The sequence below is a fragment of the Pseudomonadota bacterium genome, assembly GCA_030859565.1.
GTDB lineage: Bacteria > Pseudomonadota > Gammaproteobacteria > JACCXJ01 > JACCXJ01 > USCg-Taylor.
Window position 1 is genome coordinate 1 of sequence record JALZJW010000017.1, and the last position, 41,041, is coordinate 41,041.

Genomic DNA, 41,041 nt, shown 5'->3' on the forward strand with positions numbered 1-41,041 from the left:
CCGCCATTGCCTCCGCCACCGCCATTGCCTCCGCCTCCGCCGTTGCCTCCGCCTCCGCTGGTATCAAAGATGCCGTCCTGAAGGGACACCGCCACGGAAGAATTAGACCGGGTAACCAGGAGGTCCCCCACGGTTCCGCTTTGGCCTGGCGGGATCGGCCCATTGCCGACGGAGAACGGACCCTGTGCAAGGTCGATCAATATTTTTGCGCCGGCTCCGTCGACCTGCCCGTTGCCGTCGGAAAATATGACATCGTTGCCCACCTTAATTTGGATCAGCGAGATTTCTGAGAAATCTTCATTAAGTTTTACATTCACGTTTATGCTCGTATCAAAACTTGGCGGATTGTCACTGCCATCCAATATCGTAAACTCATCTGAGTCTACCCGTAAAAAACCGCCACTCGTTAGCCTTACAATTCCATCCTCCGATCCCGCAACGCCCGCTTCAATGTTTCCGTCGACCGTCAGGTTTCCTTGTGGCGCTATCAGCTCGACCCGCGCAGGGATCGAATCGATTGACCTAGCGTCTACCTTTCCCGAACGGATGTTCCCACCCAACGAATTCGCGACTATAGTGCCGCTCGCCGTCACCGAACCCACGCGAAGATTCCCAAGACTCCGCAAATCTACCCCTTGCGAAAGATCCACCCCTTGAAAAGACCAAACGTCGCCGCCCGTTACACTCGCCGCGTCTGCGGTCAGACTAACCGACCCACCGAATCGATCTACGGTGTTAAAGTTGCCCAGCCTGATGTCGCCGTGAGTAGCTCGGATCACCAAATTTCCGTTCGCGGCGAAGTTTGCCGGATCCGCAGTCAGGACGTCACCAAGGGTTACGCTTGCCCCGCGTATGTTTAAATCGCCGCCGTTTGTCAGAACTGTATCGCCGAGATCCTCCATTTCGAAGGAGCCCAATTGATTTTCGTCCGCGTCCGCGATGAAACTGACAAGACAGTCTGCACATGGTTGCAGATTCAGCTGATTCGACTCGATGTCCAAGATTTTTATGTTGTTCTGGGCCTGCAGCGTAATGTTGCCCGTCAAACTTTCCAGCTTCCCTCGCGAAAGCGTGAAATTGGAGGTGCCGCCGTCATCCTCAGAAATCTGAGGATCAATTAAGGATAATTCATCGTCGTTGTCGTTGAGGGTGTCACCCTCGCCTTCATCCACTATTGTGATGTTCGTAGGATCTAGCAGCAGGCTACCCTGTTTCCCATGTGCAGCGCCCAGGTCGACATCACCGCGGAAGGCAAGATGTTCTTTCCCCGACACCTCGACGAATCCCCCATCGCCGCTGGTCTCCCCGCCGCGTGCCGAGATGTCGCCGTGGAATGCGGTAGTTTCATCGGACCAAACGACCACCTTGCCGCCGTTGCCTTCCTCAAGTGCGTCGGCGCGGATCGTAGAGTCACGGCTGACATAGGTGCGTGTCGCCGTGGGCACTTCGCCCTGCCCCTTGTAATCGCCACCCACCAGAACGCGCCCTCCGCCATTCGTGCCCGACGCGTGAACACGTGCGCCAACGAGGCCGACTTTTTCACCGAGAATGTTAACGTTTCCCCCGAGAGCCTTGCCTACGGAATCTCCCGTGTTTGAAACATCGAGAGTCCCCGATGCGATGGCGACGCCAGGCGAATCCGGAATGGTGGTATCCGACGCCGTGAGTTTTACCACACCGTTCTCATCTACCATCATACCTGCCGCTTCTTCCAGATCACCTCCCGTCAACAGCGCGGCCAAACTGGCCGGCGTTACAGGCTGCACATCGCTCGTCAGTTCTGCCTTGGCAGCTACAGGTAGATCTAAGGCTAATACCTGCCCTTCCTGACTCACGCGCACCAGCTTCTCACCGGGGACAGCGGCAATCGTCACCGCGCCGCCCGGAGCAGAGAGCTTGCCGGTGTTGATCACCTTGCCGCCGACCAAAGCGATGTGCTCTCCCGGAGCAACCGCTAAATCGCCCACGTTCACGATCGCGCCCGAACCTTCCTCAGTAAACCCGAGGCCGCTCGGGGATCCCGCCAACTTCGCGTAGTCGTTAGACCCGGCCCCCTTAAACCATTCTTCGCCAACCTGAACGCCTTTCGCCGTCGTCGCGATGAAGGACCCCGGGACATTCAGCCGGGCTTCTTTACCAAACACGATCCCGGCGGGGTTCATGAAGTACAGGTTTGATTTACCGCCCGTAACCTTCATCAACCCATTGATCAGCGATGCCTCGCCGCCGACCACGCGGCTGAGAATATTGCGAACGTCCGGCTTGGAGAGGAAGTTCGCGATCTGCCCTTTGGAGAGTCCGAATTTCTGAAGGCTATGGAAAAGGTTTGCGCCGGCCCGGGTGCCGCCGCCGATGTCATATTGGCGAGGGTTACTCCCGGAGATCTTGACCTGCGTCCCGGTGCCGTCGCGCGCCGAAACGATGGGCCGTGCATCAACCGCCTCTATCGACACTAGACACGCCACGAGTATTAGAATTAATAGGATAAATTTGTTCATGGCTTGCTCCCGATACGCTTGGAAATAGCGTCCACCAGTCCCGCCTGTCAGCGCTGCACGGGGACTTCCCCGATCCACGCGACTATAAATATAATCACGGGGTCATTTAAAATATAGACTAAATCAGCTAAAGTTTCTGTGAAATAGTTACACTAAGACGAATGATCAGCCTGAGGGGAAAGGCATGGGCATCATCGATCACGCCAACCTACGCTTTTGGCACCTAGTATACCTAGTATTTGGCCTGTGTCTGTCACTCGGACTCGATGCAGCCGAAATCCCAGCGGTACCGGGACATACTTCCTCATCGGAGAATTCGGTCGTCCAGCGGAGCGATCCGAATGAGGATCGTTACCTGCGGCGTCGCATGAGACCCACCGAGCCGTTGCCTAACGACAAGCAACCGATCCTTAAGCGTAAGAAAGCACCGATGCTTACGACACCGCAGACGGGCGGTATCCGTATTTTCGTACGCCGTGTCAACGTCACCGGAAACACCGTACTGGACGATCAACAAATCGAGGCGCTCACACGCCGCGTCGTGAACCGCTCCGTGACCTTCGCAGAATTAAAGAACACGGCCGATGCGATCACGCAACTGTATGTCGAACAAGGATACCTTACCTCGCGCGCTGCGCTGGTTCCGCAGGAGGTACGCGACGGTATTGTGCGTATTCAAGCAGTGGAAGGCCAAGTACAAGACATAGAAGTAAAAGGTGCGCGACGCTTGCGTCCTAGCTATGTGAGATCACGTGTCGCACTCGGCGCGACATCTCCACTTAACGTGAACCGACTTGAAGAGGAGCTCATCCTCCTGAAAACAGACCCTCTTCTCGCTGACCTGAGGGCAAGCTTGAGACCGGGCGATAGGTTAGGACAGTCGCGCATCGTCACCGAGATCACAGAAGCGGATCCTATCGAAATCGTGATCAATATCGATAACTTCTCCCCGCCTAGCATCGGCTCGGAGCGCACCGGGGTATTACTCTTACACCGCAATTTGTTAGGCCTAGGTGATGAGGTCTACGGCGCTTATAATCGCACCACCAACGGCGCCTCCAATAACGGCGAATTTAGTTATCGCATACCGTTCAATGCGAGGAACGGTACCTTGCAAGTGCGTGCGGTGATCGACCGCAGCGACGTGACTGAGGAAGTTGCCGAGGATCTGAATATTCGCTCAGATAGCGAGCTTTTCGAGGCCAGTATACGGCAACCCTTGATACGATCAATTCGCGACGAGCTGGCGCTATCACTGGGCTTCTCGCGTCAGAATGGCAAGACTTTCCTCGGCGACGTCGGCTTTGGATTCGGAATCGGGCCCGAGGCAGACGGGACGAGCCGCACCAGTGTTTTGAAGTTCGGACAAGATTATTCTCACCGTGATCCGAGTGGCGTTTTGACACTGAGGTCTCAGTTAAATTGGGGTATCGATGTTTTGGATGCCACGCTCAACAATTCGCCGGTGCCCGATGGCCGGTTCTTCAGTTGGTTGTTCGACATTCAGCGTGTCCAGCGCCTACACGAGGATCATCTGCTCATCGCGGAGAGCGAGCTGCAACTAACCCCTGATAGCCTGTTGCCATCGGAACAGTACGTCATCGGGGGCGGTCGCACAGTGCGTGGTTACCGTGAAAACGCGCGCTTTGGGGATAACGGATTTCGCATCTCCATCGAGGATCGTTACGCGGTTTATCGAGGAAAAAATCTTTTACCGATCGTTCAGCTTGTACCGTTTACCGATCTCGGCGTCGTATGGAATGCTGCTGGTAATCCCAATGACGAGAGCTTACCGAGCCAGCGGTTTCTCGCAACGGTCGGCTTGGGCTTATTGCTAACCCCACTCCCAGGCTGCGATCTGCGCCTCGATTATGCGGTTCCGCTCATTGATCTAAACGATCGCGGTGACAACCTTCAAGACCACGGTGTGCATTTCTCGATCTACTTAAGCCCGCTCGCCTGGCTATAAAGCTCGCCGGGTGGGGTACTAGAAGGTGGCTAGCAGATCCCAACCTCGTACCTAGGGATCACTAACCTAAAATGGCCGGCGTATTTATCAGCTATCGACGAGGAGATGCGGCGGCCGACGCCGGTCGGCTTTTCGACGACCTGCAGAGACGCTGCCTCAAAGATCAGGTTTTTTTAGACCTAAGTATTCGAGCCGGCCAAAAGTTTCCAGTATTGTTGTCAGAAAAGCTCCGGGATTGCGATGTATTACTGGCACTCATTGGTCCACGTTGGCTAGACCTGATGAAGAACGAGGACACCGGACAACGGCGGTTGGAGGGCGAGCAGGACTTTGTGCGCTTCGAAATTGCCAGCGCCTTGGCGATGCACAAGCTCGTGGTTCCCGTGCTACTCCCGGGCGCTAAGATGCCGAGACCAGCAGAATTGCCAGAGTCGATCAGAGAGTTGGTCTGGCTCAATGCATTCGAAATACGCCATAACCGGTGGGCTACCGATCTCAACTTGCTCATACAACAGCTCCCGCGCAATCTGAGATGCGGTGAAGAAGTATCGATGACCCTATCATGGAAGTCCTGGGTGTACTTGCTGCTCGTTCCAACGATGATGCTTACGCTGGTGCATGTTTTTATGGTCAATTTGAATTTTGACCCACAGTTCATGTTGGTGGGATTGTCGTCACTGCTCGGCATCGTTCATTCGATCCGATTCCGTTTTGGATGGTTTGAGCGATTGCTAGTCGGGGTTGTGATTTCAGTTGCCACTGGATTGCTGGCGTCGGTGATCGTCTCCGTTTTATGGCAGCAAGACATCCTTCTTCAGAGCTGGGCCGAGGTACGTTCGTTCGCGACGTTTGTCTCTGGTCTTCTTGCTGGTTATTTGGCTGGGTCCCTGCTCGTAAGTATATTCCTCCCGCGAGGATCAGGTTCACGCAACTCTTAAGACTTCTCAGAATCCTCGCCACGCACAGTCCGATCCGTAAGGACCAAAACGGCTACCTCTCGCGGACGATACTGAACCTCCAAGGCTTTTCGCTAAAGTGCCCTCTTGTATCCTCGACCTTAAAAAGGATCTGATGATGGCCCACGGGAATTTCGGCGTTCTCAATCTGCATCACAACAGAATCACGCTGTACATTAATGAAGTTGCGAACGCGAGGTAGAAGATTCACTTTTGGCTTCTTCTGGTAGAACATTTGCAGACTGTTCGGATTGATGCTCGCACCCCCAAATGCCTTAAGTTCGATGGTCAAGGCTATCGGTGACATCATTTCGTTCTGTGCACCGTAGATCGTTATCCTCGGTCCGGGGAATGGGCCGCCACGCACATCGTCATAGAGATCGTCCGGCAACTTGGCTTCGTCTTCGGTTATTAGTTGAAAGGCGAATGCGGACGAACAGCAGGCAACCAAAACAAGCGCGGACAGGCTATACAGCATCGATACAGATCTTGTCATTCAGCGTCCTGCAAGTAGATATTTAAAAGCATTTATTCTTCACCATCGAACATACGACTTGCGCTGTTGGCTGTCAATAACACGAAGTAATTCGGTGGGTGATGGTAGCTATTGCGGTCGAACGTCCCCACACCACCTGGACGAAAGCCCATTCGGCTACGGGCTTGGTGAACCGGATTTGTCCCGCGCCGCCTGGATGCGCGCTCGCCATCGCTCCGCCTCGCGCAGAATCTCGGCTTCATCCAGGGTCAGCAACTCGCGATTGCGCAGGAGGCGGCGGCCGGCGACCCATACGTCCGTCACCGCCTCGCGGTTAACCGCGTAGACGAGCGCCGAGATCGGATCGTAGACCGGTTGCGTTTCGATAGCGCCTAGATCAATCGCGACGATATCCGCTTGCTTGCCGATGGTGAGCGAACCCGTGATGGCGTCGATGCCGAGCGCCCGCGCGCCGTTCAAGGTAGCCATGCGCAGCATGGAGGCAGCCGGCGCCGCGCAGGGGTCGCCCGCCACGCCCTTGGCGAGAAGCGCCGCCGTGGACAGCTCGCTCAGCATGTCGAGGGAATTGTTGCTCGCCGCCCCGTCGGTGCCGAGCGCCACATTGATCCCGGCTTGGCGCAGGGCATGAATGGGACAGAAGCCGCTCGCGAGCTTGAGGTTCGAGCGCGGGCAATGCACGATATTCACGCCATGCTGTGCGCACTCGTCGATGTCGGTCGCGGTCATTTGGGTCATATGCACGGCGATCAGGCGCGGTGACAGCAGGCCCAGCCGGGCGAGACGGGCGAGCGGCCGTTCACCGGTCGCTTCGATGGCCTTAGCGACTTCGTGCGCCGTCTCGTGCACGTGCATATGGATGGGGAGATCCAACTCTTCGGCGAGCGTGCCGATGCGCTCGAGCGGCGCATCGGAGACCGTATACGGCGCGTGCGGCGCGAAGGCGAAGTGAATAAGCGGATGGGCACGAAAGGCGTCGTGCACGCCCAAACCCTTGCTCAAGTACTCGTTCGCGTCCGTGGCCCAAGGAGTTGGAAAATCGATCAGGATCAAGCCGGCGGCGGCGCGCATACCCGCCTCCGCGGCCAGCTCGGCGACCCGGTTCGGGAAGAAATACATATCGTTGAAACAGGTCGTGCCGCCGCGCAGCATCTCGGCGGCGGCGAGCCGCGTGCCGGCGCGCACGAATTCATCGGCCACCCAGCGCTGCTCGGCGGGCCAGATGTGGCGGGTGAGCCAATCGCTGAGCGGCAGATCGTCGGCGAGCCCGCGAAAGAGCGCCATGGCCGCGTGCGTGTGGGCATTGATCAAGCCCGGAATCAAAACATGCCGGTCGAGACTGAGCACCTCGCGAGCGCGCCAGCGGAGATCCGCCTCGGCGCTCGGAAGTATATGAACGATGGCGCCATCGCGTACCGCGAGGGCGTGAGCTTCGAGGACCCGGCCTTCGGGGTCGACGGGAACGATCCACCGCGCTTTAATGAGGAGATCGGCTTCCATTGCGGTCGTTTTTCACGTGCGGTGCTCCTCGCGCATCAGCCGTGCAATCTGAACGTTCGATCGAGGTGTCGCAGAAAGGTTCGGATGTGCCCGTAAGGATTTTTCTCAGTTGTTACCGACTTTTCGCTGTGCCTCCAAGCCATCCCAAAAGGCGGCGACGCCGTCCAACATTTCATTTCCGTAGCGAATGAAGGCGTCTTCGTCCAAGGTCCGATGAAAATAAAGCTCCTCGAGCTCTTCCTGCGTGTGACGGGCATGTTGCGCCTCCAAGCGCTCGTGCCAGGTGAAAAACGCCAGCGGCAGATCGGCCCCGCTGTGCGGATTGAACTTCTCGAAGCCTTCGATGAGATCCGTCCAAAAGCCGGCCGCGGCCCAATTTTCCACGGCGAAACTGGCCGCTTGCGAGATCTGGTAGTCGTCGTTACCGTAGAGCCGCGCTAACTCGTCGCAGAAAAACAAGGTCGCGGATGTGCCGTGCCGGCGCTTGCCGACATCGTTAAATCCCAGACCTAGCTTAGCGGCGATGCGCAACAGCCACTCGAAATGCGCGGCGCGGAAACGGAAGGTGCCGCCTTCGACGGTGCCCTCGGTCGAGACGAGCTTTGGGTCGGTGTGCTCATCGTGCCGCCCGGCCGATTCCTTGCCTGGATTGAAGACCACGCCGATCTCATTGGCAAGGATCTCTTTCGAGGCCCGCATGCCTTCGAGGGAGTCGGCGTTGATGGTTTTATAGAGTTGCGCGACCAGAAAGAGATTGGAAAAGACGGAAAATTGAACGATGAACGTTTTGATCTGCTCGCCGGATTGTGCGCCGCGGCGGAACCAGGCCGTGTAAGGGTTAGCAATGATTACCCGATGCCGCAGCAGTTCCTCCTTGATGCGCTGCTGAAACGCGAGGAAACGCTGGGCCTTATCGATGCTATAACCGGGCTGATCGGTGGCGACGGCCGTGAGCGACGACGGACTCAACCCGGCGAGATGATGGCGGGCGGCAAAACGGTTCAAGCTTGGAGTGGTGACTGCGTTCATAAATGACCTCCTTATTACACAGCACATTCCCCTGCAAAAAGCATAACCAGTTAGACCGGCAAACCGGCCTCGAATTTCAACGCAATGAGCGTGATTTAAAGTCGCTGGTTATAAAAGCTGTCCGCAAAAAGCACGCCCGCTAAGAGTTTGTGAAAAAACCGTCGCGAGCGAAGGGAGGTCGTGTTCCGCCGGAGCGCAGGAACCGCAGTGTATGTTGATATACATGAGGATTCCGAGCACCGCCGGAACGCGAGATCCCGAGCGCAGTAGGTTTTTTCACAAACTCTAAGTCGTTTTGCAAACACCTTCCTCACACGGAAGCATCCGGCTGAGCGTCCGGTGCGGCTTGGCAAAACTCCGGCAAACGCGAGCAGTGGCCGTCGATGGCCTGAAGCCTGGGATAGGCGCTTAGATCACATTCGAAGCGCCGCGCGTTGTACATCTGCGGCACGAGGCACAGGTCCGCCAGGGTCGCGGTGTCGCCAAAACAGAAACAACCCGCGCTAGAGCGACGCTCAAGCTGGCGCTCGAACGCAGCGAAGCCCTCCGCGATCCAGTGCCGGTACCACCCGCGGCAGGCTTCCTCCCCCTGCCCGAGGAAGGTTTTGAGATAATTGAGCACCCGCAGATTATTCAGGGGGTGAACGTCGCAAACGATAAGTTGCGCCAGACCGCGGACATAGGCGCGGTCTTGGGCGCCGGCAGGTAGCAGCGGCGGTTCGGGACAGACCTCATCGAGGTACTCGATGATGGCGAGCGACTGGGTCAGCACCACGCCGTCCGCGACCAGCACCGGGACGAACCCTTGCGGATTGATCTCTCGGTAATCCGGCTCACGCCCGCCGTCTTGGAGAAAATCCACGTACCGCGGCTCGTAGGCGAGCCGCTTTAAATGCAGCGCGATGCGCACCCGATACGCCGCCGAACTGCGGAAATAGGTGTAGAGCGTCAGTGTCTGCAAACCCGAACCTCTTGCGCGATGGCACCAAAGATTGACCGGCCGTCGCGATCGAGCATTTCGATACGGAGCCGATCGCCGTGGCGCATGAAGGGTGTCTCGATGCGTCCGCGGTTTACCGTCTCCAGCGCCCGCTGCTCGACAATGCACGAGAATCCCAGTGCCGGATCGGCATTGCTCACGGTCCCGGAACCGAGAACCGTGCCGGCAGGCAGGGGGCGCGTCCTGGCGGCGTGACTGATGAGCGCGGGGAAATCGAATTGCATGCCGGCGCCCGCATGCGGTTGTCCGAATAACCGCTCGTTCCAGAGCGTTTGCAACGGCAAGTGCACCTTGGCGCCGTCCCAGGCATCGCCTAGCTCGTCCGGCGTCACGGCCACGGGTGAAAACGCCGGGCCCGGTTTCCCGTGCAGAAAGCCGAACCCCTTGGAAAGCTCGCCGGGGATCAAATACCGCAGCGATATATCATTGACCAGCATCAATAAGGCAATGTGAGCGCCCGCCTCCGCCGGGCTCACGCCGCGCGGCACATCGCCGGTGATTACCGCGATTTCCGCTTCGAAGTCGACGCCCCAGGCCTCATCAGCCACCTCGATCGGATCGCGCGGGCCGACGAACCCCCCTGAATTGCCCTGATACATGAGCGGATCGGTGGACGCGTTGGCGGGCATGCCAGCGCCGCGCGCCTGGCGCACGCGTTCCACATGGCTGAGGTAGGCGCTGCCGTCCAGCCATTGATAGGCCCGCGGCAAGGGTGCGGCCAGGGCGCTCACATCCAGCGCAAACCCGCTCTGTGCACCGCGATTGAGATTTTCGTAGACCGAGTGCAAGCGCGGCGCGGCGCCGGCCCAATCGTCTAGAGCGCTCTGCAAGCTCGGCACGATCTCCGCCACCGCGGCCGCCCGGGTTAAATCACGGCTCACGACGACGAGCGCGCCATCGCGGCCCCCAGCCTTGAGCGAGGCGAGTTTCATTCAGCGCTCCCGCCAAGAATCCACATAACCGGGCCATTCGACGCCCGGGGGAAGCGCCGCCACCTCGATCGCATCGCGCGCGTCGATCATGAGCGCGACCTCGTCGGTCTCGGTGCGGCGGTGGGCTTGTCCGGCCTGGAAAGCCTTCGGGTGGGGCCCGTGGGTGATGCCGCTCGGGTGCAAGGTCAGCATGCCCGGATGGATGTTATCGCGGGAGAAAAACTGGCCTTGGTGATAAAAGATGACCTCGTCATAATCGTCGTTGTTGTGAAAGAACGGTACCCTCAACGAGCCGGGATCGCTTTCCAGCGGCCGCGGGCAAAAGGTGCAGACCACGAAACGCTCGGCCAAAAACGTCGTGTGCGCCGAGGGCGGTAGGTGATAGCGATGGCTCATCAAGGGCCGAATGTCGCGCCAATTGAGGCGCACGGGCACGAGGGTTCCGTGCCACCCTACCGCATCGAGCGGGTTGAAGGGATAGGTGATTCGGCTCACCGCGCCGCGGCGCTTCACGGCCACCCGCCATTCACGCTCCGAGCGCTGGGCGCGAAAGGCCTCGTCGATGGCGGGTGTATCGAGAACGGCCGGATCGAACACCGCATGCTGGCCGGCGATTCCTTTGTCGGGGAGCCGGTAACTGGCGCCGGTCGCCTCGATCATCAACAGCGTCGCGGGCGCCGTGGTTTCCAGGCGCCATAAGGTACCGCGAGGCAGCATGAGGTAATCTCCCTCGCGGATCGCTAGGTGGCCATAATCACAGTAAAGCTCCCCGCTGCCCGCGTGTACGAACAGCAGCTCATCGCCATCGGCATTGCGCGCAAGACTGTCCATCGACGCTTGCAAGCGCCAGATCCGGAGATCCAGAAATGCGTTGGACAATAGCCGCACCGCCTCCCACGGCATCGGCGTAAACCCATCGAGTTTTGCCGTATCGAAGGCGCGCGGCCGGAGAGGGCCTTGTACCTCGGTCCAGCCGGTCGGCGGATGGCGGTGGTACATTTGCGTCGAGGGACCGTAAAAGCCTTCTTTGCCGAGCTCCCGTTCGTAGGTATCCGCGGGCAGATCCGCGTGCGCTTGACGCGAGGACTGCCCTTCGCTCTTGGGTAATGCGATCCACTGAGCCATCAGATCACCCCGCGCTGCATCTGTTCGCGTTCGATGGCCTCGAACAAGGCCTGGAAGTTGCCCTCGCCGAAGCCTTCGTTACCCTTGCGCTGTATGACCTCGAAGAAGATGGGGCCGATCACGGTCTCGGTGAAGATCTGCAACAATAAACCGCCCTCCTGTTGACGGGTAGCGCCGTCGATGAGGATGCGATCGCGCCGCAAGCGCTCGAGATCCTCGCCGTGCCCGGGCACACGCCTTTCGACGGCGTCATAGTACGTCTCCGGCACGTCCAGGAACTTTACGCCGCGCTCGCGCAAGGACTCAACGGTGGTATAAATATCATGCGTCGCGAGCGCGATGTGTTGGATGCCCTCACCGCCATAAGCCCGGAGGTATTCCTGGATCTGCGAATGACGATCCGAGGGCTCGTTGATGGGGATGCGGACCTTCCCGCCGGGGCTCGCCATCGCGCGTGACTTCAGTCCCGTCTTTTGGCCCTGGATATCGAAATAGCGGATCTCGCTGAAATCGAAGAGCCGCTCGTAGAAGCTCGCCCACTCGTCCATCCGGCCCTTGCGTACGTTGTGGGTCAGATGGTCGACATAGGTTAAACCCACGCCGTCAACGCGTGCCGGCGTACCCGCGAGCGGTAGGAAATCGACGTCGTAGATCGAGCGTTCCCCGTAGCGATCGACGAGATAGATCAGGCTCCGGCCGATGCCTTGGATCGCGGGGATATTGAGCTCCATCGGGCCCACCGGACCGCGATAGGGCTTAGCGCCGAGCTTTAGCGCCCGCTTATACGCCGAAGCAGCGTCTCGCACGCGCATGGCGAAGGCGCACACCGAAGCGTCATGCTTGCGGGCGAAGGCCTGGGCGAAACTGTTCGGCTCATGATTGATGATGAAATTGATATCGCCCTGGCGATAGAGCGTCACGTGTTTCGAGCGATGCCGCGCCACGGCGGCGAACCCGAGCGTCACGAACAATCGTTCCAACGCTTGGGTGTCGGGCGCGGTATACTCGACGAATTCGATACCGGCGGCCGCCGTCGGATCATCCGGGGGGGTCTGCATAGCCTGCGCCTCTTTAGCAAATACGGGGCGTGTCGGGATCTTTGACTGGCCCTGGGATTAAAGATTCCTAGCCGTGAGAGCGCCCTCGTGGAGCCCTCGCGCGGCTATAATATTATACGGAACCTTCGCGCTGTGCAGCGATCGAAGCGAAGGTAAGAGTCGCACCGCGTTCCGCGGCATAAAAACGCTGCACTCAATTAGCCCCCGGGCAAGAAGGAGGCGGTCGTGAAAGAAGTCGCTAGCTTCCGTATTCACTATACACAGTTTCTGGATCCTGGCGGGGCCCCGGCTGGTCCTTTACCTGATTTCGCCCGCGAACCCGCCGTGCTCATCGATCTCTATCGCGGCATGATGGCCGCGCGTCAGTTCGATAAAAAGGCGATCGCGATGCAACGCACCGGGCAACTCGGCACCTATGCCTCGTGCCTAGGGCAGGAGGCGATCGGCGCCGGTATCGGGCATGCCATGCGGCCCGAAGATGTGTTGTTGCCCTCCTACCGGGATCAGGCCGCGCAATTTCCGCGCGGCGTGCGCATGGCTGATATCCTGCTCTATTGGGGCGGCGATGAGCGCGGCATGGACTATGCCCACTGCCGGGAAGATTTTCCTATCTGCGTCCCGGTGGCGAGTCAATGCTGCCATGCGGTAGGCGTGGCCTATGCCTTCAAATATCGCGACGAGACGCGCGCGGCCGTGTGCATCGTCGGCGACGGCGGGACCTCCAAGGGGGATTTCTACGAGGCTCTCAACGCCTCGGGGATTTGGCGCTTGCCGGTGGTGTTTGTGATCAACAATAACCAATGGGCCATCTCCGTCCCGCGCGCCGCGCAAACCGCGGCCGAGACTCTCGCGCAGAAGGCGATCGCGGCGGGGGTTGCGGGCGAGCAGGTCGACGGGAATGACGTGATCGCCGTGCGTTATGCGGTGGATCGGGCGCTGGAAAAGGCTCGCCGCGGGAACGGGCCCAGTCTTATCGAGGCGTTGAGCTATCGTATGGGCGACCATACAACCGCAGACAATGCCAGCCGCTACCGCTTGCCCGAGGAGGTCGAGCGCTACGGGCGGGCCGATCCGATCGCTCGTCTGCGTGCCTATCTCCTGCGCGCCGGCCACTGGCGGGAGGAAGACGACGCGCGGCTCGAACGGAGCGTCGCGGCCGAGATAGAGCAAGCGGTGCGCGATTACACCGCGATGCCTGTACCGAACCCGGAAACCATGTTCGCGCATCTCTACGCGGCCTTGCCGCGCGCCTATAGCGTGCAGCGGGAGACGGCCGGTTGCGCCGGTAAATAGGTGCGCCATGCCCGAGCTTACACTCGTTGAAGCAATCAATCTGGCGCTCGCCTATGAGCTGCAAGCGGACCCGAATGTCGTCGTCTTGGGCGAAGATGTCGGCGTCAACGGGGGCGTGTTCCGCGCCACCCTCGGTTTGCAAGAGCGTTTCGGCAAGGTGCGGGTGGTGGATACCCCGTTGTCGGAGGCTCTGATCGCGGGCATGGCGATCGGCATGGCGGCGCAGGGTCTCAAACCCGTCGCCGAAATCCAATTCTCGGGGTTTATTTACCCCTGTCTCGACCAGATCCTGAACCATGCCGCGCGCCTGCGCACCCGCACCCGCGGGCGCCTAAGCTGCCCGTTGGTCTTGCGCGCACCGAACGGCGGCGGGATCCACGCCCCGGAGCATCATTCCGAGAGCGTGGAAGCCCTGTTCGCGCCTATTCCGGGCCTGCGCGTCGTCGTGCCTTCCTCGCCGGCGCGCGCCTACGGGCTTCTGCTCGCGGCAATCCGCGATCCGGACCCGGTGATCTTTCTCGAACCCCCGCGCCTGTATCGCCTGCACCGCCAGGAGGTGGTGGACGACGGTGCGGCCTTGCCGCTCGACGTGTGTTATCTGTTGCGCGAGGGCACGGATATCACGCTGGTGTCCTGGGGCGCGCTCATCCAGGAGACGAGCCAAGCTGCCGAGGCCCTCGCCCAGGAAGGCGTCGCGGCCGAAGTGATCGATGTCGCGACCTTGAAACCGCTCGACATCGCGACCATCCTCGAATCGGTCGCCAAGACCGGGCGTTGCGTCATCGTACAGGAAGCGGCGCGCACCTGCGGGGTGGGCGCGGAGATCGCCGCGCAACTCGCCGAACGGGGCTTGTTGTCCTTGCAGGCGCCGATCGAACGGGTGGCTGGCTACGACTGCATCATGCCGCTTTACCGGCTGGAGTCCCATTACCTGCCGGATACCGAGCGCATCTTACAAGCCGCGCGCCGGAGCTTAGCGTTTGCTTAAATCCCTGTGTACGTGGTCTGGTCTCGAAATATCAGTTTCTTATATTTCAAGACCAGACCCCTTTGTTGCTTTGTTTTGGATGTATTCTGATTGTTTTGTAAGATGAAGAGGTCGGCGAGATGAGGACTGAAAGCGCGATCGGGAGCAGCGCGGATCCATCCACGGAAGACAAGCCCCCAGGTTGGCTTATCGAATTGAAGGCCAACGCGGCGCGCGGAGATCGTCAGCGTGATAAGGCGCATGGCCGCTGGCTCGGCGATTTTCTGAACCAAGACACTCCGAGCGGCCTCCTGCCCGCAGAAAAGAGAGTGCTTGATGCCTGCGCGCTCGGACAGGCCAGTAGCGGCATCATGCACGGAGAAAAGCAGGAGCCGATCGAGGAGCAGATTAGGGTTCTGCCCTTGCTTCCCGCCGCCCGCGTTCGTGCGGGGTTTCTGCGCTTTCTTGTCCTCGGCGGAGATGAATCTGCTCCGGTGCACGAAGCAGGTATAGAACTCTACGACGCCTTCATCGACGGAGAACTGGATCTGCGCGGCGCAACGTGCATTGGTAGGCTCGCTCTCATCCGCTGCTGTGTCGACGGGAAGTTGAAGATCGAAGACGCTACCTTGGGTATTCTGTATCTTGAAGGCAGTCGCGTGCATGGAATTGACGGTAATCGCGCACGCATTGCTGGTTCTGTGTTTCTGGAAAAGGGCTTTGTCTCCGAGGGCACTATCAAGCTATTTGGTGCGGGGATCGACGGGAGTCTTCAGTGCGGCGGCGCCAAGATTGGGCGCATGAAACAACAAGATGCATTAGTTTGTACGGCTGCGAGGATCAGCGGTAACGTTTTTTTGAATGCGGGGTTTGAATCTGTCGGCTGCGTCTGGCTCAATGGTGCTGAAATTCGCGGCAAGCTAGATTGCACAAAGGGAAACTTCACGAATCCGCAGGGTAATGCGCTCAACTTTGATGGCGCGAAAATTTCAAGCAGCGTCTTTTTGAATGATGCGACGATCGATGGCCCAGTCAGCCTGGTCAATGCCCGCGTTGGCGCAAACGTTAGTTTTACAGGCGCGAGCATCACGCTAGCAAATGGGATCGCTCTGGACTGCACCTCTACAAACATTGGCGGCTCCGCTTTATTGAATCAGGCTTTCGATCAAGATCGCAAACCCGGTCAGCCCTTCATTGCGATGGGTGGAGTCTCCAACGCGCCTAATAAAGAGCACAACGGCGCGGCTGGTTACGCCTTGAATCTCGGAATCGCGAACATTAAGTACGAGCTGCTTTTTGGAACGCTGCATGAGACCGATGACACTCCCGCCGTGATCAAAGGCTCAGTATTCCTTTGCGGCGCTAAGACTCGCGAATTGGCCGACCGGGGTTTCGTCGGCAAGGCGGGCCCGGCCTCTGAATACTTCCCAGAAACAGTTGAAGGCTTGCACGGCGAGTCGCTCACATGCGACATGGTCTTAGACGGCTTTATCTACGAGCGCTTGAACGGAAATTCTTGTCTCACGTCCAGCGCGCGGGAAAAGTGGCTGAAGCGTCAGCCGAAAAAGCATCTCTCCACGGACTTCCGCCACCAGCCATTCGATCATCTCGTCAAGGTCTTGCGCACCATGGGGCGCGACGACGAGGCACGTAACATCGCTGTTTTGAAGCAGCGGTGCTTGACCCGCCCCACAAAGCCCGCCAGCTGGCTGTGGCGGACTCTCTTCGATTTGTTCATGAGTTACGGCCACCGACCGGCGCGAGGCCTCATTATCGCGCTCATCATCGCAGCGACGACGGGTTGGTTCTATGACCGGGCGGCGCAGAACGGCGCCCTGACGACAAAAGAACTCGGTTCGCAATTCCATCCTTACATCTACTCATTCGACGTAATGCTCCCGGTTGTGAAACTGGGTGAGGCGGAAGCTTGGAAGCCATCACGCAACGAGTTCTCCTTACGTCTGCCCCTGGGGCTAGGCGAGCAGATGGTGTGCGCCGATTGCACGCAGTATGTTGTCTGGCTGGAAACAGTCTTTGGCTGGCTAGCGGGCGGCCTCCTGGTCGCTGTCGTCGCGGGCCTCATCAAAAAGGATTGATCGAGCGCAATCCTGGCGTCGCTAGCCCGACTTAGCCGATTCGCCCCCGTTTTCGGGCTGAGGCGTCGCGTAAGATTTTAAGTGCAGGGGGGCGGTAGATTGGCGCAAACCCGCTGTAGTGAAGACCTTGGTTGTTTTCAGGAGAGAGATTCTGTGGATAGTGAGTGGCCGTCATGTTTCTGCGCGCCACGACTCGCAAGAAGGACGGCAAAGAGCACCGTGACTGGAGCATCGTTGAGAACCAGAGCGATGGGCGGGTGCTGCAACGGCACGTGCTTTATTGGGGGGAGATCAACGTCTTGCAGAGTTTCGGAATAGAGCCGCTGTAATGCCGTATTGCCATCGGCGAAGGGCTTGACCAAGACTTCCGCCAGTGTCAGGGCGCTGGTAATGGCCGTGATCTCGCCGGTGTCGATGCGAGCAAAAAGCGTTTTGAGCGCCACGGCATACGCCGCATACCCTTCCAGCGCGTAGATCCAGACATTGGCATCGAGGTAGACTCGGCTGCTGGCGGGCAGCGCGCTTAACCCCACGCCTCACGCTCCCGACGTAGGAAAGCATCGGCGTCCTCGGGGGAGGTTCAAAGCCCCGCGGCCCCTGACCGATAAGTTCTGTCAACCGTTTTGATGCTTGCGGTGTAGGCTCCTCGATCACAATTACCTCCGCCCGCGTGCCTTCGGCTAGTTCGGGCGCGCAGATCTCCATGCGCCCGCCGGCTTGTACGGTGACCTTTTGACGGATTGCGTGCAGCATATTGCCTTCCTCCTTCATTTGCCGGCTTCCTTCTGTTTCGTAGACGGACCAACTAACCCACGAGTTACGCCCAGACCACGTATGATTTCATCACCAGCTCGCTGCATTATACGAAGATAGTATTAGTCTTGCGTCAACGGATTTAGGAGTAAAGGGAGGACTGAAATCTAGGCAGCCAACACCAAATCCTTTGTGCTCGGCCCCGCGCAACGCGACGGGTATTGGCGCACGGGACGGCCCTTGCCCGAGGCCGTCGTAGCCTTGCGCGATTTCACCGTCTACTTCGGCCCGCGAAAAGGCGGACGCCCAATCAAAAAACGCATGCGAACTCGTCGCCCGCCATTTTAGCTTGCGATTCTTGTCCTCTACTGCCCTGAATAGACTTGTAATAAGACCCGCGAATGGCGGACAATCGGATCTTCGAGCGCGAGCCCGGTTTCGTCCGGGCTTTGCTTTTTTTTAACGTAAGTGAGCTGGGTAAAAGATACCGGATGGAAAAACCGCTCATGCCGAGCTATCGGCGCTTGCCCGTAGCGTTCGTGCGCGGTAAAGGAGCATGGCTTTGGGATGACCAGGAGCGCCGCTATTTGGATGCCGTGAGCGGGATCGCGGTCTGCGGGCTTGGGCATGCCCACCCGGCCGTCGCGCAGGCCGTGGCCGAGCAGTCGGCGGCGCTCGTGCATACCTCGAACCTGTACCGCGTGCCCCTGCAGGAGAGCCTCGCCGCGCGCCTGACGCAATTATCGGGGATGGATAACGCGTTTTTTTGTAACTCCGGCGCGGAAGCCAACGAAGCGGCCATCAAGATCGCGCGGCTCTTGGGTCACGAGCGGGGGATCGATCTGCCCGCGGTCGTGGTCATGGAAGGCGCGTTTCACGGGCGGACCTTGGCGACCCTCAGCGCCACCGCCAATCGCAACGTGCAGCGCGGATTCGAACCCCTGGTGCAAGGGTTCGTGCGCGTGCCTTATGACGATCCCGAGGCGCTCGGGCAGGCCGCATCCCAGCGCCGCCATATCGTCGCCGTGCTGCTGGAACCCCTCCAGGGCGAAGCCGGCGTGCTGGTGCCGACTCCGGGCTATTTAACGCAGGTGCGCTCGATTTGCGACCGGCACGGCTGGCTGATGATGCTCGACGAGGTGCAGACCGGTCTCGGGCGCACCGGGGCGTGGTTTGCATATCAGCACGAAGGTATCACCCCGGATGTGCTGACGCTCGCCAAAAGCTTGGGCAACGGCGTGCCGATCGGCGCCTGCCTGGCGCGCGGTCAGGCCGCGGAGTTGATCCAACCGGGGATGCACGCCGCGACCTTTGGCGGCAATCCGCTCGCCTGCCGGGCGGCGCTCGCGGTCCTTGCCACGCTTGAGCAAACGGGGCTCGTTAAGCGCGCGGCGCAGCTTGGGCGGCGCATCCTGGATGGCTTACGAGATGTCCTTCACGGTTGTGGCCACATTAAGGATATTCGCGGGAAGGGACTCATGATCGGCATCGAGCTGACACGGCCATGCGGCGAGCTGGTGGAAAAAGCGTTACAGGCAGGGTTGCTGATCAATGTCACGGCCGACACGGTGGTGCGCCTCCTGCCGCCCCTCGTGATGAACGACGCCGAGGCGGCCGAGCTCGTGCACAAGCTCGGCGCATTGATTAAGGGATTCTAGCAGCTACGCGTGAGTACGCGCAGGCCACGGCATTTCTTAAGCTTGGCGGACCTCACGCCGGCCGAGCTCTCGCGCCTCATCGAACGCGGCATCGAATTGAAAGCGATGCGCCGCGCGCGGGAGACCCATGAACCGCTCAAGAGCCGCGTGCTCGCGATGGTTTACGAGAAGTCCTCGACGCGCACACGCGTCTCCTTCGAGACCGCCATGATCCAGCTCGGGGGCGGGGCGATCTTTTTATCCGCGCAGGACACGCAACTCGGGCGCGGGGAGCCGGTCGAGGACATGGCGCGGGTGTTATCGCGGATGGTGGACGCGATCATGGTCCGGACCTTCGATCACGATAAACTCCTGCGCTTGGCGGCGTATTCGGAAGTGCCAGTGATTAACGGTTTGACCGATCGCCATCATCCCTGCCAATTGTTGGCGGATATCCAAACCTTCGTCGAGCACCGCGGTCCCATTGCAGGTAAAACCGTCGCCTGGATCGGCGACGGCAACAATATGTGCCACAGCTATATCGAGGCTGCCGGGCTGTATGGATTTACTCTCCGGATCGCTTGTCCGCCCGGCTACTGGCCGCGGGAAGAAATCGGGGACGCGATAGCGGGCGTGGTGCGCCGCTGCGATCGGCCGCAAGAAGCGGTTCGCGGCGCGGATCTGGTGGTCACAGATGTCTGGGCCAGCATGGGTCAAGAACAAGAAAGCCACGCCCGGCGCGAGATTTTTAGGCGCTTTCAGGTGGATGAGAATTTGCTGTCGCTCGCAAGACCGGACGCCCTTTTTATGCACTGCATGCCCGCGCACCGCGGCGAGGAGGTCAGCGCCGGAGTGATCGATGGCCCGCAGAGCGTCGTCTGGGATGAGGCCGAGAACCGTTTGCACGCGCAAAAGGCGCTGCTCGAATTTTTACTGGACTGAGCACCTCCCGCGTCGAGTCAACCCGTGGTCGCCTTGAGGATCTAGAACCCCGGTGTTGTTCTTATTAAGCAACGATGACGGTTATCAGGCGCCGGGGATCGCTTGCCTTGCGCGGGCGCTTGCCGAACTCGGAGAGGTAACCGTGGTTGCCCCGGATCGCAATCGCAGCGGCGCAAGTAACTCCTTGACTCTCGAAAAACCGCTTCGGGCCGGGCGCGCCGAGAACGGTTTCATCTATGTTGACGGCACCCCGACCGATTGCGTGCACCTTGCTATCACCGGCTTTCTCGAGCGGGTACCCGACATGGTGTTAGGCGGGATCAACGCCGGGGCCAATCTCGGAGACGATGTACTCTATTCCGGCACCGTCGCCGTGGCGATCGAGGGGCGTTTCCTCGGGTCGCCGGCGATGGCGGTTTCCTTGGCCGGCAGCCAAGCGGTGCATTACGAAACTGCCGCCCGGATCGCAAGCTTACTGGTCCAAGAGATCGGGAACCGGCCTTTACCCGCGGATACGATCTTGAACATCAATGTCCCGGACCGCCCGTGGAACGAGCTTCGGGGATTGGCGGCCACCCGTCTTGGCCGGCGGCATAAATCGGAACCGGTGGTGCAGGCGCTGGACCCGCGTGGGCGGCCGATTTACTGGGTGGGACCGCCCGGCCCGGAGGAGGATGCGGGGGTGGGAACCGATTTTCATGCCGTCAGGAGCGGGTATGTATCGATTACACCGCTGCAAGTCGATATGACCCATTACCGTGCCTTGGATACGGTGTCGCGATGGCTCGAGGCCTTGCACGTGCATGCAGGCTGATCACCGCGGCATCGGTCTGACCTCCCAGCGCGCCCGCGATCGCTTGATGCGGGAGCTGCGGGAGATGGGGATCGGATCACGCGAGGTGCTGCACGCCATGCGCACGGTACCACGGCATCTTTTTGTGGACGAGGCCCTCGCAGGCCGCGCGTACGAGAATACGGCCTTGCCCATCGGTTACGGCCAGACCATTTCGCAACCCTACATCGTGGCGCGTATGACCGAGGCGTTGTTTGTGAGCGGCGCGATGGATAAGGTTTTGGAAATCGGGGCCGGCACCGGGTACCAGTCCGCGGTCCTGGCTCAATTCGCCAAATCGGTTCATAGCATCGAGCGCATCGGCGCGCTGGCGGCGCGGTTGCGGGAGCGTTTGGCGGCTTTGCATTATCGTACCGTCCGCGTCAAACACGGAGACGGCCGTATCGGCTGGCAGGATCACGCGCCCTATGATGCAATCCTGATCGCCGCCGCCGTCGACAGCGTCCCCCCGACGCTGCTGGAGCAGCTTGCCATCGGCGGCCGCATCGTCGCGCCGGTGGGCGAGAGCGGCTCGCAGTGGCTGGTTTTGGTGACGCGCTATCCCGAACACTTCGAGGAGAAGCCCCTCGAGGAGGTGCGGTTCGTGCCGCTCATAGCAGGACTGGGATAGGACGGCGATGCCCGTGCGGCTGGATGCGCAACTCATAGCGATCCTGGTGGCTGTGAGCCAGCTCGCCGGCTGCGGAACGACGGCGAAGGCCCCGGTCGTAAGTGCTCGGACGGGCGCCGATCGCATGCCGCTCGCGCGCGCAAATAACGCCGGCCTTGGAGCGCGCCAGCACGTGGTGGCGCGCGGAGACACCCTCCATGCGATCGCATGGCGTTACCGGCTCGATTACCGGGAGATTGCCCGCTGGAACCGGATCAAAGCTCCATTCATCATCTACCCCGGCCAGCGTTTAGCTTTACGTCAGACGCAAGGTTCGGGAACCGCTCCCAGGCCGGCGCCGAGGCGAGAGATCCGGGCGAGCGCGCCTCGGGCCGAAATAAGCTCCCCGACCCGCGGGCCGCCGCCGGCCGGATCGATTCAATGGCAATGGCCGGCGCGGGGCAAGCCGTTGCCGGCCAATACCGCATCGAGCCGCCAAGGACTGGATCTCTTGGGGCAACCTGGACAGCCCATTTGGGCGGCGGCCGCCGGTGAAGTGGTCTATAGCGGCGATGGACTTGTCGGCTACGGAAAGCTTATTATCATACGGCACGATGATGTGCATCTCAGCGCCTATGCTCACAACCGCCGTCTATTGGTCCAGGAAGGTCATCGGGTCGCCCGCGGACAGCAAATCGCGGAGATGGGGAATAGCGGGAGCAGGCAGGTCAAGCTGTATTTCGAGATCAGGCGCAACGGGCGGCCCGTACCGCCCTTGCGCTACCTACCGAAAGCACGGATTTAGCGATTGTTCGGGGCTACGCGGGCCGGCGGACACGGGGACTGAAACAGCGGGAGAGGGTTTTTTCAAGCCGTAGCGCTATGAGCAAGATCACCGATCTCGACACTGACTCGGGCGATGCGGAGGTGGATATGCTCGACGAAGACGGCGAGGAGGGGATCGAGGACAAGCAGGCGGCCAGCTTGGGCGTGGCGGTAGAACATCCCGCCGAGATCTCGGAAGCCGAGATCGACGCCACCCGCTTGTATTTATGCGAGATTGGATACTCACCCCTGCTGACGGCCAAGGAAGAGGTCCGGCTCGCGCGCGCCGCGCGCCTAGGCGACAAGGGCAGCCGCAAGCGCATGATCGAGAGTAATCTGCGCTTGGTGGTCAAGATCGCGCGCCGATATTTAAATCGCGGCTTGGCCTTGCTGGACCTCATCGAGGAAGGCAATCTCGGTTTAATGCGCGCGGTAGAGAAGTTCGATCCGGAAAAAGGGTTCCGCTTCTCAACCTATGCCACCTGGTGGATCCGGCAGACCATAGAACGCGCCTTGATGAATCAGACCCGGACCATCCGCCTTCCGATCCACGTGGTCAAGGAAATCAACCTGTATATGCGCGCGGTCCGGCAGCTGGCCCAGAGCTTGGATCGCGAGCCGACCATCGAAGACGTCGCGCAGCTCCTGGATCGGCCGATCGCGGCAGTGCAAGAGGTCGCCGGTTTAAACGAGCGCGTCAGCTCGGCGGATGCACCGGCGGAGCGCGATTCCTCGCGGACGCTGATCGAGACCATCCCGGACGAACACAATATCGACCCCTCCTTGTTGCTGCAAGGTAACGATATGCACCGGCATCTCGAGGTGTGGCTCGCGCACTTGAATGAAAAGCAGCGCGCCGTGGTGGAGCGCCGCTTCGGCCTCGGGGGAAGGGAGATCGCCACCTTGGAGCAGGTAGGTTACGAGATCGGCGTGACCCGGGAGCGCGTGCGCCAGATCCAATTAGAAGCCTTGCGCAAATTGCGTCACATGCTGGAAGGCGATGGCTACTCGGTAGATACGCTTTCCCCCGGGCCATGAGAGCTTGTGAAAAAATCTGCTGCGCTCGGGATCTCGCGTTGCATCCTCGGCGCGCCAAACAGGGCCACTCCCTGGCCCTGGCTTTCCGGCGGTGCTCGGAATCCTCATGTATTTCAATATACACTCCGGCTGCTCGTCCCATCCTTGGGACTCGCCCCTTCGGGGCTTACGCTCCGTTTCGCACCCGGCGAAACGCGACCTCCCATCGCTCGCGACGATTTTTTCACAACCTCTGAAGCCCCCGGCTCAAGCTTCCGCCGCCGCCACGTAACGCAAGACCAACCGGAACGGAAACAGGCGTTCCACGGTCCACCCCGGGGGCGCAATCGCGGCCAGCTCTCGAAACGTATAGCTGCGCTTGATCGAGATTAAGCCATCGTGCCGGATATAGGAATCGCGAAAAGCGATGGCGCTCAGGAACGCGAAACCGAGATAGGCCAGGTCGCTGCGTTGCAAGTCAACAAACAAGACTTCCCGGGCGCAAAGCGCGGCCGCGCTTGCGAGCATTGCCGGCAACGCAGCGGTATCGAGGTGGTGTACTAAGTGATTCGAGAACACGAAATCATACCGTTCCTGCCGATCGCGGAGTTCGTTCACGTCGGCCACTCGGAATGTGACGCCCTCGGGCCAATCGAGGGTTTGCACGTATCGGTACGCGCGCGCGTCGATGTCGATGCCGGTGATCGTTAGGCGCAAGCCATCGGCACAGGCCCAGCGGTGGAGGGCGCGGGCGATGTCACCGCCGCCGAAACCGATATCGAGTAAGTTGTAGCTGTGCTCGTGGATGCGCATCGCCGGCCGGATCCAGCGCTTATATACGGAACGAATTCTGGATAGGGCGGCGTTGACCGCTCTAAACTGCCGATAGGTGCGGTAGAGCCGCTCACGATCGCACCGGGGATCGTCCATGATCTCGGTGGTCCGCGTGTCCCGCTGCGAGAGCAAGCACGGCATGGTGGGTACGATCAGCGCGCGACCATAGCGTGAGTGGCGGGTTCCGTTACGGAGACTGCCCGGCGATTTTAAATCCCATCAGGATCCCGCGGCTTGCTTCTTCGGCGCTTTGACCGGTTTGTCCGCGGCGTTAGATTCGCGCGCGATCTTAGCGATACCGCGAATGCTCGCGGTTTTATAACCTAAGGTCTCGGCCTTGGTGAGGTTCTTCGCGCCCTCGGCATCGGCGCCCAAGGCATAGTGCATAACCGATAAATTGAAATACGGGAGCGGGGATTCGGGGTCCAACTGCGCTGCTGCCTTTAGCAAGGATTCCGCCTTGTCGGAGTCTTGCAGCCACATCGCCGATACGCCCATGTTATTCAGGGCCATGACCTCCACATTGGAAGTGTAGAACCACTGGCTAAACCAGATTAAATGCCTCAGGGTGGGCCGCTTCCGGACCGCTTCCAAGAATCGCTCGAAGTGGGCCAAGGCTTCGGAATGCTTCCCTTTGAGCTGCAGCCGTTGGCCTTGGAAATAGTCCTTCCAATAAAATTGCTGCACGCGGCCGGGGATCAGAAGGATGACCGCGATCGCGATGAGTACGTAGATCTCAACATACTTCGTGCTTGCGTTGATCTGAATGAGGGTATATCCGGTCCCGACCAGGATCCCGGTAACAACAAACAGCGCAAGGGCGTATAAGATTCTATTTTTTGTGGTGCGATTGGTTGGCACCAGTGTTGGCAACTGCATGGACCTTCCCCTATGAATCACTGAGTCACGGCGCATCAAGTATAAATCCCGTGAAGCGCCCATTACCATAGGTAGTTCAGCCCTAAACATCAACGTTCGGACCGGGCGGCGGGCTTGCGGTGCGGTTAGCGCCGGGAACATTGGCCTACGCACGCGTTGGGGATTAAACCGCGGCTGGCCGGAAGATACGCGGACGGTCTTTTGGTTTAGCGCGCCACTCAATATACTGCGCATACCTTTCGCATGGATCCTCGCCTTCCCCTTGGGTCTTGAGGCGAGCGGTGTGTGGTGGGCGATCAACGTGACGACCTATAAGCATTGCTGAAGGGCGGGCGGCATGGCGGGGGACGGAGATCGACCCGTGACCCATAATGGGCGTGAATTGAAGGCAATGACACAGCAGCAAGCCGCGACCGGCGTCGCGATCGGCGATGACGAAAGAATAATTTGGCAAGACACGATCCTGTTCATTGTCCTACACCTGTTGGCGGCTTACACCATCGCCCTGCATTTCGAGTGGCAATGGTTGGCCTTGGCCGTCGCGTCCTATTATGTGCGCATGTTTGCATTGAGCGCCGGCTTTCATCGCTATTTTTCGCATCGCTCCTACAAGACCAGCCGCCCATTTGCTTTTTTCTTGGCGTTCCTGGGCGAATGCTCGCTGCAGAAGGGAGTCCTTTGGTGGGCCAGCCATCACCGCCATCACCACCGCCACTCCGATCAGATCCAGGACGTCCATTCCCCGGTGCGTAAGGGGTTTTGGTGGTCACATATGGGATGGATCCTTTGCCGCAAGTACAAGCACACAAGGAGTGAGCTGATTAAGGATTTTACCGTGCTGCCCGAACTCGCCTGGCTCAATGAGAATACCTGGTTACCGGTAAACCTTTACATCGCCGCGCTCGTCTACGGGTTCGGATTGGAAGGTTTTTTATGGGGTTTCATCGTCGCCACCGTGTTCTTGTGGCATGGCACCTTTTCGATCAATTCCTTAGTGCACGTGTGGGGAACGCAACCGTATCGGACCGGGGACAATTCCAGGAATAACGTCCTTGGAGCGATCCTGACGCTGGGGGACGGATGGCACAACAACCACCATCACTATCCGCTCTCGGTGCGCCACGGTTTCCGCTGGTGGCAGTTCGATCCTTCCTACTACGCATTGTGCCTGCTCGAGCGGCTGGGGGTGGTCTGGGATCTTAAACGGCCCCATTTCGCCCGTGTGGCAAGTGTGTCGACCCAGCCATAATTCCGCGACTTTTTGACCCGTCGTTCAGGTTGCATACAACGCCGAAACTATTTCCTTATGGAGAATCAAATACGCGATCAAGCCCTGGCGCTTGCCGCGGTGTTCCAAGCCGCGCTCTTGGTGGATCGCTTGGCGAACACCGGCGCCGTTCCGAACGAGAACCTCAAGGCATTGGTCCGGAGCTTATTCGCGTTTGACCCCCAGAGCACAGAGGAGGTCTTCGGCGGAGAGCAGGATTACCGCTTTGGATTGAGCCTCGGCATCAACGCACTCAAGGACATCTTCGATCGCAAGCGGCGCGGCCCCAAGTACGGCGACGCAGTCACCTATGTGATCGGGTTGTTGCACCTGGAAAATGTGTTGCGCAAAAACAAGAGCATGTTAGATCTGCTCGGAACCCGATTGCGCGCAGTGCAACAACAGATGCCTGCGGAGGGGTTTACCGACGATAGCACGCTGGCGGCGATTGCCAGCAGTTACCAAGAGACGCTGAGCACGCTTAAATTCCGAGTCCAGGTGCGCGGCGATGCGCGTTTTCTACGCGATCCGGAGATCGCCAACAAGGTGCGCGCGGCTTTGTTGGCGGGGGTGCGAGCGGCGCTCTTGTGGCATCAAGTCGGCGGGCGGCGTTGGCAACTGCCGTTCTACCGCAAGCGCATCGTGGAGGCATTGCAAACGCTGGCGTGAGATGTAGAAGGCCGCTTTGAAGGACCAGCCACTAGATTTACCCTGCATGCCAAGGTAGCTCGATATACTCAAGACCTTATCTCCGGCGTGGCATTTCACTTCTGACCGACACCAAGCCTGTCCAGCAGGATCGGGATCACTTTGAGTAGCTGTATTGTCCGTTGTAAGTCTTTGTCCCGAGCGAGGTGCAGGAGGCCTTTGAAGCCGCCGAGGCGCCTCGTGTCTTTCTGAACCTCCTGCAATGCAGCGACAAGCTCTGGGAGCATGTCCTGCATCGGCAAAATTATTTGCCCGGTCTTGGCCAGGCCATCGGCAATCGAAGCGAGCCCGTTACCTAGCTGGACGATACCCTGCGAGATCTCAGCGATGCCCGTCGCTGCTGAGGACCGAGCCTCGGATGTATTCACCGGCGTCGTTTGAGCATCAGGCGGGCCATCTGAACTATTCATAACATCTACCTCCTAGATCAAATTAAAGTAGCATAATGATAGTCTTAAACGAACGAATCCGTGACCCCGGCAAGTCACGCGAGGCCCTCGAATGGATACAGTCCGGCCCCGATGATCCGCGCCTTTTCGCATGCCGGGTAGAAACCGCAACATCCTGGTTTACGCTCGCGCGGTGATCCGTCATCATACCAGCTTGCCGCAGACCTATTATTAGCATGACCGTACCTCAAGCAGCGATCAACCGGGAAACCGGCAAGCCGGCGCGCCCGCCGCACGCGGCGGCCTGTCCTTTCTGCAGCCTGCTGTGCGATGATCTTATCGTGGAGCAGGCGGGCGGCCGCGTGCGCGTCCTGAAGAACGGTTGTGGCCGGGCAGTTTCCGGATTCGAGAACCCGGACGGGCCGAGTCAGCCGCGCCTCAAGGGCAAGCCGGCAACGATCGAACAGTGCATCGAGCGGGCGGCGGCGATCCTTCGCGGCGCCCGCTTCCCTCTGTTCGCCGGCCTGGGGACGGATGTCGGCGGGATGCGTGCGGTGCTCAGCCTGGCCGAACGCACCGGAGGCGCGCTCGATCACATGCACGGAAACGCGCTCCAGCGGAATATCGGCGTGCTACAAGGCACGGGTTGGATGACGACCACGCTCACGGAGTTAAAGAATCGCGCCGATCTGATTATTTTCGCAGGTACCGATGCGGTGAGCGCGCATCCGCGTTTTTTCGAGCGCCTGGTTTGGAACCAAGCATCGCTATTCCAGCTCGACAGCAACGCACGCCAGATCATCTACCTCGGGGCCGGCCTCAACACCAAGCCCGGCACGAGCCCCGAGGGCCGAAAACCCTTGCACGTCCGCTTCGATCCGCGGCAACTCATCGAAATCGTGTCGGCGTTACGCGCGCTCGCGGCGGGGTATCGGCTCCAAGCAGCCTCGATCGCCGGAGTACGGATCCCGGTCTTGAATTCTATCGTCGAAAAGATGAAAGCGGCCCGCTACGGGGTGCTGGCGTGGTCGAGCGCCGAGCTCGATTATCCTCACGCCGAGCTTGCCGTCGAAGCGTGCGTGGAGCTGGTCAAGGATCTCAATGACACTACGCGTTTTTCCGGTTTGCCCTTGGGCGGCAACGACGGCGCAATCACGGCCGTTAGCGTGTGCGCATGGCAGACGGGCTTTCCGCTCCGCACCGCGTTCGCGGCGGGGTATCCCGCGCATGATGCGCATCGTTATAGCACCGGCCACTTGGTCGGATCGGGGTCCGCCGATGCCGTCGTGTGGATCTCGGCGTTTCGCGCGGCGCCTCCGCCGGCGGCCAAACCCCTGGTCGTACTCGGCGCCCCGAATATGCATTGTCCCGAGGAGCCAGAGGTTTTCATCCCGGTGGCGATCCCGGGACTTGACCATGCGGCTCAGCTCGTGCGGCTCGATTCGGTGGTGTCGTTGTACCTCGAACGGCAGCGAACCTCGCCCCTGCCGAGCGTCGCACACCTACTCACGGAAATCCAAAATGCGCTCTAGGACATCGGCGTGTTAACGCGCTTGAGCGGCGGTAAGGTCTACGACCCGGCCCACGGGGTCAACGGCGAGGTCCGCGATATCTTCATCCGCGACGGCCGCATCGTCGCCCCGCCTCCCGGCGGCGTCAAGGCGAGCCACGAATATAATCTCTCCGGCGCCGTAGTCATGGCGGGAGGGATCGATATCCATACCCATATCGGCGGGGGCAAGATGACGATCGCCCGGGTCTTGCTGCCCGAGGATCACTCAGCCCATCCGGTCGCCTCGGGACGGATCACGCGCTCGGGATCGGGCCTGGTGACACCCTCGACGATCACCACCGGCTACCGGTACGCCGAAATGGGCTACACCGCGTGCTTCGAACCCGCAATGTTGCCGCTGAACGCGCGCCAGGCGCACATGGAAATGGGGGATACGCCGATCGTGGACAAGGGCGCCTATGCGCTGCTCGGCAACGACGATTTCTTCCTGCGGCTGCTCGCCGAAGGCCGTGAACAGGCGCTCATCAATGATTATGTGGCGTGGACCTTGGAAAGCTCGCAAGCCCTCGCGATCAAGGTGGTCAATCCAGGCGGGATCAGCGCCTTCAAGTTCAATCAACGCATGCTCGATCTGGATGAGGAGCATTGTTATTATCCGATTACGCCGCGCTTGATTCTGCAGCGGCTCGCGCGAGCGGTCTTCGATCTCGGCGTGCCCCACCCGCTGCACGTTCACGGGTGCAATCTCGGCGTCGCGGGCAATGTCGATACCACGCTGAAAACGATCGCCGGCAGCGACGGCCTACCCTTGCACCTGACGCATGTCCAATTCCACAGTTACGGCACGGAAGGCGACCGCCGGTTCTCCTCCGGCGCGGCGCGCATCGCCGAGAGCGTCAACGCGCACCCGAATATCTCCATCGACGTCGGTCAGATCATGTTCGGCCAGACCATCACGGCCTCGGGCGATACCATGGCGCAGCACCGGAACCGCGCCAGCGCTTATCCCAAGAAATGGGTGTGCATGGACATCGAGTGCGACGCCGGCTGTGGCGTCGTGCCGTTCCGCTACAGGGACAAGAGCTTCGTGAACTCGCTGCAGTGGGCGATCGGATTGGAATTGTTTCTGTTGGTCAAAGACCCCTGGCGTATTTTCCTGACCACCGATCACCCCAACGGGGCGCCGTTCACGACCTATCCGCACCTCATCCGCTTGTTGATGGACAAGAGCTACCGTAACGAGAGGCTGGCGACGATCCATCGGGGCGCCGCGGCGATGAGCACGCTCGGGAGTCTCGACCGGGAGTATAGCCTGTACGAAATCGCCATCATGACCCGGGCCGCGCCGGCCCGGAGCCTAGGATTGACCGATCGCGGCCACCTCGGCGCCGGCGCGGCGGCCGACATCACGGTCTATAAGGAACAGGCGAATCGCGAGCGGATGTTCTCCCAGCCCCGGTTCGTATTTAAAGACGGTGAGCTGGTCGTGAAAAACGGCAAAGTGATCAAGATCACTCATGGCAGTACCCATGTGGTCCGGCCGGACTACGATAAGCGTATCGACCGGATTCTGCGGCCGCATCTCGAGAAATACCATACGCTGGGATGGGAGAATAGGAAACTCCGCGATGAGGAGATCGCCGGCGAAGGTCGCGGCCGGATTGTGATCGCCAACTGCAAGGCGCGGCAGGCCGCATGAACCTCAACGGCGTCTATATCGAGGACACGTTCGCCGAAGCCTTTCCGATGAAGGCGACGCGGCTCATCATCACCGCGATGACCTTGAAGTCGGCCTACCGCGCGGCCAATTCGCTCACCGGCTTTGCCTCCTCGGTCATCGCCTGCGGGTGCGAGGCGGACATCGAGTGCGAGCTCGATCCCATGGATACGCCCGACGGCCGGCCGGGGATCGCGGTCATCATCTTCGCGATGTCCGTGAAACAACTGGCGGATCAGGTGCTGCGCCGGGTCGGGCAATCGGTCATGACCACCGCGACCAGCGCTTGTTTCGCGGGGCTGCGTTGCGAGCCCTCTATCAAGCTCGGAAGCAGTATCCGGTTCTTCGGCGACGGCTATCAGATCGCCAAGCGTATCGACGGCATCCGTTATTGGCGCATTCCCGTCATGCATGGGGAATTTGTCTGTGAAGAAAAGACCGGGGTCGCGAACGCGGTTGGGGGCGGCAATTTCCTGGTATTCGCGAAAACCACGCGGCATGCGTTGACGGCCTGTGAACAGGCGGTTAAAGCCATTCGCCGGGTGCCGCGCGCCGTCACCTGCTTCCCGGGGGGTATCGTCGGCTCCGGTTCCAAGGTGGGCTCGAAGTACAAGTTTATGAAAGCTTCCACCAATGACGCGTATTGTCCCACCTTGAAGGGCCGGGTACGCTCGAGCTTGACCCCCGAGGTCGGCTCGGTGCTGGAGGTGGTCGTCGATGCGCTCGATCAAGAGGCCATCCGTGAATCGATACGGGCCGGAATCGAAACCGTGTGTAAGTTCGGCCCGCAAAAGGGGATCTACCGCATCAGCGCCGGGAATTTCGGCGGTAGATTGGGTCCCTATCATTTTCACTTGCGGGAGATCCTCGCTTGACCCCGCTCACGCTCACGCTGCGGAGGCGCCCGGCCCAAGAGGTGGATATCGGGCGCCTCACGCCCGATGGCTTACAGGCATTGGGCCGCGCCGCCATCGAGCAAATCAAGCTCACCTGCGGTAACCGCTCCCTGCGCCTGCATGAGCTTTTCGAGGTCCAGGGCGAGGACACGAGCGTGATCCACATCCGGCGCGCTTGCGATAAACTGTACGGCATCGGTATGGCGATGAGCTTTGGGAGCATCTCGGTACAAGGCCGCGCCGGTGACGATGTCGGCCGCAACATGCGCGGCGGGACGATCGCGGTGCGCGGATCGGCCTGTCATGGAACCGGACGCGGGATGCGCGGTGGTTACATCGAGGTAAATGGCAATGCCGGGGACTTCCTCGGCGGCGCCGAGGCCGGCGCGCTCGAGGGCATGTCGGAGGGAGTCATCATCGTCTCGGGCGATGCGGGTGCACGCGTCGGCGACCGCATGCGGCGCGGGATCATCTTCGTGCGCGGCAATAGCGGCGATTATTGCGGCAGCCGAATGAAAGGGGGAACCATCCTGGTGTTAGGACAGAGCGGATGCTACCCCGGGATTGGTATGCGCCGGGGCACGATCGTGTTCGCCCGCAAGCCCGCCGGGATCAGCGCCACCTTCAATTCCTGCGGCCTCCTCAAGATGGAGTTTCTGCGTTTGCTGTTCCGGCAACTGAGCAACTCCTACCGTAAGCTCGCCTTGCTGCGCGATATCGGACCCGAGGCGGAGCGCTTCAGCGGCGATCTCGCGCTCGGCGGAAAAGGCGAGCTGTTAGTTTTACATTCGGCGCTTTGAAAGATTGTGAATAAATCGTCTCGACCAGCCCCGAGCGCCAGAAGCCGCGGAGCGAGCGAGAAGACATATTAACGCGTTAGAGAGCCCAAGAGGAATTCGTGATGGAGAGTATCCTCGCGGTCATCACCTACTGAACTTCTTCGAATTCGTGGGTTCCGTGTGGCGCCTCGGTCAGATTTCACTTCGTGATATTTCACATGCTGTTCGAGTACCTAAAGAATGTCAGATCCCACGATTGGCTCCGAAAGTTGGCTCTTCCGCAGAATTTGTGGGTCAGTGGAGAGACGGTCTGGCAAGGATCGCATGATAATGGGTCTGTTTATTTAGGCCTGGCCACGAGTTTTCAGGTTCGAGATTTCGAGGCAAGGCAAGTGCGCCACGGTTAACTCCCTCTCCCGCCGGGGAGAGGGCAGGAGTGAGGGGATAGAGAGACCGATGAACAGTCTGGCCCGGGCGCTGCGGAAGAATTCGACCGAGGCGGAGCGGTGCTTGTGGAGTCGATTGCGCGGTCGACGACTCGACGGCGTCAAGTTTCGACGTCAACAGGTCCTTGGACCCTACGTCGTGGATTTCCTCTGCTTGGAGCCCAAAGTTGTCATCGAGGTCGATGGTGGCCAACATGCCGAGCAGGTCTCGAACGACTTGCAGAGGACTGAATATCTCAAGGTAGTGGGTTATCGCGTGCTTCGATTTTGGAATCATGAAGTGCTTGGAGATCCTGAGGCGGTGTTGGAGAGTATTCGCGCTGCCTTGGTTGAGATCCCCTCACCCCCGCCCTCTCCCGGTGGGAGAGGGAGTTAACGGAATACCCATAGATTCTGCCGAGGAGCCCGAAAGTTTATTAAGGATCAGGGATTCGAGTCACTGACCTCCTTCTCGAGGAGGTCAATCGCTAGGGTCAGCAATGACAAGTCGACTATTCGTCTACGGGACTCTCCGGAAAGACAGCGGGAACGGCGTGTCCCAGATGCTCGCGCGTGAAGCGAGGTTCGTTGGGCGTGCGCGAGTGCAAGGACGACTCTTTCACCTGGGCGAATATCCGGGCCTTGTGCCGTCCCGCGACCCCGGCTCGTGGATCCACGGGGAGGTGTATGCTTTCGAGAATCCACCTGACGCTCTGGCTCGCCTAGATGACTTCGAGGGTTGTGGGCCGAATGACCCCGAGCCGCACGCGTTCGAGAGGGTCGAGAAAGACATTGTCCTGGAATCCGGCACAAGAGACAATGTATGGGTTTATGTCTACAGGGGCTCGACTACCGACAAGAAGGAGATCTTGTCCGGAGATTACTTCAAGGAGGCTCTCTAACGACGGCATGCAGCAAGGGTGCGCTGTACGCACGCAAAATGGCCTGGATGTTTTCGACCGGCTACGGTGAACCCAACGCTCGGTCCGCGTGCGCACCCGTAACGGCCCGGTGCACACCCTACAGGCTCCCCTTGCTGTGTGATATCGGGCCCGAGGCGGGGCGCTTTAGCGGCGATCTCGCGCTCGGCGGAAAGGGCGAGCTGTTAGTTTTACATTCGGCACTTGAGAGGTTATGAATAAATCGTCGCGAGGAACCCCGAGCGCCAGGAACCGCGGAGCGAGCTACCAAACATATCAACGCGTTAGACACCACTAGTGACAATCGCTGTGCATCGGGGATATGGCCAAGAAAACGAAGCTTGATATCAGAACACTCGTGGCTGAAGCTGCTCTCTTCGCGGAGGTCGAGAGTATCTACGACGAGCCAAGTCTCTACGGTGTGACCGACGGGAAAGCGGTGGGGACCTATCTGGAGCACAAATTCACCTACTACTTGATCGCGAAGTACGACCATGAACCGGGCAACTCCGCCTCCGGAATTGATTTCCCGGGTTTGGGCGTAGATATAAAGGTCACAAGCATCAAGCAGCCACAGTCATCTAGCCCATTCACATCAGCGAGGCAGAAGATATATGGCTTAGGCTATAACCTCTTGGTCTTCGTTTACGAAAAGAAGGATGACAGCAAGGGCCGCACCGCGCGTCTTGACATGCAACACACCATTTTTGTCGAACAAGAGAGAACAGCAGACTTTCAAATGACGAAAGGCCTCCTGCAAATTCTTGAGAACGACGGAAACGTTGATGATCTCATCGCGTTTATGCAAGACAAGAATCTACCAGTCGACGACATTGAGGCACGCTCGATTGCCGAGGAAGTAATCAAGAACCCTCCGAAACAAGGTTACTTAACGATATCCAACGCACTTCAGTGGCGGCTTCAGTATGGCCGTGTAATTCAAGAAGCGGGGAAGGTCGACGGTATTCGTCGAATAAGGTAGCGCCAAGATGGCAAGAAAAACAAAAGAGAAGTGGGAATTCGGTGATTTCCAAACACCTTTGCCACTTGCCGAAGCAGCGGTCGGGGCACTGCGAAGAACGGGCATCAATCCGCGGTCTGTTCTGGAGCCAACCTGCGGCAAGGGTGCGTTCTTGCTGGTGGCGATTCAGGCATTTCCACATGCCCAACGGTACGTTGGGGTAGACGTAAATCCGAAGCATTTGGCAGGGCTCGAACCTCGGGTCTTGGCATCGAGCCGACCGGACGATATTGACCTTATTCACGAAGATTTTTTCGAGCTCAACTGGGATGCGCTCCTAGCCGAGTTACCGCAGCCGCTCCTTATACTCGGCAATCCACCATGGGTCACGAGTTCAGAGCTTGCTCTATTAGCAAGTGCGAATGTCCCAAGCAAGTCGAATTTCCAGCAGCGCCGCGGCTACGATGCCATCACAGGCAAGAGTAACTTTGATATTTCGGAATGGATGCTATTACAGCACCTGGAGTGGCTGAAAGATCGGCGCGGTGCAATAGCCGTTTTATGTAAGGCCGCTGTTGCACGAAAGGTTTTACTCCACGCGTGGAAGTACAAGTTTCCCGTTGCCAGCTCAAGCATGTTTATGGTCGACGCGCAGAAGCACTTCGGTGCATCCGTGGATGCATGTTTTCTCGTAATCGATTTGCTTCAAGGAAGTCATGCGGTCGATTGCGCGGTTTACAACGCGCTTGACTCTGCAAGGCCGTCCCAGACGATCGGCTACCACGACGCAATCGTCCTTTCCAACGTGGCGCAGTACAGCAAGTGGCGCCATCTTAACGGTAGTGATCATGTCTACACCTGGAGATCTGGGATCAAGCATGACTGTTCCAAGGTGATGGAGCTTGAGCCAGAAGACAACAAATACCGTAACGCTATGGGGGAGCTAGTTGCTCTTGAGGACGACTATGTTTATCCGATGCTGAAGAGTTCGGACATCGGGAATGGGCAGATTCGCTATGGCCGCAAGTACATGCTGGTAACGCAGAAATACGTGGGAGAAGACACCAATCCAATCAAGAAAATTGCTCCAAGAGCCTGGCGTTACCTCGAGTCGCATAGCGACCTGTTTGAGAAAAGAGGGAGCTCCATCTACCGCAATCGACCGACGTATTCGATTTTTGGTGTTGGTGACTACTCGTTCTCAGGTTGGAAAGTAGCCATCTCAGGCTTCTATAAGCGGCTGTCCTTTCAGGTAGTAGAGCCATTTCGCGACAAAGCCGTGGTCTTGGACGACACCACCTACTTCCTCCCATGTTGGTCAGAGTCCGAAGCTCGCTTCGTGGCAGGACTGGTTAATTCAGAACCCGCATCGCAGTTCCTTAAATCGATGATCTTCTGGTCGGACAAGCGACCGATCACGGTTGAGATACTGAAGCGGCTAGATCTTCACGCGCTTAGTCGTGAGCTCGGTTGTGAACCGGAATATCAGAATTTCGCGAAGCGCCGTAAAGACCACGAAATGGAGAACGCTCACGGGCAGCTATCCCTTGGTATTGCGCAGAGAAGGACCAAGTACGTAGTCAATGAACAAGTGGCGCAACAATTGGAAAGAAAGTGACCTAACCATTGGGTCAACAGAATGCTCCTAACGTCGCGCCTGTTACCCAAGACGACAGGCGAGAAACGAGCATGCGCGCCGCAGCGATCGGGATGCGCGATAGATTGATTCACAAGCTCTGAGAACACAATGGCATTACTCATTAAAGGCAAGGGCGAAAAAGAGGACCGGCGGCGCGGCCGTTAGAGCCTGTCGCAGGCTACTCGGAATCCTTTCGTATACAATAAGCCTTAGGAGGTAGTCACTTATGGCTCATCAGTTTGATGTCATCATTGAGCGTGATGGCGAAGGCTATTTCATAGCTTCCGTTCCCTCGCTACCTGGATGCCATACCCAGGCGAAATCGCTCGATGTACTCATGCAGCGCATCCGTGAAGCTATCGAGCTTTGTCTGGAAGTTGAAGGCACGTCGCCTGAGTCGCTGGATTTTGTTGGAGTTCAGCGAGTCACGGTTGCCGCGTGAGCAAGCTTCCCATCCTCACTGGTAAGCAACTCATAGCGGCACTCAGCAAAGCGGGCTTCGAGGTCATACGGATTAAAGGTAGTCACCACTTTCTTCGTCATGAGGACGGTCGGTCGACAGTAGTTACAGTTCATACGGGTGAAGCAATCGGTCCAGGCCTGCTCACTAAGATACTTCGGGACTGTGATCTTACGCGCGAGCGGTTGCAAGAGTTGTTTTAGTGCGCACGCGAAATGGCCTGGATGTTTCCCACCGGGTTCGGTGAACCCAACGCTCGGTCCGCGTGCGCACCGCAAACGGCACGGTGCACACCCTACAGGCTCTGCTGCGCAGCCGGCGGTGAGCTTAAGCGTTGAAGCTGTCGAATAAGTCTCTTTTTGCGTGTCTTATGGTAGAATGACGCTATCTGATCATAACAACAGATGACCTACCCATGGCACGTTACAAAGGGGAATTATATACTTGACTCCCTAATGTAACATTCCTCAGAACAGCCTTCCCTGCTGCGTCATGTTCTCAACTTGAGCTTTTTTGAAGGCCGTCGGGTCTACCAACGGAATGTTGGGCTTCTTCCCCGCAAAAAGCTCCTCGATAGTTATGATTTGTATCTTCGGATACTTACCGAACGGCGTTTCGTAATAGCCTGTCTTTACAGCTTCAGTGTTCATGGGTTTAGTTGAATCTGCTAGGGTAATGAAAATCCCTATTTTCGCTTTCTCGCGCGCAACCACATGCGCCAAGTCCCGAATCATCGGAACGCTGACGTTATCACCACCTTTGACGGAAACGATAGCCTTTTCGGTCGTCTTGCCATCGGGCTTGAAGTAGATAAAGCCATCGATTCCGCTATCGGCTCCCTTCTTCTTGCCGCCGTAAGGAACTGCGTCAACTAGCGACACGGCCCACCATTGGAATTGATATTTGTCGGCGGCTGCCAGGGCGGTAGCGCCTCCGAGGTCTTTCGGTGTTCCGTGTACCTCGAACGTAATGCCTGGGAAAGCGTCTTTGAGGCGCTTCTCGATCAGGGAAATAGCAAGGTGAGTAACGTCGATTCCTATCCACTGGCGACGCAACCTTTGCGCTGCGTGAATAGTAGTGCCACAACCGCAGAACGGGTCGAGCACCACATCGCCTTCGTTGCTCGAAGCCTGGATGATGCGTTCCAGCAGCGCAAGCGGCTTCTGCGTTGGGTAACCAAGTCGCTCTGCGGCTTGGGAGTTTAGGGGTGGTATGTCGGTGATAGTGTCTTGAATACTTATTCCGCCACTCAACATCCGCTTGAAGCGTGGGAACCCGCTTCCGCCCTGTCGCCTTTTGGGCCAGTGTATAAGGCCGTTAGCGTCTAGTAGATCCAGTTTTTGCGTGGTTGACAGCTTTGCCCCCACCTCGCTTCCGACGATGGCTTCGACTGCTTTATTACTCACTTTCCAGTGGTTGCCCTTGGCCGTTACATCAAAGCCACGCCACACCGCCCCTGAATCGCCGCCGCGAGTGCCCGGCGCGGTGAGATTATCGTCAGCCCACTGGCGACCATTCGCGTCCTCATTCTTGTATCGGGCCACGTGTTCGTCTGTATGAGGCAGGAGTACCTCGTTCCAGTTATAGCTATCGGATTTGGTGTAGAACAAAAGGGTGTCATGAACGTCGTTCCATCGCAACGAGGCGCTATGCGCTGCCGTTCGCTTCCAGATCACCTCGTTGCGAAAATTCTCCGCACGGAACACTCCGTCCATCACGACCTTGAGGTAGTGCGATGCAGTTGGATCACAGTGAAGGTAGAGGCTGCCAGTGGGCTTTAGGACTCGATGCAGCTCAAGTAGGCGAATAGCCATCATTGTTAGATAGGCCATCATGTCGTTTTCTTTCAAAAACGACCGCAGAGCGCGCAGCATTTCTGCAACATCGCTGTTGCCGTTGCTCATCACCTCATCAAAAGCTACCTCCGCTGAATCGTTCCAATGCCAAGTGTCTTCAAACGCTTCAATTTGCGCCTTCGATTGTTCGCCAGACGTGGCTTTGAAAAGGACGTTATAGGTCGCTTGACTGTTGAATGGAGGATCAAGGTAAATAAGATCGACGCTTTCGTCTGCGATCGAATGACGAAGCACTTGCAGGTTATCGCCGTAGTAGAGGGCATTCACACCCCCCTGTATCGGTTCGTCCCCCCATTTCCTGACGCCCGACGCGCGACATCCAAGCCTTCCTCGGCCATAGCAACATCCAAAACGCGCAGATCGCGGCCGAGGCGCCCGACTCTACTTGATCGCGACGATTATTCCGATGACCGTGAACCCAAGCGTAACGATCGCAGGGACAGCCCATTGCAGGGTCCTTACTTCTGAGGCGAGGGCCGCCACATTTTGGCTGAGCGATCTTAGCGTGGTGAGGACTTCAGAGAGAGCCATGCCCTCGCTCTCGGTTACGGCTTCGATCTCCTCAGGCCCCAACTCCAGTTTATCCTGGTAGGGACCACTGTAGGGCTTGAGAGTGGCCTGCTCCAATCGGTGGATTTCGACCGAGATCAGATCATCCTTGTACGGAAGGGAGATCGACCGTGGCGTGAGGTTCGTTATCCCAATGATCAAACGGCCGTGATATCCGGGATCGATCTGCGGTCCGGTAGTCGCGACGAGCCCTTTGCGAGCGTATTTGGACCGAAGGCCGAAGCGCACGCATGCTGGGGGCCAAATCTTATCTCTTCGAGGACGGTAACGACGCCAAAGTCCCCTGGCTGAATCAGGAGATAGCCGACATCCTTGATGTTTACGATTTTTTTCGTGCTGGTCGTGGCCCCTTGGCTCCCTACCCGAAGGTCGTAGGTGGCTGCCTGGACCTGCGCCTCGTCGAACGGAACGATGAGGATTCCACCGCTCCGGTACGCCTCCGAAATTTGTTGGGCGGAAAGGATCATGCTGAGACACTCTTCTTTCGAGCCGCCTTCTTGGGCGACTTTGCTTTCTTCTTTCGATTTGGTCGATAAGCCAGAACTACATCGGTAATTCTGTCCAGCACCGGCGGTGGCCGCTTCACGCGATCAGACTCTTGTAGGTGACGCGCCGTCCCACGGTTGCATCCACAAAACTGTCAAGCCTATTCAGCGTGTGCCGTTGCACGTTTCCGTCGTTTAGCCGAAATGTGAACTCATCCACGTACCGAGCGAGGTGTTTATCGCTGGCGTGGTGATATACACCGTGCAGTCCGCGCTTCAGTACGGCCCACACGCTTTCAATGCTATTGGTGCTCACGCCATCGCGGGCAAATTCGCCAGCGCTGTGATTGATTGTCTTGTGGTCGTAGAACATGCCGCCGAGTCCTTGATAACCCGCGTGTTCGTCAGTATGGAGCATTGATCCGACTTCAACATTCTCAAGGATGGCAGCGTGCAAATTGCGGGTGTCGGCAATTGCGATAGGCTTTGCCTTCGTGCGACCGCTGCGATCACGCATTCCGACTACCGGGATCTTGCCGACGGTGCCGCGACCGGCGCGAAGCTTTTTCCCAGAATGCTTACCCTTCTCTTTCGCACCAATGTAGGTCTCATCAACCTCAACCACTCCGCGCAGCACCGTCAGGTCATTACCACAAGCCTCGCGGAGCCGGTGCAGAACGAACCAAGCCGACTTCTGCGTGATGCCAATCTCCTTGGAAAGCTGAAGCGACGAAATACCTTTACGCGACGTGACCAGCAGATACATCGCGTAAACCCATTTGTGCAGCGGAACATGTGACCGCTCAAAGATTGTGCCGGTGCGAACGGTAAAATCTTCCTTGCATGCGTTACAGCGATAGAAGCCGTCTTTGCGGACAGTGATGCGCTCTGCGCTTCCGCAGGTCGGGCACTTCACGCCCTTTGGCCAAAGACGCTCCTCAAGATACTTGCGTGCCGTTCCTTGATCGGGGAACATCTTGAAAAGCTGAAAGGTGCTAATGGTAATTTTGTCGTCCATGTGCGGTTTCCTATATCAGGAAGAAATTGTATACCTAACTGGTGAGGGAGTCAAGTATATAATTCCCTTACAAAGACTATTCTTACGATCAGCATAAGCTCCTTCCGATTGCCTTTCGGGAGCAGATTCTCCCGGGCACCTTCGAGTACACGTTGAATTATCTGATAGACCACGAGGTGGATCTCTCGGTATT

39 protein-coding genes are annotated in these 41,041 nt (G+C 58.7%); 23 read left to right on the forward strand and 16 right to left on the reverse strand.

Annotated features, from left to right (window positions below; all coding sequences use genetic code 11):
* The coding region (locus M3436_04150) for a filamentous hemagglutinin N-terminal domain-containing protein (protein ID MDQ3563351.1) at positions 1-2,498 on the reverse strand (2,498 nt) is incomplete at its 3' end.
* A 184-nt stretch (positions 2,499-2,682) separates the two neighbouring features.
* On the opposite strand from M3436_04150, the gene M3436_04155 reads away from it, so the two are divergent.
* Complete coding sequence (locus tag M3436_04155) at positions 2,683-4,467, forward strand: ShlB/FhaC/HecB family hemolysin secretion/activation protein (GenBank protein ID MDQ3563352.1); 1,785 nt, start codon at positions 2,683-2,685, stop codon at positions 4,465-4,467.
* 71 nt (positions 4,468-4,538) lie between these two features.
* Positions 4,539-5,405, forward strand: coding sequence for a toll/interleukin-1 receptor domain-containing protein (locus M3436_04160; GenBank protein MDQ3563353.1), 867 nt, complete (start codon positions 4,539-4,541; stop codon positions 5,403-5,405).
* 52 nt (positions 5,406-5,457) lie between these two features.
* Here the strand turns inward: M3436_04160 and M3436_04165 are convergent, their stop codons facing one another.
* The 7 genes from M3436_04165 to hppD form a co-directional block, all read right to left on the reverse strand.
* Positions 5,458-5,919 (reverse strand): hypothetical protein, encoded by a 462-nt coding sequence (locus tag M3436_04165; protein MDQ3563354.1) that lies wholly within the window; start codon positions 5,917-5,919, stop codon positions 5,458-5,460.
* Positions 5,920-6,075: 156 nt separating this feature from the next.
* A complete protein-coding gene (locus M3436_04170) occupies positions 6,076-7,416 on the reverse strand; it encodes a TRZ/ATZ family hydrolase (GenBank protein ID MDQ3563355.1) in 1,341 nt (446 codons plus the stop codon).
* Positions 7,417-7,521: 105 nt separating this feature from the next.
* Entirely contained in the window at positions 7,522-8,445 is a 924-nt protein-coding gene (locus M3436_04175) for a hypothetical protein (protein MDQ3563356.1), read from the reverse strand.
* A gap of 310 nt (positions 8,446-8,755) precedes the next feature.
* A complete protein-coding gene (maiA, locus tag M3436_04180; GenBank protein ID MDQ3563357.1) occupies positions 8,756-9,397 on the reverse strand; it encodes a maleylacetoacetate isomerase in 642 nt (213 codons plus the stop codon).
* Positions 9,394-10,377, reverse strand: a complete 984-nt coding sequence (locus tag M3436_04185; protein ID MDQ3563358.1) for a fumarylacetoacetate hydrolase family protein — start codon at positions 10,375-10,377, stop codon at positions 9,394-9,396. Before M3436_04185 ends, maiA begins: the two co-directional genes overlap by 4 nt.
* A complete protein-coding gene (locus M3436_04190) occupies positions 10,378-11,502 on the reverse strand; it encodes a homogentisate 1,2-dioxygenase (GenBank protein MDQ3563359.1) in 1,125 nt (374 codons plus the stop codon).
* A complete protein-coding gene (gene hppD / locus M3436_04195) occupies positions 11,502-12,560 on the reverse strand; it encodes a 4-hydroxyphenylpyruvate dioxygenase (GenBank protein MDQ3563360.1) in 1,059 nt (352 codons plus the stop codon). Before hppD ends, M3436_04190 begins: the two co-directional genes overlap by 1 nt.
* 225 nt (positions 12,561-12,785) lie before the next feature.
* On the opposite strand from hppD, the gene pdhA reads away from it, so the two are divergent.
* The 3 genes from pdhA (at position 12,786) to M3436_04210 (ending at position 16,916) form a co-directional block, all read left to right on the forward strand.
* Positions 12,786-13,853: a pyruvate dehydrogenase (acetyl-transferring) E1 component subunit alpha gene (gene pdhA / locus M3436_04200; GenBank protein ID MDQ3563361.1), complete on the forward strand. Its 1,068-nt coding sequence runs from the start codon at positions 12,786-12,788 to the stop codon at positions 13,851-13,853.
* Between the two features lie 7 nt (positions 13,854-13,860).
* Positions 13,861-14,841 carry an alpha-ketoacid dehydrogenase subunit beta gene (locus M3436_04205; protein MDQ3563362.1) on the forward strand — a complete coding sequence of 327 codons (981 nt, stop codon included), beginning with the start codon at positions 13,861-13,863 and terminating at the stop codon, positions 14,839-14,841.
* Positions 14,842-15,035: 194 nt separating this feature from the next.
* Positions 15,036-16,916: a hypothetical protein gene (locus tag M3436_04210; protein ID MDQ3563363.1), complete on the forward strand. Its 1,881-nt coding sequence runs from the start codon at positions 15,036-15,038 to the stop codon at positions 16,914-16,916.
* A gap of 137 nt (positions 16,917-17,053) precedes the next feature.
* Here M3436_04210 and M3436_04215 read toward each other — a convergent pair whose 3' ends face one another.
* A complete protein-coding gene (locus tag M3436_04215) occupies positions 17,054-17,449 on the reverse strand; it encodes a hypothetical protein (GenBank protein ID MDQ3563364.1) in 396 nt (131 codons plus the stop codon).
* 711 nt (positions 17,450-18,160) lie between these two features.
* Between M3436_04215 and M3436_04220 the strand changes: the two genes are divergently transcribed.
* The 6 genes from M3436_04220 (at position 18,161) to rpoS (ending at position 23,553) form a co-directional block, all read left to right on the forward strand.
* Positions 18,161-19,327 (forward strand): acetylornithine transaminase, encoded by a 1,167-nt coding sequence (locus M3436_04220; GenBank protein MDQ3563365.1) that lies wholly within the window; start codon positions 18,161-18,163, stop codon positions 19,325-19,327.
* A gap of 9 nt (positions 19,328-19,336) precedes the next feature.
* Positions 19,337-20,248: an ornithine carbamoyltransferase gene (argF, locus tag M3436_04225; GenBank protein ID MDQ3563366.1), complete on the forward strand. Its 912-nt coding sequence runs from the start codon at positions 19,337-19,339 to the stop codon at positions 20,246-20,248.
* 52 nt (positions 20,249-20,300) lie between these two features.
* Positions 20,301-21,062: a 5'/3'-nucleotidase SurE gene (surE, locus tag M3436_04230; GenBank protein MDQ3563367.1), complete on the forward strand. Its 762-nt coding sequence runs from the start codon at positions 20,301-20,303 to the stop codon at positions 21,060-21,062.
* Positions 21,052-21,711 (forward strand): protein-L-isoaspartate(D-aspartate) O-methyltransferase, encoded by a 660-nt coding sequence (locus M3436_04235; protein ID MDQ3563368.1) that lies wholly within the window; start codon positions 21,052-21,054, stop codon positions 21,709-21,711. The genes surE and M3436_04235 overlap by 11 nt, the downstream gene beginning before the upstream one ends.
* 7 nt (positions 21,712-21,718) lie before the next feature.
* Positions 21,719-22,495 carry a peptidoglycan DD-metalloendopeptidase family protein gene (locus M3436_04240; GenBank protein ID MDQ3563369.1) on the forward strand — a complete coding sequence of 259 codons (777 nt, stop codon included), beginning with the start codon at positions 21,719-21,721 and terminating at the stop codon, positions 22,493-22,495.
* Between the two features lie 77 nt (positions 22,496-22,572).
* On the forward strand, positions 22,573-23,553 hold the full coding sequence (gene rpoS, locus M3436_04245) for an RNA polymerase sigma factor RpoS (protein MDQ3563370.1): 981 nt from the start codon (positions 22,573-22,575) through the stop codon (positions 23,551-23,553).
* 246 nt (positions 23,554-23,799) lie between these two features.
* Here the strand turns inward: rpoS and M3436_04250 are convergent, their stop codons facing one another.
* Positions 23,800-24,507, reverse strand: coding sequence for a methyltransferase domain-containing protein (locus M3436_04250; protein ID MDQ3563371.1), 708 nt, complete (start codon positions 24,505-24,507; stop codon positions 23,800-23,802).
* Between the two features lie 78 nt (positions 24,508-24,585).
* The gene (locus tag M3436_04255; protein ID MDQ3563372.1) at positions 24,586-25,245 is read right to left on the reverse strand and encodes a hypothetical protein; all 660 of its coding nucleotides are present in this window, start codon (positions 25,243-25,245) and stop codon (positions 24,586-24,588) included.
* A gap of 361 nt (positions 25,246-25,606) precedes the next feature.
* Here M3436_04255 and M3436_04260 point away from each other — a divergent pair, with 361 nt between their 5' ends.
* Entirely contained in the window at positions 25,607-26,494 is an 888-nt protein-coding gene (locus M3436_04260) for an acyl-CoA desaturase (protein MDQ3563373.1), read from the forward strand.
* Positions 26,495-26,551: 57 nt separating this feature from the next.
* The gene (gene hflD, locus M3436_04265) at positions 26,552-27,181 is read left to right on the forward strand and encodes a high frequency lysogenization protein HflD (GenBank protein MDQ3563374.1); all 630 of its coding nucleotides are present in this window, start codon (positions 26,552-26,554) and stop codon (positions 27,179-27,181) included.
* Between the two features lie 95 nt (positions 27,182-27,276).
* Here the strand turns inward: hflD and M3436_04270 are convergent, their stop codons facing one another.
* Positions 27,277-27,630 carry a hypothetical protein gene (locus M3436_04270; protein ID MDQ3563375.1) on the reverse strand — a complete coding sequence of 118 codons (354 nt, stop codon included), beginning with the start codon at positions 27,628-27,630 and terminating at the stop codon, positions 27,277-27,279.
* 215 nt (positions 27,631-27,845) lie between these two features.
* Between M3436_04270 and M3436_04275 the strand changes: the two genes are divergently transcribed.
* The 10 genes from M3436_04275 to M3436_04320 all read left to right on the forward strand — a co-directional run bounded on the left by M3436_04275 (position 27,846) and on the right by M3436_04320 (position 37,122).
* Positions 27,846-29,141: a formylmethanofuran dehydrogenase subunit B gene (locus tag M3436_04275; protein ID MDQ3563376.1), complete on the forward strand. Its 1,296-nt coding sequence runs from the start codon at positions 27,846-27,848 to the stop codon at positions 29,139-29,141.
* A 9-nt stretch (positions 29,142-29,150) separates the two neighbouring features.
* A complete protein-coding gene (locus tag M3436_04280) occupies positions 29,151-30,821 on the forward strand; it encodes a formylmethanofuran dehydrogenase subunit A (GenBank protein MDQ3563377.1) in 1,671 nt (556 codons plus the stop codon).
* Complete coding sequence (gene fhcD, locus M3436_04285; protein MDQ3563378.1) at positions 30,818-31,714, forward strand: formylmethanofuran--tetrahydromethanopterin N-formyltransferase; 897 nt, start codon at positions 30,818-30,820, stop codon at positions 31,712-31,714. The genes M3436_04280 and fhcD overlap by 4 nt, the downstream gene beginning before the upstream one ends.
* Positions 31,711-32,535, forward strand: coding sequence for a formylmethanofuran dehydrogenase subunit C (locus tag M3436_04290; protein MDQ3563379.1), 825 nt, complete (start codon positions 31,711-31,713; stop codon positions 32,533-32,535). Before fhcD ends, M3436_04290 begins: the two co-directional genes overlap by 4 nt.
* A gap of 435 nt (positions 32,536-32,970) precedes the next feature.
* Complete coding sequence (locus tag M3436_04295) at positions 32,971-33,336, forward strand: endonuclease domain-containing protein (protein ID MDQ3563380.1); 366 nt, start codon at positions 32,971-32,973, stop codon at positions 33,334-33,336.
* Between the two features lie 103 nt (positions 33,337-33,439).
* Positions 33,440-33,841, forward strand: a complete 402-nt coding sequence (locus M3436_04300) for a gamma-glutamylcyclotransferase (GenBank protein MDQ3563381.1) — start codon at positions 33,440-33,442, stop codon at positions 33,839-33,841.
* Between the two features lie 340 nt (positions 33,842-34,181).
* A complete protein-coding gene (locus tag M3436_04305; protein ID MDQ3563382.1) occupies positions 34,182-34,841 on the forward strand; it encodes a restriction endonuclease in 660 nt (219 codons plus the stop codon).
* A 7-nt stretch (positions 34,842-34,848) separates the two neighbouring features.
* A complete protein-coding gene (locus tag M3436_04310; protein MDQ3563383.1) occupies positions 34,849-36,438 on the forward strand; it encodes an SAM-dependent DNA methyltransferase in 1,590 nt (529 codons plus the stop codon).
* A gap of 247 nt (positions 36,439-36,685) precedes the next feature.
* The gene (locus M3436_04315; protein MDQ3563384.1) at positions 36,686-36,901 is read left to right on the forward strand and encodes a type II toxin-antitoxin system HicB family antitoxin; all 216 of its coding nucleotides are present in this window, start codon (positions 36,686-36,688) and stop codon (positions 36,899-36,901) included.
* Complete coding sequence (locus M3436_04320; protein ID MDQ3563385.1) at positions 36,898-37,122, forward strand: type II toxin-antitoxin system HicA family toxin; 225 nt, start codon at positions 36,898-36,900, stop codon at positions 37,120-37,122. Before M3436_04315 ends, M3436_04320 begins: the two co-directional genes overlap by 4 nt.
* 264 nt (positions 37,123-37,386) lie before the next feature.
* On the opposite strand, the gene M3436_04325 is transcribed toward M3436_04320, so the two are convergent.
* The 4 genes from M3436_04325 to M3436_04340 all read right to left on the reverse strand — a co-directional run bounded on the left by M3436_04325 (position 37,387) and on the right by M3436_04340 (position 40,848).
* On the reverse strand, positions 37,387-39,042 hold the full coding sequence (locus tag M3436_04325) for a restriction endonuclease (GenBank protein MDQ3563386.1): 1,656 nt from the start codon (positions 39,040-39,042) through the stop codon (positions 37,387-37,389).
* A 114-nt stretch (positions 39,043-39,156) separates the two neighbouring features.
* Entirely contained in the window at positions 39,157-39,486 is a 330-nt protein-coding gene (locus M3436_04330) for a hypothetical protein (protein ID MDQ3563387.1), read from the reverse strand.
* Positions 39,483-39,812 carry a hypothetical protein gene (locus M3436_04335; protein MDQ3563388.1) on the reverse strand — a complete coding sequence of 110 codons (330 nt, stop codon included), beginning with the start codon at positions 39,810-39,812 and terminating at the stop codon, positions 39,483-39,485. Before M3436_04335 ends, M3436_04330 begins: the two co-directional genes overlap by 4 nt.
* Positions 39,813-39,927: 115 nt before the next feature.
* A complete protein-coding gene (locus M3436_04340; GenBank protein MDQ3563389.1) occupies positions 39,928-40,848 on the reverse strand; it encodes an IS1595 family transposase in 921 nt (306 codons plus the stop codon).
* Positions 40,849-41,041: the final 193 nt, after the last annotated feature.

Coding starts and splice junctions, on each gene's coding strand:
- M3436_04155 (MDQ3563352.1), top strand. CDS start 2,683: ATGGGCATCATCGATCACGCCAACCTACGCTTTTGGCACCTAGTATAC.
- M3436_04160 (MDQ3563353.1), top strand. CDS start 4,539: ATGGCCGGCGTATTTATCAGCTATCGACGAGGAGATGCGGCGGCCGAC.
- M3436_04165 (MDQ3563354.1), bottom strand. CDS start 5,919: ATGACAAGATCTGTATCGATGCTGTATAGCCTGTCCGCGCTTGTTTTG.
- M3436_04170 (MDQ3563355.1), bottom strand. CDS start 7,416: ATGGAAGCCGATCTCCTCATTAAAGCGCGGTGGATCGTTCCCGTCGAC.
- M3436_04175 (MDQ3563356.1), bottom strand. CDS start 8,445: ATGAACGCAGTCACCACTCCAAGCTTGAACCGTTTTGCCGCCCGCCAT.
- M3436_04185 (MDQ3563358.1), bottom strand. CDS start 10,377: ATGAAACTCGCCTCGCTCAAGGCTGGGGGCCGCGATGGCGCGCTCGTC.
- M3436_04190 (MDQ3563359.1), bottom strand. CDS start 11,502: ATGGCTCAGTGGATCGCATTACCCAAGAGCGAAGGGCAGTCCTCGCGT.
- hppD (MDQ3563360.1), bottom strand. CDS start 12,560: ATGCAGACCCCCCCGGATGATCCGACGGCGGCCGCCGGTATCGAATTC.
- M3436_04205 (MDQ3563362.1), top strand. CDS start 13,861: ATGCCCGAGCTTACACTCGTTGAAGCAATCAATCTGGCGCTCGCCTAT.
- M3436_04220 (MDQ3563365.1), top strand. CDS start 18,161: ATGGAAAAACCGCTCATGCCGAGCTATCGGCGCTTGCCCGTAGCGTTC.
- M3436_04235 (MDQ3563368.1), top strand. CDS start 21,052: ATGCAGGCTGATCACCGCGGCATCGGTCTGACCTCCCAGCGCGCCCGC.
- M3436_04240 (MDQ3563369.1), top strand. CDS start 21,719: ATGCCCGTGCGGCTGGATGCGCAACTCATAGCGATCCTGGTGGCTGTG.
- rpoS (MDQ3563370.1), top strand. CDS start 22,573: ATGAGCAAGATCACCGATCTCGACACTGACTCGGGCGATGCGGAGGTG.
- M3436_04250 (MDQ3563371.1), bottom strand. CDS start 24,507: ATGCCGTGCTTGCTCTCGCAGCGGGACACGCGGACCACCGAGATCATG.
- M3436_04255 (MDQ3563372.1), bottom strand. CDS start 25,245: ATGCAGTTGCCAACACTGGTGCCAACCAATCGCACCACAAAAAATAGA.
- hflD (MDQ3563374.1), top strand. CDS start 26,552: ATGGAGAATCAAATACGCGATCAAGCCCTGGCGCTTGCCGCGGTGTTC.
- M3436_04270 (MDQ3563375.1), bottom strand. CDS start 27,630: ATGAATAGTTCAGATGGCCCGCCTGATGCTCAAACGACGCCGGTGAAT.
- M3436_04275 (MDQ3563376.1), top strand. CDS start 27,846: ATGACCGTACCTCAAGCAGCGATCAACCGGGAAACCGGCAAGCCGGCG.
- fhcD (MDQ3563378.1), top strand. CDS start 30,818: ATGAACCTCAACGGCGTCTATATCGAGGACACGTTCGCCGAAGCCTTT.
- M3436_04295 (MDQ3563380.1), top strand. CDS start 32,971: ATGAACAGTCTGGCCCGGGCGCTGCGGAAGAATTCGACCGAGGCGGAG.
- M3436_04300 (MDQ3563381.1), top strand. CDS start 33,440: ATGACAAGTCGACTATTCGTCTACGGGACTCTCCGGAAAGACAGCGGG.
- M3436_04305 (MDQ3563382.1), top strand. CDS start 34,182: ATGGCCAAGAAAACGAAGCTTGATATCAGAACACTCGTGGCTGAAGCT.
- M3436_04310 (MDQ3563383.1), top strand. CDS start 34,849: ATGGCAAGAAAAACAAAAGAGAAGTGGGAATTCGGTGATTTCCAAACA.
- M3436_04315 (MDQ3563384.1), top strand. CDS start 36,686: ATGGCTCATCAGTTTGATGTCATCATTGAGCGTGATGGCGAAGGCTAT.
- M3436_04335 (MDQ3563388.1), bottom strand. CDS start 39,812: ATGATCCTTTCCGCCCAACAAATTTCGGAGGCGTACCGGAGCGGTGGA.
- M3436_04340 (MDQ3563389.1), bottom strand. CDS start 40,848: ATGGACGACAAAATTACCATTAGCACCTTTCAGCTTTTCAAGATGTTC.